43 protein-coding genes (2 of these 43 cut by a window edge) are annotated in these 57,671 nt (G+C 57.9%); 25 read left to right on the forward strand and 18 right to left on the reverse strand.

Annotated features, from left to right (window positions below):
• The 3 genes from HDF10_RS08655 to HDF10_RS08665 all read right to left on the reverse strand — a co-directional run.
• Positions 1-391 carry the 5' portion of a response regulator transcription factor gene (locus tag HDF10_RS08655; protein WP_183812451.1) on the reverse strand. 320 nt of this gene lie to the left of the window's left edge, so 391 of the gene's 711 nt are visible here — the first part of the coding sequence; the start codon lies at positions 389-391; its stop codon lies off the left edge, out of view.
• A gap of 80 nt (positions 392-471) precedes the next feature.
• Positions 472-1,722: an MFS transporter gene (locus tag HDF10_RS08660; RefSeq protein ID WP_183812453.1), complete on the reverse strand. Its 1,251-nt coding sequence runs from the start codon at positions 1,720-1,722 to the stop codon at positions 472-474.
• 151 nt (positions 1,723-1,873) lie between these two features.
• On the reverse strand, positions 1,874-5,317 hold the full coding sequence (locus HDF10_RS08665; protein ID WP_183812455.1) for a TonB-dependent receptor: 3,444 nt from the start codon (positions 5,315-5,317) through the stop codon (positions 1,874-1,876).
• Between the two features lie 282 nt (positions 5,318-5,599).
• On the opposite strand from HDF10_RS08665, the gene HDF10_RS08670 reads away from it, so the two are divergent.
• Positions 5,600-7,594: a winged helix-turn-helix domain-containing protein gene (locus HDF10_RS08670; protein WP_183812457.1), complete on the forward strand. Its 1,995-nt coding sequence runs from the start codon at positions 5,600-5,602 to the stop codon at positions 7,592-7,594.
• A gap of 53 nt (positions 7,595-7,647) precedes the next feature.
• Here HDF10_RS08670 and HDF10_RS08675 read toward each other — a convergent pair whose 3' ends face one another.
• Positions 7,648-8,958 (reverse strand): hypothetical protein, encoded by a 1,311-nt coding sequence (locus HDF10_RS08675; protein ID WP_183812459.1) that lies wholly within the window; start codon positions 8,956-8,958, stop codon positions 7,648-7,650.
• 199 nt (positions 8,959-9,157) lie between these two features.
• Between HDF10_RS08675 and HDF10_RS08680 the strand changes: the two genes are divergently transcribed.
• A complete protein-coding gene (locus tag HDF10_RS08680; protein WP_183812461.1) occupies positions 9,158-9,625 on the forward strand; it encodes a hypothetical protein in 468 nt (155 codons plus the stop codon).
• A 42-nt stretch (positions 9,626-9,667) separates the two neighbouring features.
• Here the strand turns inward: HDF10_RS08680 and HDF10_RS08685 are convergent, their stop codons facing one another.
• Positions 9,668-10,513 (reverse strand): hypothetical protein, encoded by an 846-nt coding sequence (locus tag HDF10_RS08685; protein ID WP_183812463.1) that lies wholly within the window; start codon positions 10,511-10,513, stop codon positions 9,668-9,670.
• A gap of 117 nt (positions 10,514-10,630) precedes the next feature.
• Here HDF10_RS08685 and HDF10_RS08690 point away from each other — a divergent pair, with 117 nt between their 5' ends.
• Positions 10,631-13,195 (forward strand): TonB-dependent receptor, encoded by a 2,565-nt coding sequence (locus HDF10_RS08690; protein WP_183812466.1) that lies wholly within the window; start codon positions 10,631-10,633, stop codon positions 13,193-13,195.
• A gap of 218 nt (positions 13,196-13,413) precedes the next feature.
• A complete protein-coding gene (locus HDF10_RS08695) occupies positions 13,414-13,647 on the forward strand; it encodes a hypothetical protein (protein ID WP_183812468.1) in 234 nt (77 codons plus the stop codon).
• Here the strand turns inward: HDF10_RS08695 and HDF10_RS08700 are convergent.
• Complete coding sequence (locus HDF10_RS08700; protein WP_183812470.1) at positions 13,625-14,320, reverse strand: STAS domain-containing protein; 696 nt, start codon at positions 14,318-14,320, stop codon at positions 13,625-13,627. The genes HDF10_RS08695 and HDF10_RS08700 overlap by 23 nt on opposite strands.
• On the opposite strand from HDF10_RS08700, the gene HDF10_RS08705 reads away from it, so the two are divergent.
• From HDF10_RS08705 to HDF10_RS08740, 8 genes are all read left to right on the forward strand, one after another.
• A complete protein-coding gene (locus HDF10_RS08705) occupies positions 14,319-14,615 on the forward strand; it encodes a hypothetical protein (protein ID WP_183812472.1) in 297 nt (98 codons plus the stop codon). The two genes, HDF10_RS08700 and HDF10_RS08705, sit on opposite strands and share 2 nt — an antisense overlap.
• 364 nt (positions 14,616-14,979) lie before the next feature.
• Positions 14,980-15,429, forward strand: a complete 450-nt coding sequence (locus HDF10_RS08710; protein WP_183812474.1) for a hypothetical protein — start codon at positions 14,980-14,982, stop codon at positions 15,427-15,429.
• 201 nt (positions 15,430-15,630) lie between these two features.
• Entirely contained in the window at positions 15,631-17,109 is a 1,479-nt protein-coding gene (gene pdxR / locus HDF10_RS08715; protein WP_183812476.1) for a MocR-like pyridoxine biosynthesis transcription factor PdxR, read from the forward strand.
• A gap of 140 nt (positions 17,110-17,249) precedes the next feature.
• On the forward strand, positions 17,250-18,164 hold the full coding sequence (locus HDF10_RS08720) for a sugar phosphate isomerase/epimerase family protein (protein WP_183812478.1): 915 nt from the start codon (positions 17,250-17,252) through the stop codon (positions 18,162-18,164).
• A 292-nt stretch (positions 18,165-18,456) separates the two neighbouring features.
• Complete coding sequence (locus HDF10_RS08725; RefSeq protein WP_183812480.1) at positions 18,457-19,131, forward strand: TetR/AcrR family transcriptional regulator; 675 nt, start codon at positions 18,457-18,459, stop codon at positions 19,129-19,131.
• 136 nt (positions 19,132-19,267) lie between these two features.
• Positions 19,268-22,441, forward strand: coding sequence for an efflux RND transporter permease subunit (locus HDF10_RS08730; protein ID WP_183812482.1), 3,174 nt, complete (start codon positions 19,268-19,270; stop codon positions 22,439-22,441).
• A 61-nt stretch (positions 22,442-22,502) separates the two neighbouring features.
• The gene (locus HDF10_RS08735; protein ID WP_260177731.1) at positions 22,503-23,792 is read left to right on the forward strand and encodes an efflux RND transporter periplasmic adaptor subunit; all 1,290 of its coding nucleotides are present in this window, start codon (positions 22,503-22,505) and stop codon (positions 23,790-23,792) included.
• Positions 23,789-25,228, forward strand: coding sequence for an efflux transporter outer membrane subunit (locus tag HDF10_RS08740; protein WP_183812486.1), 1,440 nt, complete (start codon positions 23,789-23,791; stop codon positions 25,226-25,228). Before HDF10_RS08735 ends, HDF10_RS08740 begins: the two co-directional genes overlap by 4 nt.
• 102 nt (positions 25,229-25,330) lie before the next feature.
• Here HDF10_RS08740 and HDF10_RS08745 read toward each other — a convergent pair whose 3' ends face one another.
• Together HDF10_RS08745 and HDF10_RS08750 are read right to left on the reverse strand one after the other, a co-directional pair.
• A complete protein-coding gene (locus HDF10_RS08745; protein ID WP_183812488.1) occupies positions 25,331-26,365 on the reverse strand; it encodes a glycosyl hydrolase family 18 protein in 1,035 nt (344 codons plus the stop codon).
• 45 nt (positions 26,366-26,410) lie between these two features.
• Positions 26,411-28,759, reverse strand: a complete 2,349-nt coding sequence (locus HDF10_RS08750) for a GH92 family glycosyl hydrolase (protein WP_183812490.1) — start codon at positions 28,757-28,759, stop codon at positions 26,411-26,413.
• Between the two features lie 270 nt (positions 28,760-29,029).
• On the opposite strand from HDF10_RS08750, the gene HDF10_RS08755 reads away from it, so the two are divergent.
• A complete protein-coding gene (locus tag HDF10_RS08755) occupies positions 29,030-30,439 on the forward strand; it encodes a glycoside hydrolase family 125 protein (protein ID WP_260177732.1) in 1,410 nt (469 codons plus the stop codon).
• Between the two features lie 48 nt (positions 30,440-30,487).
• Here the strand turns inward: HDF10_RS08755 and argE are convergent, their stop codons facing one another.
• Genes argE through hutH form a run of 5 tightly spaced genes read right to left on the reverse strand, consistent with a single transcriptional unit; the run spans position 30,488 to position 37,425 of the window.
• Positions 30,488-31,624, reverse strand: coding sequence for an acetylornithine deacetylase (gene argE / locus HDF10_RS08760; protein ID WP_183812494.1), 1,137 nt, complete (start codon positions 31,622-31,624; stop codon positions 30,488-30,490).
• Entirely contained in the window at positions 31,621-33,009 is a 1,389-nt protein-coding gene (locus HDF10_RS08765) for a formimidoylglutamate deiminase (RefSeq protein WP_183812496.1), read from the reverse strand. Before HDF10_RS08765 ends, argE begins: the two co-directional genes overlap by 4 nt.
• Positions 33,006-34,229 carry an imidazolonepropionase gene (gene hutI / locus HDF10_RS08770; protein WP_183812498.1) on the reverse strand — a complete coding sequence of 408 codons (1,224 nt, stop codon included), beginning with the start codon at positions 34,227-34,229 and terminating at the stop codon, positions 33,006-33,008. The genes HDF10_RS08765 and hutI overlap by 4 nt, the downstream gene beginning before the upstream one ends.
• Complete coding sequence (hutU, locus tag HDF10_RS08775) at positions 34,226-35,905, reverse strand: urocanate hydratase (RefSeq protein WP_183812500.1); 1,680 nt, start codon at positions 35,903-35,905, stop codon at positions 34,226-34,228. Before hutU ends, hutI begins: the two co-directional genes overlap by 4 nt.
• Entirely contained in the window at positions 35,902-37,425 is a 1,524-nt protein-coding gene (hutH, locus tag HDF10_RS08780; RefSeq protein WP_311732705.1) for a histidine ammonia-lyase, read from the reverse strand. Before hutH ends, hutU begins: the two co-directional genes overlap by 4 nt.
• 193 nt (positions 37,426-37,618) lie before the next feature.
• Here hutH and HDF10_RS08785 point away from each other — a divergent pair, with 193 nt between their 5' ends.
• Positions 37,619-38,104 carry an Lrp/AsnC family transcriptional regulator gene (locus HDF10_RS08785; RefSeq protein ID WP_183812502.1) on the forward strand — a complete coding sequence of 162 codons (486 nt, stop codon included), beginning with the start codon at positions 37,619-37,621 and terminating at the stop codon, positions 38,102-38,104.
• Between the two features lie 39 nt (positions 38,105-38,143).
• Here the strand turns inward: HDF10_RS08785 and HDF10_RS08790 are convergent, their stop codons facing one another.
• Positions 38,144-39,505: a M20/M25/M40 family metallo-hydrolase gene (locus tag HDF10_RS08790; protein WP_260177733.1), complete on the reverse strand. Its 1,362-nt coding sequence runs from the start codon at positions 39,503-39,505 to the stop codon at positions 38,144-38,146.
• Positions 39,489-39,752, reverse strand: a complete 264-nt coding sequence (locus HDF10_RS08795) for a hypothetical protein (RefSeq protein ID WP_183812658.1) — start codon at positions 39,750-39,752, stop codon at positions 39,489-39,491. The genes HDF10_RS08790 and HDF10_RS08795 overlap by 17 nt, the downstream gene beginning before the upstream one ends.
• 81 nt (positions 39,753-39,833) lie before the next feature.
• Between HDF10_RS08795 and HDF10_RS08800 the strand changes: the two genes are divergently transcribed.
• From HDF10_RS08800 to HDF10_RS08810, 3 genes are all read left to right on the forward strand, one after another.
• Entirely contained in the window at positions 39,834-41,231 is a 1,398-nt protein-coding gene (locus tag HDF10_RS08800) for a multicopper oxidase family protein (RefSeq protein ID WP_183812506.1), read from the forward strand.
• A 2-nt stretch (positions 41,232-41,233) separates the two neighbouring features.
• On the forward strand, positions 41,234-43,711 hold the full coding sequence (locus HDF10_RS08805) for a c-type cytochrome (protein ID WP_183812508.1): 2,478 nt from the start codon (positions 41,234-41,236) through the stop codon (positions 43,709-43,711).
• 63 nt (positions 43,712-43,774) lie between these two features.
• Positions 43,775-45,022 carry a nucleoside permease gene (locus HDF10_RS08810; RefSeq protein WP_183812510.1) on the forward strand — a complete coding sequence of 416 codons (1,248 nt, stop codon included), beginning with the start codon at positions 43,775-43,777 and terminating at the stop codon, positions 45,020-45,022.
• 66 nt (positions 45,023-45,088) lie between these two features.
• Here HDF10_RS08810 and HDF10_RS08815 read toward each other — a convergent pair whose 3' ends face one another.
• Positions 45,089-46,054, reverse strand: coding sequence for a sugar phosphate isomerase/epimerase family protein (locus tag HDF10_RS08815; protein ID WP_183812512.1), 966 nt, complete (start codon positions 46,052-46,054; stop codon positions 45,089-45,091).
• Between the two features lie 183 nt (positions 46,055-46,237).
• Positions 46,238-47,605, reverse strand: coding sequence for a sugar porter family MFS transporter (locus tag HDF10_RS08820; protein WP_311732714.1), 1,368 nt, complete (start codon positions 47,603-47,605; stop codon positions 46,238-46,240).
• Positions 47,606-48,222: 617 nt separating this feature from the next.
• Between HDF10_RS08820 and HDF10_RS08825 the strand changes: the two genes are divergently transcribed.
• From HDF10_RS08825 to HDF10_RS08855, 7 genes are all read left to right on the forward strand, one after another.
• Complete coding sequence (locus HDF10_RS08825) at positions 48,223-48,426, forward strand: cold-shock protein (protein ID WP_020712649.1); 204 nt, start codon at positions 48,223-48,225, stop codon at positions 48,424-48,426.
• 214 nt (positions 48,427-48,640) lie between these two features.
• Entirely contained in the window at positions 48,641-49,309 is a 669-nt protein-coding gene (locus tag HDF10_RS08830; RefSeq protein WP_183812516.1) for a hypothetical protein, read from the forward strand.
• Positions 49,310-49,388: 79 nt separating this feature from the next.
• Positions 49,389-49,982: a KdsC family phosphatase gene (locus HDF10_RS08835; RefSeq protein ID WP_260177735.1), complete on the forward strand. Its 594-nt coding sequence runs from the start codon at positions 49,389-49,391 to the stop codon at positions 49,980-49,982.
• A 51-nt stretch (positions 49,983-50,033) separates the two neighbouring features.
• The gene (locus HDF10_RS08840; RefSeq protein WP_183812518.1) at positions 50,034-54,443 is read left to right on the forward strand and encodes a DEAD/DEAH box helicase; all 4,410 of its coding nucleotides are present in this window, start codon (positions 50,034-50,036) and stop codon (positions 54,441-54,443) included.
• Positions 54,444-54,785: 342 nt separating this feature from the next.
• Positions 54,786-55,115 carry a hypothetical protein gene (locus HDF10_RS08845; RefSeq protein ID WP_183812520.1) on the forward strand — a complete coding sequence of 110 codons (330 nt, stop codon included), beginning with the start codon at positions 54,786-54,788 and terminating at the stop codon, positions 55,113-55,115.
• A 29-nt stretch (positions 55,116-55,144) separates the two neighbouring features.
• Positions 55,145-55,561 (forward strand): nucleoside-diphosphate kinase, encoded by a 417-nt coding sequence (gene ndk, locus HDF10_RS08850; RefSeq protein ID WP_183812522.1) that lies wholly within the window; start codon positions 55,145-55,147, stop codon positions 55,559-55,561.
• 140 nt (positions 55,562-55,701) lie between these two features.
• On the forward strand, positions 55,702-56,322 hold the full coding sequence (locus HDF10_RS08855; RefSeq protein ID WP_183812524.1) for an HAD family hydrolase: 621 nt from the start codon (positions 55,702-55,704) through the stop codon (positions 56,320-56,322).
• A gap of 22 nt (positions 56,323-56,344) precedes the next feature.
• On the opposite strand, the gene HDF10_RS21385 is transcribed toward HDF10_RS08855, so the two are convergent.
• A complete protein-coding gene (locus HDF10_RS21385) occupies positions 56,345-56,599 on the reverse strand; it encodes a GNAT family N-acetyltransferase (RefSeq protein ID WP_183812648.1) in 255 nt (84 codons plus the stop codon).
• A gap of 483 nt (positions 56,600-57,082) precedes the next feature.
• Here HDF10_RS21385 and HDF10_RS08865 point away from each other — a divergent pair, with 483 nt between their 5' ends.
• Positions 57,083-57,671 carry the 5' portion of an aldose epimerase family protein gene (locus HDF10_RS08865; protein ID WP_260177736.1) on the forward strand. Its footprint extends 515 nt past the window's final position, so the window shows 589 of its 1,104 coding nt (coding positions 1-589); it begins with the start codon at positions 57,083-57,085; the stop codon falls past the right edge of the window.

Raw genomic sequence — 57,671 nt, forward strand, 5'->3', positions numbered from 1 at the left:
CCAGGCGCAGCGCCGGACTCGCCATCCCCTTGCCCCGGCGAATCAGCGCCTTCGCCCTCGCAATCACCTCTCCCAGATCGAAAGGCTTGCTCAAATAATCATCCGCGCCGCTGTTCAGGAGTTGAATAATGGAAGATCGTTCACTCCGCGCCGTCAGGATCAGTACCGCAGTGTTATCGCCTCGTTCGCGAAGCCTGCGAAGCACCGTTAGGCCATCCAGCTTCGGCAGCATCAGATCGAGAATGATCAGGTCGTAGCAAAGATTTTCAGCCAGATCCAGCCCCGTCTGCCCATCCTCGGCCTGGTCCACCGCGAAGCCCGGCCCATCGCGCAGCGCGTGCGCCACGTTTTCAGCTAGGCGAATCTCGTCTTCAACCAGTAGTACGCGCATGAATACATCTCAACATACAAAGCTTAAGTCAGCCTTAAACTGTCTGTCGGCCGAATGGTTTTTGACAGCGTAGAGGCCGATCAACCGGCCTTGGATCGAAAGCTTCTTCCACGTCTCTCCGGCCCCAGTGCAAAGATGAACAGCAGCATCACAATCACCACAACTTCAAAGATCGTAAGTGCTAAAGGATACCCCAGGTGATCGCGCAGGAGAAACTCGATCGACACCGCAGGCGACGCGATCAGCACCCCAAGCTGATACACGAAGCCCGGAAACAGGCTGCGCACCGAATCCGGTGAGAGTTCGTTCAGGTGTGCCGGGATCACCCCAAAGGCTCCCTGCACCCCGGTCTGCATCAGGTACGATCCAACCACAAGCGTCAGAATCGTTCCGCCGAAGGCCCATGCAGGAATCGCCGCAAGGCTCAACACCAGCGCCATCATAATCGCATATCGCCTTCCCACTCTTTCGGAGATGTATCCAAAGAAGACCGCCCCCGTGATGGCCCCAATGTTATAGATAATCGGAATCCCATACAGCGGCTTCATGCCCAGCACCAGAGAGCTCCCGATAGAGGGAACACTCTTCAGAAAGTCAGGGTAAAGATCCTGTGTCCCATGCGACAGACAAGACATCACCACCATCACCAGCAGCAGGTACGAGAAACTCCCCATGTGCTGAAAGAGAGTCTTGAAGATCGTCGTAACCGAGCCCATACGGTGCAGCTTCCATGCCTCAGACTCCGGCGACAGCGTGGTCAGGACGACGATCACCGCCGCCATCAAGGTCCCCACCAGGAACATAGCGTGCCAACCCAGACGCGGCATGATCGTCAACATCCCCACCGCGGCCAGAAGATATCCGAACGGATAGCCTCCCTGCATCATGCCGGAGAGAAGACCCCGCAACTTTCTTGGCGCATTCTCCATCGCGAACGAAGCCCCGATACCCCAATAACCGCCCATTCCAATCCCATACAGAGCTCGCATCACGACAAAGAATCCGTAGTTAGGAGAGAAGCCGCTCAAAACCGTGACAATCGAAAAGTAGACGACGCACAGCATCAACGGCTTCTTACGTCCAAACCGATCAGCCAGTGCTCCAAAGATCAGGGCGCCGACCGGACGCATCGCCAGGGTGATCGAGATCGTGAAGACAATGGCTCTCTTCTCCACTTGAAAGTGGCTCGCCAGAGTGTCGAAGAGAAAGACGATGACAAAAAAGTCGAAAGCGTCCAGTACCCAGCCGAGAAGACCAGAGGCCACCGCGAACTGCCAGCCGGGCGTGTTCTGCTCCTCTTGTAAACCAGTCAATTCATCTTCAATATGCATGCAAGGCCCTCGCTGGCATGGATGTTGCAGGCATCTGCAGTACCCCAGCAGACTTCTGAGCTAAAACTGCGTTTACTCTTCGCAGAAGGTGGGGAGAAAAAGCTAGACGAGCAAAGCGCGATGGCGTCTGCTGCCCGCCATCGCGCTTCGGTTAGAAGACAAACTTCGCTCCAAGTTGAATCTGCCGCGATGTCGACGAGGTCTGATTGAGAGCAGTGGGAAGAGAACTGCCGTCAAAGTCGTAGACAGAGTTGTTTTGGCCGAAGGTGTTCAGGAAGCCTGGCGAAAGATAGTTAGTGTGGTTGAGGATGTTGAAGAACTCCGCCCGGAACTGCACGTTGAAAGCGTCCGATATGCGCGGCACCTTGGTGTTCTTGAAGAGAGAAAAATCTACCGTCGTCAGGTGCGGACCATAGAAGCTGTTGCGTCCGGAGTTGCCGACAACGTTAGAGCAGAATTGACGTCCCGAAGGAGCCGCAGGTCCGGTGTAGCCGGCCGGATTTGGATTGGTCGGCGTGGGTGCGGGCGGCGGCAGGAAAGAGTTAGGCGCACATCCCAGAGGATTCGCCGCACTCGCGGTGCCAAGCGACAGCGGCGCCGTCGGTGGCGTAAAGCAATTCGTATTGATGTAGGCCAATCCCTTCCCCCCGGTGGGCTTGCAACCAGGAAGCAAGTCCGCAAAGTCCATGGAGTAGTCGCCGTTGAAGCCCGTGCCCAGCGGATCATTTCCTCCTCCCACCGTCACCGTGAAAGGTGCGCCCGTCTCCGCGGTAACGATGCTCCCAACCTCCCAACCGTGGACTGCGACGTTCGCAAACGAAGAAGAGAAGTTCGGCGCTGGAATCTCCCAGATAAAGTTGCCACTCAACACCTGTCTGATGTCGAAGTCGCAAGCCCCAACCCTCGCCTGCTTGAAGGACAGAAGAGGAACAGCGATCGAATTCAAATAAGTGTCACCCGTAACCGGAGATGAGCTAAGGTCGCGGCATTTGCTGAAGGTGTAAGACAGCTGCCCCTGAATGCCGTGATCCAGCGTTCGCTTCAGTTGAGATTGGAACGCCTCATAACTAGCCGCCCCATCGAACAGCACAGGACGAATCCCAGCGCCGCCGCCCCAGTTGGAGTCGACCCGTGTGCCCGTCTGGGTGTCCGCACAAGTGTGGGTTCCGGTAAGCGAAGATGGGTCACAGGGGAAGACGATACCGGCTCCGCTAACCACCGTCCCTGGCACAAGATTGACATCGTCCGCTGCCGCTGACAGGTGGAGCGAGCGAGAGCCCACATAGCCGAGGGTCACCATGAAACCCTCCCCCAGGTCTCGCTGAACGTTGAGGTTCCAGTTATAAACAGCTGCGCGCTTCGGGTGGATGTCGATATAACGATTTCGAATCTTCTGACGATTGAAGTTAACGTTCCCGTCGATGACTCCTGTTCCCAGCATTGCGTTCGGATCGGTGCCAATAATCTGGAAGGGAGCGGTCGCAGCCGTGTTCAACCCAAACTCATAAGGCAGAGGAAGCACGTCGAAGATCCCGAAGGCACCCCGCACAGCGGTCTTTCCATCGTGAAACGGATCCCAGGAAAATCCCACGCGCGGTTCGAAGTTTTTGGTCGTCGGGTTCGACGAGATGGGACTGTCCACGCCCACCGGTCCGCATGCCGTGCTGCTGGCCCCGCAGTTGACCAGCGTCGTAATCTCCTGGAAGCCCGCGGCTGCCACCGTGTAACCATTCACCGTATAGCCGGGGACTTTATTCGCATCGGTCGGTTTGGTCGTCGCCTCGTAACGCAGCCCCAGGTTCAGAGTGAAGTTCTTACTCACCGTCCAGTCATCCTGAACATAGCCCGCGAAGAGACTCTCACGCAGGCCCACCTCGGTCGACCCGCCCGGAGCAAGCGCATTCAACTGATCGGCTTGATTGCTCAAAAACTTCGCAAGACTGGAGTAGGTATTCATTCTTCCATTCGGACTAAGCTGCTCGAGAACGTTGTACCGCATCCGCTCAAACCCGAAGCCCAGCTTGATCGAGTGCGTGCCCTTCGTCAGGAACGCGTCGTCATAGATCTGACCCGAAGTCCACGCATGGTTGAACTTATTAAATCCATTGAGCCCATAAGCCGTCGTAAGACCGGCGACCGGCAGTTGCGGCGGAGCCTTCGACCCCGGCGCAATCGCAAGCGCAGCATCCGTCGCCACAGCGTTGCCGGAGACGGGGTCATTGATCTTGCCAATAATCCGGCTGACCCCGCCTCGCACCGTATTGGCAAACGACGGACTGAAGACGTGGGTCTCTTCCGCGGTATAGAGCTGCCTCCGGGAGAAGACACTGTGCACCGCATTATTCAGCGGATCGGCCTGAGTCTGCGGCCCCGAATCGAAGAAATAAGTCGCATCGAGATTGTCCCGGTTCGAGATCTTCTGATCGAAGCGGGTGATGACATAGTTCTCCGACGCATGCGTAGGCGTTGACACATTGATCGATTGAATCCCCTTCAGGTCGGGTGCGCCCGCAGGAGCAACCGGCCACAACGCAAGGTAAGGAACAATCGCAGGCACTGCGGCCGCTCTCGAGGCAGCGTCCGGAACATGGATCGTACCCGAGCTCGACTGGCTCTGCCGAATCCCTTCGTAGTCCACGAAGATAAAAGAATGGTCTTTGAAGATCGGCGCGCCCGCGGAGCCGCCAAACTGTATGCGGCGGAACGGCGGAATCTTAGGACCATCAAAGTAGTTGCGGGCATCGAAGATGCTATCGCGATCGAAGAAGTACGCCGTCCCATGAATCTCGTTCGTGCCCGACTTCGTAATCGCATTGATCACTGCACCAGAGGTACGCCCATACTCCGCCGTATAGTTGGCCGTCAGCACGGAGAACTCGCCGATCCCGTCAACGCCAAGGTTCACCCCTGTTGCCCCGCCCGGTGCCGCGTTCGAGTAGTCATTGGTCACCATGCCGTTCACCCGATAAGTATTTTCGTTGGCACGATGACCGCCATCGCTCAGCTGATTGCCAAACCCACGATTTCCCTTGTTGGCGCTAAATCCGGTCGTCGCCTGATTCGGAATGCTGACAACCCCCGGCTCCAGCGTCGCCAGCGAGGTCCAGTCTCGACCGTTCAGCGGCAGCTCCCGCACCGTCCTCGAATCCACGGTCGCGCTCAGCCCGGACGACGAGGATTGAATCGACGGCGGAATCGTCGTCACAATCACCGTCTGCGAGACCTTGCCGACAGACAGCTTTCCATCGTAGGTCTGTTGCGCGCCAACGGTCAGCACCAGCCCCTTTTGCAGCACTGTGCTGAACCCGTTCGCCTCGACCTTGACGTTATAGTTCCCCGGAAGAAGATTCGGGATGACATAGAACCCGGCATCGTTGGTCGTGGCGGATCGGCTCGACCCGTTCGATATATTTTGCGCAGTCACCAGTGCTCCGGCCACCACGGCGCCTGAGTTGTCAGAGATCTCCCCCGAAAGTGTCGCACCCGATACCTGTCCCGCTGCCGGCTTCGCAAAAACTGCACACGCGAGTAGCGCACTCAACGTGCCAACCAGTAAACGTGACCCAAGCTTTCTAAAGTCGATTCCAACCGTCATAGCGCCTCCAACTGCCTCAGTGAGAAAATATTTTTTCTGTGCTCGTGGCACAGTTCAGGGCTCTGCAAGTGCGTGAATATTGAACCCTGGCCATCACGCAGGCAATAGCTTGCGTATCAGTTACGAAACATTTGGAGATAACGCTACTACTCTTTTGAAATGAAGGAGTTTCGGCGACGGGTAACAGCCCGCAGTCCGCGCCTTTCCAATTGACACGACACAGAACGGGGGCTTATAGTTCGACGCTATCGTCAAGTTGTAACAAATGCGGGCTTATCTCTCATGATCTCGGAGCAAGTAGAAGCACCCTTCCGCATCGTCCGATTTGGCCTCTTCGAGGTCGATCTTGAAGCCTGCGAGCTTCGAAAGAAGGGCCTGCGCATTAAGCTTCAGGATCAACCGCTCCATATTTTAAGAGTGCTCATCGAGCGGCCCGGCGAGATCGTAAGCCGCGAAGAGCTGCGTCATCGACTCTGGCAGCCAGACACCTTCGTCGACTTCGACCACAGCCTCAACACCGCGATGATGCGGCTCAGAGAGGTTCTCGGCGACTCCTCCGAGAATCCCCGCTTCATCGAGACCGTCCCGCGGAAGGGATACCGGTTCGTCGCCCCGGTCCACCACGTCAGACCCGACACCGCAGCAGGTTCCGTCGTCACTCAGGACGTGAATCACGCTGGTCTTCCGCCGGGCAACGAATCGAAGGACCTCTATCCGATCGCCAGTGACGAGACCCCCGCTCCTGCCACCTGGGTCAGGAAAAACTTTCAGATCTCGTTGTTTCATGCGCTAGCTCTTGTCGTGGCTCTGGTTCTATTGACAGCGATCGTCTCGTCGATCTTCTTCAAACTCCGCTCCAACGGCATCTTTTCGAACGCCTCATCCAAGCCCATCACGTCTCTGGTCGTGCTACCGATGGAGAATCTCTCAGGTGATAAGAGCCAGGAGTACTTCGCCGACGGCATGACCGACGAGCTCATCGCAAGCCTGGCAAGAATCAGTTCCATCAGGGTGCTCTCTCGAACAACGGCGATGGAGTACAAAGACTCGCATGAGTCGCTGGGAAAGATCGCACGTGACCTCGGCGTCGATGCAGTCGTCGAAGGCACCGTTCTTCGCTCCGGCGATCGTGTCAGGATCACCGCAGAGCTCATTCAAGTCTCCACCGATAGGCATCTCTGGGCCGACACCTACGAGAGCCCCCTCGATGACGTGCTCACCCTGCAAAACCGCGTAGCTTCGGCAATCGTGGATCAGATCCGCATCCAACTCACCTCGCAGGATAAGACTCGCCTCGCCAGCCGGCGTCTCGTCAAGCCCGACGCGTATGAAGACTTCCTGAAAGGATTGTTCTACTGGAACAAGCGATCCAGGGAAGATCTCCTCAAAGCCATCGACTACTTTCAATCGGCCACCGTCAAAGACCCGCAGTACGCCCTGGCCTACGCTGGTCTGGCCGATTGCTATGGCATTCTCGGCGCAGCCATCGTAGGCACTGTTCCCACGATTGACGTCGCACCCAAGGCTGAAGCCGCTGCCATGAAGGCCGTCGAGCTCGACGACTCTCTCGCCGAGACCCAGACCGCCCTCGCAACCGTCCAGTTCAACTACAAGTGGGACTGGAAGGCCGCCGAAAGAGGCTTTCGCAGGGCCATCGAGTTGAACCCCAACTACGCGACCGCTCATCAGCGATACTCCCTCTACCTCACCGCAATGGGACGCCGCAGCGAAAGCCTGCAGGAGATGGAGCGCGCCCGCTCCCTTGACCCGCTCTCCGTCAGTATGAACTTCAGCCTCGGATGGCGACTCTACATGGCGCGTGAGTACGATCGAGCCCTCGTGCAGTTGAACGATGCCATCGAAATGGATCCATCCTTCGTCCTTCCCCATATCGTGCTTGGACAGACCTACGAGCAGATGGGAGACTACACGAAGGCGATCGCCGAGCTGGAGAAGACTGCAATCATGTCGCACCGGAGCACCCCGGTCATCGCAGCTCTCGGGCATGTCTACGCCGTCGCAGGCAGACCCGCTGAAGCTCATAAGATTCTCGAGGAGCTCCAGTCCGAGTCACGCACTGGCTACGTCTCTCCTTTTTACATCGCCCTCGTCTACGCAGGGTTGAAGGATGAGAGTCGCACCATGGAGTGGCTCGAGAGAGCCTACGCCGATCGCTCCAACAGCATGGTCTTCACCGACGTCGATCCCCGATTCGATAGCCTGAGAAGCAACCCGAAGTTTCAAAACCTTCTTCAGCGAATGAACTTCGTCAACTAACCATCTTCACGAACCCTAAACCTCGTCACGGACTAGCTGACTCGCTCCTGCCCCTAAAGCTTCGGAGACGGCAGTACCGTCGAGTTGCGTGGAGTCGTCTGCAATACCAGGCGAGTATCGCGAGCGAAAGTTACGTCCCGTCCGCGCTTGATCCACCGCTCATAGATCGAAATCGCCGCTCCATAGTAGCCGATCCCTGCAGCGACATTTCGCTGCTGCAAAGCCGTTCCGATGATAAAGCCGATAACGCCAAGGCTGTTGGAGGCAACTGCGTCTTTGCCAAATCCGCCGCCCGCTCCCTGGCCTTTGTCTACATCGAGTGGCCGCGCAGCCAGCACCAGCAGCGTGAAGGGAACCAGAAGTTTATCCTGCGGCTTTGGCTTCACCTGTCCCTCTGAATCGAGCGCAAGCTTGTCCGGTGCGGCCGAATCGGCTCCGGTAAGCGACGCCTGAACATTTTGCGTCACGCCGGTCGGAAGAATCAGCTTCTTAAAGTCGAAGTGTAGCGTTCCGCTGCGACCGAAGCTGCGGGCAGGCTTCGCCTCGGTCACCGCTCCGACGATGGTGGCGCCTTCGGGCACGGCGATCGTGTGGTCCGGGTTGTAGATAGGTTCCGCCACCGTAGCCTTGATCGCCTCACCGGACTTCGAGGTAGCAGAGCTCAGCGGGTCCCTGAGATAAGCCTGGATGATCCACGTCTTGCTGTCCGTCTCTGGCGGCGCAGGGGGCACCGCGACGGGCTGCGCCTTTGCCACCACGTCCACAACCGTCTGCGAAAGAGACAGTGGCTCGGAGCTTTCAACCGTCCAGGCCGTCTTCTTTTCAATCCGCTGAGGGTGATACGGAAGCTGCGTATAAAGAAACTGCTTTAGGCGGTCGCCCTTCTCCGGCCCCGTCACAATCGCAAGCTTGTCCTTCAGAATCTGGACACCATTGTCCCACTGCTGATGGACGAAGCCCCCTTTACGTGGCGGCGGCGCAACCAGACGATAGATCGGCGCACCATCGGTGGCGACACCGGTCACAAGAGGGACCGTCGTCCCATCCGCCAGCGTGACGCTCGTAAAGCGAACCACAGGAGTTCGAAACGGAGTAAAGTCTCCACGAAGCCGAGCGCTAACCCGGCGCGAGTGGTTCGCGTGCAGACTTACGACAGTACCGGAGACAACGGTCTTTGCTGGAAGTACCTCGGTGTTGTCAACATAAATCGGGTAGATTAGCTCTGCGCTTATCGCCTGGCCGACCCGCATGGGAAGATGATCTTCAATCTGGACCGGGAAGGGTGTACCTGCGGGAACGGTAAAGCTTTGAGCTGTGCAGATACTGGCGAAAAACGCCATGGAACACAAGGGGAGTCTTCGCAAATCCATACTCCATGATGAACTTCGAAACTTAACTGAACATTAAGACGTACGGATCGCAAAGACGTTGGGGTCAAAGAGACGTGGGATCAAAGGCGCAGCCAGGGCTCCTCAAATTGTCCGCAGTGATTCCAACCTTCATGCCCATTTAAGAATTGGGTGGCATCCTGTCTGTGGTCTTCGAAGACCGCAGGAGCAAGCCATGAAAAAAGATCTGTCACTCTTGACCACCGCGCTTCTGATAAGCAGCTCCTCCTTGGTCGGGTTTGGACAGGAGAAAACGTTGAGCCGCTCGCAGCTTCCACCCGCCGTCGAGAAGACCGTTCAGATCCACTCCCAGGGAGCCACCATCAAAAGATTCGTGACGGAACGGGAAAACGGAAAGACAGTCTACGAAGCCGAGATGATGGTGGACGGCCACACAAAAGACATCCAGATCGCAAAGGATGGAACTCTCAACGAGATCGAAGAAGAAGTCGCCATAGACTCTCTTCCTCCCGAAGTTCAAGCAGCATTGCGAAAAAAAGCAGCAGGTGCAGACATCACCAAGGTGGAATCCTTAACCAAACAAGGCACACTCGTCGCCTACGAAGCAGCAACCCTGAAGAGACATCAAAAAAGCGAAGTTCAAGTCGGCCCGACAGGAAAGCGACTCGTCCATCCTGAATAACCCACTCAAGTGAGTGTCCCTGGGAGTGACAACAAACACGCTCTACTTTAGAAGAAGAGCCACCGCTTGCGAGAGGGAGATGTCCAAAGGTAGCGGCTGAAAGTCACGATGGATTGAATGCTGACGTCGGCCTATCGTTTTAAAAAAGGCGATGCGTCCGTCGATCTTAACGTCGAGCAGCGTAGTCTTCCAGACACCGGGCCCGACGAGATCGCGTGTAGTCGCGAAGTTCGTCCCCCGATGAATGGTGCCCAGCAAACCGTATCCAAACGAAACGTCGTCGTCGAGGGCGCCGCTGAGTTGATGCAGTCTCCGGGATCGGCTGTCAGCGATCAGCGTTCCACTCATGCCATGGAGCGCCCGCTCCTCGAAGGTCTGCGGAACGTAGTTCGGGTTGGGCTTGTAGTTGATGCGAAGCCAGGTCCCCTCGCGACCGCCATCCTCGAACACGAAAGCCCGAGGCAGCAGATCGATCATCTGCCGTGCGCGGTTCTCGTCGCTCTGCTGCTCCTGCCTGCTGTTGCGAAGAGAAGTCGGATCGGCCGCAATCGACCTGATCCGTGCGATCTCCTCCGCGCGCCGGCTGGCAGAGAGCGGATGACCATCCTCCGCAATCAGGTATCGCAGCCTCCCCTCCCAGATATCCGCGACACGTTCTGTCCACACATGGCCCTTCGTCCGGTCCGAGGTCTCGATCGAAGTGTAGAGAAACGGCGGCCGCTGCGAGGAAGCCTCTCGCTCTGCGCTGACAACCGACCTCACCACATTCGAAAGACTTTCGTTGCTCTGCGCCCGCAAGCTCGTGCCATAGAATCCCAGCCCAACACTCAGTACCGAGAAGAGAAAAGCCCGGTTGAGTCGATAAAGGGAGCCGCGGGCATCTGCCATGAAGAAGAGCTTACAAATCGGGGATTAAGTGGACCTTAAGAAAAGCTCTGACGTCCTCGAACTCACCTCAAGAAACCCGTTCAGCAATCCTTAAGGTCCACTCACTAACATAGAGAGATGTCGCCGCGTCATCTGCTCGTTTTTCTGCTGCTCACGCTCTCCTGCTCTTCCTTTGCGCAGACTCTGCTCTCTGTCCGCGGTTCTATCCTCGATCCCACAGGCGCAGCCATCCCCGGCGCCGCCGTGCAACTCGAAACCACCTCTGGCACTCTCGCCGCCCAATCCACATCCGACGACCGAGGAAACTTCACCCTCAGCAACCTCTCCCCCGGCACCTACTCCCTCAGCGTCCCCGCCTACTCCGGCTTCGCCCCACACGCCGCCCCGCTCCACATCACCACCAGCATCTCCAACGTAAAGATCACCCTCTTTACCCAGTCCGTCAATCAGGAGGTCAACGTTGGCGACACCGACCAGTCCCTCTCCACCGACCCCTCCGCCAACAAAGACACCGTCGCAGTCTCGGGCGACGACCTCCGCAAACTCCCCGTCTTCGATCAGGACATCGTCGCCACCCTCACTCCCTTCCTCGACTCCTCCGCAGGCTCCTCCGGCGGCACCACCATCATCGTCGACGGCGTCGAGATGAAGTCCGTCGGCGTCTCTGCCTCCGCCATCCAGGAGGTCCGCATCAACAACGACCCCTACTCCGCCGAGTTCACCCGCCCCGGTCGCGGCCGCATCGAGATCACCACCAAGCCCGGCTCCCCCACCTTTCACGGGGAGGCCAACTTCATCTTTCGCGACGCCGTCTTCAACGCAAAAAATTACTTCTCTCCCGTCCGCCCGCCCGAGGCACGCCGCATCTACGAAGGCCACCTCGGCGGCCCCATCGGACGCGGAGGACACACCAGCTTCATCGCCTCCGCTTCCTACCGCCAGCAGAACACCGCCTCCGTCGTCAACGCCATCGGCCCCAGTGGCCCCATCAGCGAGAACGTCCTCACCCCCAACCGCAACTCGCAGTACTCCATGCGCCTCACCCACGACTTCTCCCCCGCCCATCGCCTCTCCATCGGCTACAACTTCGAGAGCTCCTCCAGCACCAACGCCGGCGTCGGCGGCATCACCCTCCCCGAGGCCGGCTACAACCTCAACTCCCGCGAAGACGACGCCATCTTCAACGATCGCCTTATCCTCACTCCCAATCTCATCAACCAGCTCCTCGTCACCTTCGAAAAGGATGAGGACGTCACCAAATCCGTCACCGACGCCCCATCCCTCCAGGTCAGCGGCTCCTTCATCGGCGGCGGCGCGCAGGCCGACATCGCCCGCACCGAAAACACCATCCACGTCAACGAAATCCTCACCTGGAGCCACGGCAGGCACTACGTCCGCGTTGGCGTGCAACTTCCGCAGTTCAGCCGCCGCGCCGTCGACGACCACACCAACCGCCTCGGCACCGCAAAATTCGCCTCCCTCGACAACTACGCCGCCAACACGCCCTACGTCTTCACCGCGCAGCAGGGCATCGGCCGCGGCCTCTACTGGATCAACGAGCTCGGCTCCTTCATTCAGGATCAGGTCAAACTCACGCCCCATCTCCAGGCCTCACTCGGCCTCCGCTACGACTGGCAGACCTTCCTCCACGACAACAACAACCTTTCCCCGCGCCTCTCCCTCGCCTACGCCCCCGGCAAAGGCAAGACCATCTTCCGCACCGGCACAGGCATCTTCTACGACCGCACCGGCGGCGACTTTCCCTCCACCGTCGTCCTCCACAACGGCGTCGTCCTCCACTCCATCCAGATCCAGAATCCCACCTACCCCATCCCGCCCGGCTTCGACTACAGCACCATCCCCACCAACCTCGTCCGCTTCGCCCCCCACGGCCGCACGCCCTACGCCATCCAGTACAGCTTCGGCGTCGAACGCCAGATCCACAAGTCCGTCACCCTCACCGCAGCCTATCGTGGCCAGGTCGGAGTAAAGTCCTTCCGCTCCCGCGACGCCAACGCGCCAATCCTCCCGCCCGACCCCAACCTCTCCGCCAACTACCCGCGCCCCAATCTCAACTACGGCCAGATTCAGCAAGTCGAATCCGGCGGCCGCAATCTCCTCAACGCCCTTGACCTCTCCTTCCGCGGACAGGCCGGACGCTGGTTCTCCGGTCAGGCCCAGTACACCCTCTCCCGCTTCGACAACAACACGGGAGGCATCAACGCCTTCCCGCAAAATCAGTACAACCCCAACGACGAGTGGGGTCGCGCCGATCTCGATCGTCGTCAGCGCTTCAACCTCGTAGGCAACATCAATCCCGACCACTGGCTCTCGCTCGGCGTCATCGCCACCCTCTACACCGGCACGCCCTACACCGAGACCACCGGCAACGACAACTTCCACACCGGCCTCGGCAACGCCCGTCCCGCAGGCGTCGGACGCAACACCCTTCAGGCCGGCGGCGTCGCCTCGCTCGACCTCCTCTACGACCACGACTTCCGTCTCACCAAAGAAAAGGGAGACAAGGCCAAGTTTCTCTCTGCCGGCATCTCCGCCTTCAACGTCCTCAACCGCACCAACTACACCAGCTACATCGGCTCTCTCAGCTCCTCACTCTTCGAGCACCCCACCGCCGCCCTCGCAGGCCGCCAGCTACAGTTCTCCCTCGGCTACCGTTTCTAACCCAAAGCCCGCCGTTGCTGTTTCCGCTGCCGTTGCCACTGCCGCTGCCGTTGTCTGCCCTTTTGGTTGTCATCCCGTAGAGATCTGCTGTTGTCGTTGCCGTTGCCGTTGCTCGTTTTTTCCCGACCCAACCCCAACCCGCAACCACCAAATCACGTCATCCTGAGTGAAGTTACTCACGGCATTTTGTGAGTAACGCAGTCGAAGGATCCCCGTATTTGCAGTTGCAGTTGCAGTTGCAGTTGCAGTTGCAGTTGCAGTTGCAGTTGCAGTTGCAGTTGCAGTTGCAGTTGCAGTTGCCGTTGCCGTTGTTGTTGCCGCTGCCGCTGCGTATCCTCTTTCCATCCACCCAAAAAACACGTCATCTCGACCGGAGCAACGGACGGCCTCATCGTCTGTTGCGCAGTGGAGAGACCCCCGTATTTGCCTTTACCCACCCACCCCGTCACTAGCAAACAACTGCAACAAAGCATCACTAGCCTCCTGCACATCCCGAATCTTGAACTCAGGATCAAGCTGCAGCGCCTTCGCCCGCGGCGCAAGCGCAGTCAGCGACTGCATCACCGTCTCCGCAGACAGACGCGGAGTACTCGGCCCCACCACCAGATACTCCATCCCTTCCACCTGCAGCAGCGTCTTCGCATCGCGGAACGAGCAGGTCGATCTCACGTCATATCCATGCTGCGTCAGCACCGTCCTCACAAACACGCAAAGGTCCGCCGACTCATCCACCACCAGCACCCGCGGGCCGTGCTGCTTCTGCGCCGCCCCCGTCGGCCGCTCCTTCAAATACGACTGAATCGCCTCCTCCTCAGTCGCATAGCTCTCCAGCAAAGCGGAGACCTTCGTCAACTTCAGCAGGTCCGTAAGAAACTGCGGCGACCCAGCCAGCCGAAGATCGCCCCCGCGTCGGCGCATCCGTTCAGCCAATCGCACCAGCAGCCCCAGCCCAATGCTGTCCAGCCGGCTCACCTCGCTCAACTCCACCACCAGCCGCGAGAACTCACGCGCCCCCTCGTCGAGCGCAGCCTCCAGCGCCTTCACCTCGGCGCCCAGAATAATACGGCCCTTACACTGAATCAGGTAGACGTTTCCAACAAACCGCGAACTCAGACTAAGCAGCATGGACTACCTCGTCAGCCAGGCTCTAAGCGAGATCGCTCTCGCCTACAGAGAAAAAAAAGATGACCTGAAGCTGTGGTCCCCAATCATCGCACCCGAAACCGTTCCAAAGCCATTCTTCTTTCACCGCGGAGGGGCCTCCCGCTGGTCGGAAAGAAAGATGGCTCGCGACCAACGGGAGCGCCAACCGAAGGGGTATACCCACCACGAAGTGGTCGCTCCACGCGCAGTGGGCCCGTCCGGCAGGACAGAGCGGGAAAAAATAATTCAAAAAATCTTCGCCAAATTTGGCGTATGAGTTATATCCAATTCGCTACAATTAAATTAAATAAGAGATCAAAACCAAGGGCTGCCTGCGGCGAAAGCTGCGGCAGCCCTTCACCTTTAACCCGTACCCAAATAACCATCAACGCACCACGAAGGACCACCGAAACACCATGAAATGCAGTCACCAATCACGAGAGCCCAAAGAGCGCAGGAGGGGGAACCCGCCCTAAAAGTCCGCTAACTAAAACAAAATAAGTATTTTAGCCACAACCCACATGGATGCAATGGTTTAGCGACACCCCCTGCCGCTAAACCATTGCATCCATTTAACTTACCCCTAAAATACCCCCAGAGGGGAGGGGGGTACTAACCACACCATCAAGGAGCAAAAAAAAATGGAAACCGCCATCTGCCGCCACATCAAGACCAATGGACGCCGCTGCAAATCACCCTCACTCAGCATCTCTGCCTACTGCTACTTCCACTCCCGTCTCCTCCGCCGCCACAGAACTCTCCTCGCAACCGCACCCGCCCTGCCCGCAGCCCAGCCGGACACCCCGCCCACGGCGACCGGAGCGCCCGAGTATCTGCCCGAAGCCCTCCCGCTCGAGCTCGACCTCCCGCCGCTCGAAGATGTCGAGTCCATCCAGGTCTCCATCTCCCTGCTCGTCGCCGCCCTCGCCCGCAATCGCATTGATTCCAAACGGGCAGCGGTCCTCCTCTACGGCCTCCAGCTCGCCTCCACCAACGCCCGCTCGGTTACCATCGAACCCGCCGCCGCCTCCATCGTCCGCACCCTCGCCCGAACCAAATCGGGCCGGGACCTCGCGGTCGATAATCAGTAGCCCAATAACCAGTAGTAGCCCTCTAGCCCAGTAGCCTGCCGAAAAAAGTCGAAGAGCCTTGCCAATCGGGGCAAGGCTCCGCACCATGGAACCAGACCACCGGGCTCGGCCAACGTCTAACGGAACAAGCAGAGAAGAGTAGGGAACAAGAGTAAGGGAACAAGGGCCCGGTCCGGAACGTAAGTCCTCTCATCCGATGCCATGGAAGTAGCCTTAAATCTCGATCCCGTCTCCCCGATAGCTCTCTATCGCCAGATCTACGACGGCCTGCGCGGCGGAATCGTCGGAGGAAGGTTCGAGGCTGGTGCTAAGCTGCCTGCCTCACGAGCTCTCGCAACCTCGCTCGGCGTCTCGCGAATTACAGTCACCGAGTGTTACGACCGCTTGATCTCGGAGGGATATCTCGAAACCCGTCGCGGTTCGGGAACCTTCGTCTGTTCCTTGCTGCCCGAGACGGGTATGTACGCCTCCAGTGTCACCATGGAGATCGATCCAGAGAACCAGAGTCCTGCGCCCATCCGGCTCTCCGCCTATGGCGAGCTCATCAACGCGCCGATCCGATCGCCCATACCCCCGGGGATCATTCGCCTCGACTCGCACGGACCAGATGTAGCCTCTTTTCCGCGAAAGCTTTGGACCCGGATCCTGGTTCGACGCATGCAGGAGGACGCCCCAGGCCTCCTGCAATATACCCAGGAGTTCAGCGGCAGCGCCGACCTGCGCGTAGCCGTGGCCCACTATCTGCGCATGTCCCGCGCTGTCGTCTGCGACCCGAGTCAGATCATCATCACCAGCGGATCGCAACAGGCCATCTACTTGGCCGCGAGAATCTTTCTCGATCCCTCCGACTTCGCCGCGATCGAAGCGCCCGGATACCGCTTCGCCGGACGGATCTTCTCCTCCCAGGGAGCCACCCTCCTGCCGATTCCAGTCGACCGGAACGGTATGCAGGTCTCGCAGCTCAAAAAGCACGCCGACAAGACGGTGAAGCTCGTCTATGTCACCCCTTCGCATCAGTACCCCCGAGGAGTTTCGCTCTCGATCCCACGCCGTATGGACCTGCTCGCATGGGCAAAACAAGCAGGCGCCTTGATCCTCGAGGACGACTACGACAGCGAGTATCGATACAACGAGAGGCCGCTCCCCTCCATCCAGGGGATGGTGTCCGATGCTCCGGTACTCTACATCGGAACTTTTTCGAAACTGCTGTTCCCCACCTTGAGACTGGGCTATCTCGTTGTGCCCCGTGCTTTTCAGGACGTTTTTACAGGGGCCAAACTGCTCTGCGATCTTCAAAGCTCTTCGATCGACCAGCGCATCCTCACTGACTTTCTCACTGAGGGACATCTCGAACCCTATGTCAGAAAGATGCGCATCATCTACGGCAACCGCCGTGCCCTGCTGGTCGAATCTTTGCAGAAACACTTCGGCCGCAGAGTCACAATCTACGGAGATCATGCAGGAATGCACTTCCTGGCTGACTTCCAGATCGACCTCTCAGAGTCGGAGGCCTTCGAGCGCGCCCTCGCCGCCGGGGTGCGGTTAGAGCGCGTCTATTGGCCGGGATCTTCCGAGGTAGAGTGCCCCGGCCACGTCCAATTCGTTTTTACCTTCGCGGCTCGCAGCGAAGAGGAGCTTGTTCTCGCAGCGGAAAAACTGGCTCGCGCCTTTCTCTCCTGACGGAATCTGATCGAATCGATTCGCCCGTCGCGTCACTCCGGCAAGTATTATCAGGGAGTCGCATAGCGATGTACTGCGGTCGAAGAACCCTAGACGCGATTTGCCCTAACGATTAGCCCATTGAGGAGAAGAGGATCCGGATGACCCGTCACACACGTAGAAACTTCCTCCAGTCTGCCACCGCCGCGATCGTCTGTAGCTCCACTCTTCTCAAGACTGATCGATTATTGGCTTCCCCCTTTGGTCTGCCGATCGGCCTCCAGCTCTATTCCGTCCGCGAGATGCTCGCAAAAGACTACGAGGGAACGCTCAAACAGATCGCCGCTCTTGGCTATCAGGAGGTTGAGGCAGCAGGCTACTTCGACCACTCGCCCGAGCAAGTCAAGAGCGCGATGTCGGCAGCTGGTCTCAAGTGCGTCAGCGCTCACTACTCCTACTCGAATCTCAGCAAAGACTTCGATAAGATCGTCGCCTTCAACAAAGAGCTTGGCGTGCAGTACATTATCTGTGCCTTTCCCGGGATCAAGGATCCGTCGCGATTGAAGGACACATCTTACCCTTCACTGATTCGCTCTTTCACCCTGGAGGACTATCGATGGAACGCCGATCAGTTCAACAAGTTCGGCGAAAAGGTGAAGGATGCCGGCATGAAGTTCGGTTATCACAACCACACAATGGAGTTTGGCAAACAGGATGGTGTCGTCCCACTCGACGAGATGATCCGCCTGACCGATCCTGAGTTCGTGACCTTCGAACTGGACTGCGGGTGGGTCATCGTCGGCGGCGCCAATCCGGTCGACTATCTTCAGCGTTATCCCTCTCGAATCTCCATGCTTCACGTCAAAGACTTCAAGCACACCGATAAGCCCGCGTCTGTCATGGAACCGCCTCCCGCGGCTGAATTGGGGAAGGGAACCCTGGACTATCGTCCGGTCTTTGAGGCGGCGAAGAAAGCAAGCCTCAGGCATTACTTTGTCGAGCAGGAAGCATATGACATCCCGCCGCTGGAGGCGCTTAAGATCGACGCCGACTATATGAAAAAACTTACAGTTTAGGTAGGGTCGTTACTCCGGATAAGAGCCCTTTTGTAGGGCCGAAAGCTCTAATTCTCGAACGTTGCGGCGGGGTCGTCGCTGAAATTGGTTCGTAAAATAATGCAAGTCAGCAGTGATCTAAAGATTAGAGGACCAGTCTTGGTGGCAAGATTTGTCAGTCGATGAATCGGCCACTTAATATCTATACTGAACGCCTAGTTTACAATGAGTACAGCCTGTATCTTACGCTGTAATGATGAAGTGTAGATTTACCGAGTTTGCACGACCTGCTTGTTTTGTTGAGAACAGACGTATGAGAAAACAGCAAACCCTGGAACACGCCGAGAAGCCGAAGAAACGCGGGAGACACCGCAGCCTCGAGGCAAAGTCAGCCATTCTCAAAGCGACACTTCAGTTATTGGAGCGCGAATCGCTGCGCAAAGTGACTGCCGACGCGATCGCAAGGCGGGCTGGTGTCAGCAAGGCCACTATCTACAAGTGGTGGCCTAACAAGAGCATGGTGGCCCTGGACGCTTATCTGGCCGGAATGACGGACAGGGTTGCAACGCCCGATACGGGGTCGGCCGAAGAAGATTTTACCGAGCAGTTGAAGTCATTGACCGCTTTCTATACCTCAACACTCGGACGGCTCTTCTGCCAGTTTATTGCAGAAGGGCAGAGTGATCCGGGATTTCTGGCGTCGTTTCGAGAACGTTTTCTCTACGCCCGCAGAGATGCTGCGCGCGTCATGTGGCGGCGTGGCGTGGACCGTGGAGAGATTCGCAGCGCTGTCGACGGAGAGATCGTTCTCGACCTGATCTATGGGCCCACCATCTTTCGATTGCTCGCCGGCCACGGCTCACTCAACGACTCAGAGTCCGAGGCAATGGTGGAAGCCGTCTTCGGAGGTTTGAGACGACTTGATTATCAGCGCCGCCCTCAGAAGAAGGCCGGCTCTCTTGTAAAACGCCGAAATGGGCAACGATGAGTCTTGTTCCACAGTCACCGCATCTGATTTCTAAACGCTTGGTTTTACTAAGATTCAAAAGAAGCTGTTTTTACACTGGCATCTCATAGACTCTGCGGTAGGCAAAATTTAGAAAGTATCGTCCCAAGGAGCTTTGATGTGGATCGTTCGTCTCGCGCTTAGGAGACCCTATACCTTTGTCGTCTTGTCGCTGCTCTTGTTCATTATCGGGCCCGTAGTCATGCTGCGGACGCCGGTTGATATCTTTCCGAACATTGATATCCCGGTCGTATCGGTCGTATGGAACTACGCGGGACTGTCGCCCGAGCAACTGAGCGATCGAATTGTGCTGCCCTTCGAGCGAAACCTGACGACAGTGGTCAACGACATCGAGCACACGGAGTCCCAGACACTGAACGGCGTCTCGGTAGTCAAAATCTTCTTCCGCCCGTCGGTCAATATCTCCCAGGCGGTAGCACAGGTTACAGCTGTCTCGCAGACAGCGCTTCGCCAGTATCCTCAAGGTACGCAGCCGCCGCTGGTCATCCAGTACAGCGCATCGAGTGTCCCCATCTTGCAGCTTGGCTTGTCCGGAAACGGTCTGAGTGAACAGCAGCTCTACGACTTTGGAACCAACTTCATCCGCACCCAACTGGCGACTGTTCAGGGCGCCTCCATGCCCTTCCCCTATGGAGGAAAGCAGCGCCAGATACAGGTGGATGTCGATACGCAGAAGCTGCAGGCCTATGGGCTCTCTGCCTCGGACATCGTAAACACCATATCGACTCAAAACATCATCCTGCCGGCTGGCGATATGAAGATGGGACACGTCGATTACCAGGTAGAGACGAACAGCGCATCAAGCTCAATTGCTGAGTTGAATAATCTGCCGATCAAGACCGTAAACGGCTCAACCACCTACCTCCGCGACATAGGCAATGTCCGCGATGGCTTTCCTCCTCAAACAAACATCGTCCGCGTGGATGGACAACGTGCCTCGTTGATGACCATTCAGAAGACTGGGAACGCTTCGACGCTCAACATCATCTCCGACGTGCGTGCTCAACTTCCGCTCATCGCCGCGCAGCTACCACCCGCGTTGAAGATGCAACCCATCGCCGACCAGTCCGTCTTTGTCCGTGGAGCAATCAGCGGTGTCGTTCGCGAAGCCCTGATCGCCGCCTGTCTCACTGCGGCGATGATCCTGATATTCCTTGGAAGCTGGCGTTCCACCATCATTATCGCCGTCTCCATTCCGTTGTCCGTAATCTGTTCCTTGCTGATGCTGGCCGCTCTGGGTGAAACGATCAACATCATGACGCTTGGCGGATTAGCGTTGGCAGTCGGCATCCTTGTCGATGACGCCACCGTCGAGATCGAGAACATCAATCGAAATCTGGAAGAGGGCAAGGAGGTCGAACAGGCGATTCTCGACGGTGCTGCTCAGATCGCAGTTCCGGCTTTTGTCTCAACGATCTCGATATGCATCGTCTTCGTCCCCATGTTTTTTCTGGGGGGCGTGGCGAGATATCTGTTCGTTCCGCTGGCCGAGGCGGTGGTCTTTGCAATGCTCGCGTCATACTTTCTGTCGCGAACCATCGTTCCAACCATGGCGAAGTATCTGCTGAAGCCGCATCAGCAGGAGCAGGCGACGCATGTCAGCCGCAATCCGCTGGTTCGTTTTCAACTTACCTTTGAACGCAGCTTCGAAAAACTTCGCAACTGGTACCACGGTCTGTTGAGCTTCTGCCTGGAGTATCGGGTTACGTTTCTTCTTTCGATTGGTGCCTTCTGGATCGCGTCCATAGTTCTTCTCTATCCATGGCTGGGACAGGACTTTTTCCCCTCGGTGGATGGAGGGCAGTTCAAGCTGCATGTTCGCGCACACACTGGAACCCGCATCGAAGATACAGCGAGACTATGCGACCAGATCGATGATGTAATCCGTCGCGAGATCCCCGCCGCAGAGTTGGTCTCGGTCATCGACAACATCGGCATCCCATACTCCGGTCTGAATCTCTCTTACTCGAACTCTGCTCCGGTCGGCACCGCGGACGCAGACATTCTGGTTTCGCTCGACGAGAAGCATCGCCCAACGGCCGAGTACACCCACCGGCTGCGCGACAAGCTCACCCAGCAGTTTCCGGGCACAGAGTTCTACTACCTGCCGACCGACATGGTCAGCCAGATCCTGAACTTCGGTCTGCCGGCCCAGATTGACATCCAGGTTGTAGGGCAGCAGATTGCACAGAATCGCGTCGTTGCCGAACAGCTGATGCAGCAGATCAGTCACATCTCCGGGACGACCGACCTGCGAATTCAACAGCCGTTCAATCTTCCGACGTGGACCATCGACGTCGACCGCACGCGCGCACAGCAGGTGGGTTACAGCCAGCGAGATGTAGCAAATAGCGTGCTCACCAGCCTCAGCGGCAGCTTCCAGACCAACCCCACGTTCTATCTCAATCCTCAGAATCACGTCAGCTATAACATCGCCGTGCAGACGCCGCAGTACAACGTGCAGAGCCTGCAGCAGCTCGAAAACTTCCCGATCGCGACGAATGGCTCGACACAGCAGCCTCAAATTCTTGGGAATCTGGCGTCGATTCGAAGAGGAGCCGAACAGGGCACAGTAAGCCACTACAATGCACGACCCGTAATCGATATCTATGGTGCGGTTGAAGGGACAGACCTCGCAAGTGTTTCGACCAGAATTGAGCAGATGGTCAAAGACAGCAAGGGCGAGTTGCCTCGTGGAACCGAGATCTACGTCCGCGGCCAGATCCAGACGATGCACACCTCCTTCACGGGGCTCGTCTATGGACTCCTGTTTTCGATCGTGCTCGTTTACGCGCTCATCGTAGTGAACTTCCAGAGTTGGCTTGACCCATTCATCATCATCGCCGCATTACCCGGGGCCTTGGCTGGAATTGTATGGCTGCTGTTTCTAACCGGTACTCACATCAGCGTCCCTGCATTGACAGGCGCAATCATGTGCGTGGGTGTAGCGACGGCGAACTCGATTCTAGTAGTCAGCTTCGCGAAAGAGCAGATGGACCTGGGATTGAGCGCTCTTGATGCAGCCCTCTCATCCGGTTTCACACGCTTTCGTCCAGTCATCATGACTGCACTCGCAATGATCATCGGCATGGTTCCGATGGCCCTCGGACTCGGCGACGGAGGCGAGCAAAACGCGCCACTCGGCCGTGCCGTCATTGGAGGACTTCTACTGGCTACCTTTGGAACGCTAACCTTCGTTCCAGTCTTCTTTTCATTTATGCATCGAAACGATCCTCCTCCCGTCGCACAAGATGCGGAAGAATCACTATGAGTCATTCAGGATCGTTCAACCTATGGAACGCCGCGCCCACAGCGCATTTGGAGAGATGTCAATGAACCCCGAGAACCCCGACGAGCAGAAGACATCAGCAGTAAACCGACGTCGAGACGTAGCTGAAGAGCAGCCAGCCAAGCACACTGCTCAGCAGGCAAGGCATGAGCCGCCGAAGGTTTCGCGTCGATCCTTGCTGTCTGTTGTCATGATCGCGCTGGTAGTGGCTGTGATTGTTGCGGTCGTTGGCATCGTCTCGCGCAAACATGCAAGCGCTGAACTGACGAAGTACACCGAGAATACCTCTGCTCCTCCCGTGACGCTGGAGAAACCTGTCATGCAGCAGAGTGCCCGGGAGATCGTGCTTCCAGGCAACATTCAGGCCTTCACTCTGGCGCCGATTTACGCACGAACAACTGGCTACGTTAAGGCCTGGTATCACGACATCGGAACACCTGTACGCAAGGGCGAGCTGCTTGCCGTGATTGAAACGCCTGAGCTCGACCAACAACTCGCCTCCGCGAAGGCGGACCTCGCAACAGCAAAGAGCAACGCCAGTATCGCGAAGATAACGGCGGATCGTTACAACGATCTGATAGGCCGCAATGCCGTCTCGCAACAGGACACCGACAACGCCGTACAGGCATTGGAGGCGAGGAATACAGAGATTGCTTCGGCTCAAGCGAATGTACAGCGGTTGGAGGAGCTGGTCTCCTTCGAACGCATCGTAGCGCCCTTTGATGGTATTGTTACCGCGCGCAACCTCGACATCGGACAACTCATCACGGCTACTGGAAGCACCTCGACCTCCGGCGGAGCAATATCGGGAAACAAGGAGATCTTCGATATCTCTGCCATCCGCACTCTCCGCGTCTTTATTAACGTGCCGCAGATCTATTCGCCGGATGCCAAAAATGGAATGATTGCGAAGCTGGTCTTGCCGCAGTACCCTGGCCGCACCTTTCAAGGCAAGCTTGTTCGTTCGTCGGACTCCGTCGATCCTGCAACGCGAACCCTGCTCGCAGAGGTGGATGTGGACAACCGCTCCGGCGAGTTACTTCCGGGAAGCTACACCGAAGTTCACCTTAATGTGTCGAGCGCCGTACCTGTTCTGATCGTGCCGGTGAGCGCCCTGATCCTGGAGCCGGACGGCTTGCGGGTAGCGACGGTGGATGCCAATCATCACGTTCACATGGCGCGTGTAGCGCCAGGGCGCGACTACGGTACGACTGTCGAAATCTTAGCCGGCCTCAAGCCAGGAGAAGCCATCATCGGCAACCCTCCCGATTCACTCACCGACGGAGAGGAAGTTCGCGTCATCAATAACGGCAACAGCCAGGGGAAGCGATGAAGGCCCGCGTCTTATCGCGTACAGGAGCGCTGCTCGGCGCCTCGTTGCTGAGCGGATGCAAAGTTGGACCGAACTATAAAGCTCCGGCCATGCCGGCTCCGCCCGCTTACACAGACGACGGCCACAACGGCGACTGGTCCTCGGCCAAGCCAGCCGATGGAGTCGACCGCGGGCAATGGTGGTCGATCTATCAGGACGACGAGCTAAACAATCTGGAGCAGCGATGTGCGGCTGCAAATCAGAACATAGCCGCCGCTCTTCACGCTTATGAGCAGGCCCACGATCTAGTTCGAGAGAATAAATCGTCTCTCTATCCAACCGTCTCGCTCGGCGGGTCGGCATCGCGCAACCGTGCTTCAAACAATACACCCTTGCGACCCTCAAACGTAGCCTCATCCTACTGGGACTTCCTCATTCCACTAAACATCTCCTGGGAGCCGGACCTGTGGGGTGGCATTCGCAGACAGATTGAATCGAGCGCAGCCAACGCACAGGCCTCCTCTGCGGATCTGGCCAATACGCGACTAAGCTTGCAAGGCCTGCTCGCGGTTACGTTCTTTCAACTTCGAGGACTTGACCTCCAGGCGCAGCTTCTTCGATCGACACTCGACGCATATACCCAGACACTGCAACTTACAGAGGACCGGCTGACAGGTGGCCTGAGTTCTGACAGCGATGTTCAGCAGGCGAAGGCGCAGTTGGAAGAGACCCGGGCCCAGCTCATCGATCTCGGGGTGCAACGCGCGCAGTTCGAACATGCGATTGCCGTGCTCGTCGGAGAATCCGCAACCGGCTTTCACATCGCCGAGCGTCCCATCGAAGGCGATCCGCCCAGCATCCCCACAGGCGTTCCGTCGGAGTTGCTCGAGCGGCGCCCGGATATCGCGGCCGCAGAACGTCGCGTCGCATCTGCGAATGCCTTGATTGGGGTCGCTAAGTCAGCCTACTATCCCACGATCCTTCTGGGCGCAGGTGCTGGCGTGCAAAGCTCCTCCATCAGCAATATCTTCAACTCGTCCAGCACGCAATGGAGCGCGGGACCCTCTGCCAATGAGGTTCTCTTCGATGCCGGCCGCAGAAGGGCACAGCTGGATTTTGCTGTAGCGCAGCGAGAACAAGCCACCGCGCTTTATCGCGAGCAGGTGCTCTCCGCATTTCGCGATGTAGAGGATCAACTCTCCGCCCTGAGAGTGTTGGAGCAAGAGGCTTCCGTACAGGACAAGGCAGTGAAGGCGGCGCAGAAGAGTACCGAACTCTCAACGCTTCGCTACAAGCGTGGTCTCGCGCAATATCTCGAAGTGCTCACCAATCAGACAATAGAGCTGACCGTCGAAAGAGCTGCTGCATCCTTGGTTGCTCGGCGAATTGTAGCAAGCACCCAGCTGCAGATGGCACTTGGAGGAGGCTGGAACTCCGTTCAACTTCCCCCCAACTAGGGCGGATCAATTAGCCCGCTCGCTCAACGGCTCCAACCATATCGGGAGTTCTACCAGAGAGGCGTCAGTTCACATTTGTAGAACAGACGCCTCTGTTCACCACTATCGCCGCTCTGGCAAAACGCTCCAGATGGCATCATCTTCCTGACCGAGAACCCAGGCGCAAATCCCCTGCAGGTGTTGTTCCTTGGCCAGATTGTAGCGATCAGCAAATCCCCGCTTCTCGGTATAAAAGATCCACTCGCGCATCTGATCCCGATAGAAGAAAAAATACGCGCTATGGTCCTGTGGGTCCCACTGCTCATGGCCGTCGTAGGTGTCACGCAGAGTATGTGCGTCAGCAGCGCTGATGTAATCTGCCGTAATGTTCGGCTTCTGTTCCTTGTCGTTCACGCCCGGGTCGCCGGCATACCAGTGGTATCCATAGAGTGCGATACCGAGCGATAGCTTCTCCCTGGGCACGACCTTCAGCGCATAATCCAGATTCTCATTCATCCACACCCATCCCCCGACCGGCCCAGGCGTCGTCCATCGCGTGTGTTGGTCGTACGTCATCAGGCAGATCAGATCGACCGACTCACTAAGCGCCTTCAGATCGAAGACGCCACGCCAATCCGCGAAGATCCACTTGCTAAATGCGCTGTGGCCCGGATGTCCCGGCGCATTAGGAACCACCGCGATCTGCAGTTGCAGGCGCTCTCGGTGCATGCCATCGGCGATGCGCTTCACCGTAGCCGAGAGAGCATCTCGATCGGTCCACGAGATATTCTCGAAGTCGAGTTGAAAGCCGTCATAACCATTCTGTTTGCACTCAGAGATCAGCGAACCAACCAACGCCGTCTGCGCCTGATCGCTGGTAAGCAAAGAATGCACACCGGTCTTGTCGAAGATTGCGATGATGGGGAACAGAGAGATGTGTCGCTGCTTCACCACTCGCATCACGCTCGGATCCGGCTCACCGTACACTAGTCCGTTCGAATCCACGCCATACCAGGTCGGAACGATGATATCGATCTTGGTCTGATGCTCCATGAAGTCGCGCACCGAATCCGGGTGATCGGTCATGTAGAACAGTGTCTTCGTCTGCGCGAAGGCCGTTGGCACAACAAAGAGAAGGCATAGCAGAAGCTTCGTCATCAAGACCTCTCACATGGCTGAAAGCAAGATCGATAAGTCCAGCGTTTAGGCGCTCTCAAGCGTCAAAGAAGGCGGCACATCCGCGGGTTTAGATCCAAACTCAAGATTCGGTTTGTCTCCCATCTCGAAGACGATGCGTGCACCATTCACAATATCCCGATGATTGAACCAGGACTTCGTGTACGGCTTTCCATTGAAGCTGATCGACTGAATATATTGATCGCTCGCCAAGTGACGATGTGCAATAATCTCAAGCCGTTTGCCGTTGCCTAGTTGCACATTAACCTCATCGAACAAGGGCGTGCCAAAGATGTAGTTGCCGCTCACAGGGTCAACCGAATAAAAACCCAGCGAACTCAGGATGTACCACGACGACATCTGGCCCACGTCTTCGTTGCCCTGCAATCCATCCGGAAGCGCAGCGTACATCTTCTCCATCAGCATGCGCACGCGCGCCTGTGTCTTGTGCGGCTGGCCCGCATAGGAGTAAAGATAGGCGATGTGATGCGACGGCTCGTTGCCATGCGCATACTGACCCACCAGCCCGGCGATATCGGGCGGTGCGTCGGCAGGCAGCGTCGATGGCTGATCGAATAACTCATCGAGCTTCTCGAGAAACTGCTTCTGTCCGCCAAGAATCTCAATCAACCCCGCTGCATCGTGCTGAATCCCAAATGTAGTCTGCCACGAGTTCGACTCGGTAAAATCGCGCCACTTCTTGGAGGTGCCCATCTCGATCGGATCAAACGGCGCAGCCCAGTCGCCGTTCGCCAGCTTGGGCCGCGCGAAGTTCATCGAGCGATCGTAGTAATTGCGATAGTTGCGCGAACGCGCCACCAGCATCGTTGCATCGTCCGAGTGGCCCAGCTTCTTCGCCACGTGTGCGATCGACCAGTCGTCATAGCAATATTCAAACGTCTTGCTGACCGACTCCTCTTCAAGATCGCAGGGGATGTACCCCTTCGAGCGGTAATAACCGAGGCCGCGATAGTCATCCACCATCGCACGCTTCATCATCACCTTGTAAGCGCGTTCGTAGTCCACCCCTGCAACGCCTTTGTTGCACGCCTCTGCAATCACAGCAGCAGAGTGATAGCCGGTCATCGTCCCGGTCTCGCAGCCCTGCAGCGGCCACACCGGCATTCCCGCAGGGCTCTCCTCCGCCATGCGAATCAGCGCGTTCGCAAAGTCCGGCACACGATCAGCCGACATCAGCGTGTACAGAGGATGAGCGGCGCGATAGGTATCCCACAATGAAAATGCAGTGTAGTTTCGCTGCCCATTACGAAGCTGATGAATCTGCTTATCCATCCCTCGATAGCGGCCATCGACATCATCAAACAGCGAAGGTCCAACACAAGCGTGGTACAGCGCAGCATAAAAGATTCGCTGGTGTGTCTCATTCTCAGTCTTGATCTTGATGCGTGAGAGCTGCTGATTCCACCTCTCCCGTGCGCTGCGGCGAACTTTTTCAAAGTCCCATCCCGGCAGCTCAACCTTCAAGTTATTCGCAGCAGACTCCGCGCTGACGCCCGAGATCCCGGTCTTCACCAGAATCACCGGATCCTTCGCCGTATCAAAGAACAAAACGCACTTCAAAGACTTGCCAGTCAACGGCTGCGCCCCCGCAGGAACCTCCGCCCCCTCCTGATAGAAGACAATCCGAGTCGGCTGCTGCGAGAACTTCATCGTGAAGTAGATCTGCCGCCCATCACCCCACGCTTTGGTGGTGCGTCCTCCCGCGAGTGTGTCCGGTGCGGTACGTTCGAGCGAAGCGGTGACCACGGCCGACTGCCCGTTGTAGGCGTAGCTATGCTCAAGGTCGACGATGATATGACCAGACAACGGAGCATCCTTGCCCGTAGGAAAGCTGTATCGGTGCAGCCCGGTACGCTCCGTCGCGGACAACTCCGCGCGAACGCCATAGTCCTTCAGAAGAACGGAATAATAGCCAGGTTCGACATGTTCGTCTGCATGGTCGAAGCGCGAGCGATAGCCCACATCCGGATTACTGCGCGGACCAGGAACAATCTTCGACTCGCCGGTGCCGGGCATCACCAGAAAATCCAGCAGGTCGCCGCAGCCCGTACCGCTCAGGTGTGTATGGCTGAAGCCCATGATCGACGTGTCGGAGATGTGATAGCCCGAACACCAATCCCACTGATCGTTGTAGGTGTCAGGACTGAGCTGGACCGCACCAAAAGGTACCGTAGCCCCAGGAAACGTATGCCCATGTCCGCCAGTGCCAATCCTTATATCAACCAGCGATGCGGCGTCGAAGCTCGCATCCGTCTTTGTGGACTCGTGGATCACTTTGCCGAATGCGCTGCTCTCAGACGCACCCACCGCACAGACAGCCGAGACGCCGCCAAGGAATCTTCTTCTGGAAATCACTGATGCTCCGTAGATACTAAAGATCACTAAGTCTGAATGTTGAATCTCAAGGACGAGTGTCGCGCAGACACTTACTCTATTGACGTAGACTAAACTGAACAGAGAGATAATTCGATCAAAATATTGACTGATCCTCGCTCAAAAAGTCACTACTCTGAAAATCTTGGGCAAAATTAAGTTTTTGCATCCATTAAGCCGTCAAAAACTCACATCCGGAACTCCAGACCAAAGATGACAAACGGGAAAACCAGCCGCCGACTGATGCTGCGCATGACAGCAAGAGCCGCAGTAGCCGTCACTCTTCGCCCCTCCACCGTCTTCGCAGTCGCAACGCCTTTTTCATCTCCCTCCAAACGCCCAGCCATCCAGGACAGAAGATTTCACAGTGCTGCCGTTGAGGAGTACCTCAAGAGCGTGAGCAGCAAGATCGGCGATCCCGAACTGGCATGGCTCTTTGAAAACTGCTATCCCAACACACTCGACACGACCGTTGAGTTCGGCACCTTCGAAGGCAAGCCGGACACAGCAGTCATCACGGGGGATATCCCCGCGATGTGGCTGCGCGACTCCTCCGCCCAGGTGTGGCCCTATCTCCCGCCGGCTGCGAAGGACGCCCAACTCCGCCAGATGCTCGAGGGCATCATCCGTCGACAGGCCAGATGCATCCTCATCGACCCCTACGCAAATGCTTTCATGGCGAACCTCGACGCGCCGCCGCTCGAGTGGAGCAGAACGGATGCAACCGAGATGAAGCGCGGCGTTGGCGAGCGAAAATGGGAGCTCGACTCGCTCTGTTATCCGATCCGTCTCTCCTACGGATACTGGCGCGCAACCGGCGACACCTCTCCCTTCGACAAAACATGGCACGCCGCGATGAAGCTGGTCGTCGAGACCATGCGCGTTCAGCAGCGCAGGCAAGGCCCCGGCCCCTATCACTTTCAACGCACCTCCAAGACGCCGACCGAAACCCTGCCTGGCGACGGATACGGCGCGCCCGTACTTCCCGTTGGCCTCGTCGCGTCCGGCTTTCGGCCGTCGGACGACGCCTGCACCTTCCCATTTCTCGTCCCGTCGAACCTCTTCGCCGTCACAACCCTCGGCTATCTCGCGCAGATGGCCAACGAGATCCTGCATGACTCAGCTCTCGCTAACCAAGCCGATGCATTATCGGGCGAGGTGAAGAAGGCGCTCCAACAACACGCCGTGGCGCAGACCGCCGAGGGAACTATCTGGGCGTACGAGGTGGACGGCTATGGCAGCCAACTGCTCATGGACGACGCCAACGTCCCGAGCCTGCTCGCGCTTCCGTACATCAACAGCTCCCCCGACGCCGCCCTCTACGCCCGCACCCGCAGCTTTGCCTGGAGCGATCGCAACCCATGGTTCTTTCAGGGAAGTGCAGGCGAGGGAATCGGCGGACCCCACGAGGGCAAAGACATGATCTGGCCCATGGCCATCACCACCTACGCCCTCACCAGTCAATCGGACAACGAGATCGCCCACGCCCTCGCCATGCTGAAACACGCTAGCGCTGGATCAGGCTTCATGCACGAGAGCTTCAATCGCAACGACGCCACCAAGTTCACACGAAGCTGGTTCGCCTGGGCCAACTCACTCTTTGGCGAACTCGTCGCCAACGTAGCCACGAGCCGCCCTGCGTTAGTCCAGACAGCCCGCTAACCCACCGTATACAGAACACTCGACGAAGCGATCAAACAAACAAAGCCCCTAGCCGCAAAGCTCCTTGATCGCCCGACCCAAGATCGTCACGCACTCCTCGAGTTCCGCAATCGGCACGCACTCGCGTGGACTATGCGCCGTCAGCATAGATCCCGGCCCGATCACCACCGCTTCAGCGCCCATTCGAGCCATCCACGGAGCCTCCGTGCCAAAGGCGATAGTCTGGACCCTCGAGTCAGTCTTTTTCATCACAGCCTGAATCACGGCACTATCGATGCGAGTCTCAAACCCGCCTTCCATCCTCAGAACCTCAACCTGTATCTCAAACCCGTCCCTACTCTCCTCCTCGAAACGACGAATAATCTCACTCAGCCGCTCAAGAACAACCTCCGGCCGTTGCGTCGGAACAGGTCTCCACTCCAACAAAAAAGAGCACTCAGCCGGAACAACATTCTTGGCCGTCCCCCCGCAAATCTCACCAACGTTCAACGTCGTCCACGGAGGAGAAAAAGCATTATTGCGGTCTACCATCAACTCCAGCGCCAGAGCCTCGATCTCTCGCAGCAACCGCGCCGCAGCAAAGATGGCCGACCGCCCAGCCTCCGGAAAAGCACTATGTGCAGCTCGCCCCGTCACCTTGATCGAAGCAAGACAATAGCCCTTCCCGGCACGCTCAGGAGTAAGCGAGGTGGGCTCTCCAACAATGGCGTACCGAGCACGAATCGCGTCGGACTCAAGAAGGAAGCGAGCCCCCCGGCAGCCAACCTCTTCGTCCGCCGTAAAGACCAGGCACAGCCGCTTGCTCATCTCACCAACATTCACCGACGAAGCTGCGGCGAGCACACACGCAAGAAAGCCCTTCACATCACAAGCGCCGCAGCCATGCAGCATCCCATCCCGCTCATGTAGCGCCGTTGCGTCCGCCCACTCAGCACCGAACGGAACCGTATCCGTATGGCAGACAATGGCAAGCTCCGTCTCGATCCGCCCCTCTTCCATCGGCTGAGGCGAGACAACAAGATTCACCTTCTCCACGCCCGCCGCATCGTCATAGCAAAACTGCCGAGAATGCCACCCCAGCGGTTCAAGAAATCTCTGAATCCACCCCATCACCGGGCGGTTGCTCATGCTGGACACACTCGGAATCGCCACCAACTCTCGTAGCAGTGTCTGCGGACGAATCATAGTTCTGTCCCGAGCCGCGTCTGCACGCCACGAAAGGCATCGATGATCTCATCCTGCATCGCATGACGCCCGTCGTCGATGACGACCCTCCCAGCGACAACAACGTCCCGAATCGCCCTCGGAGACATGCTGAACACAATATTCGTCAGCAACTCATCGGGCAGACTTCCCGCAATCGAAGCCTCGGAGAGATCGACGGTAAAGAAGTCAGCAGCCTTACCGGCCTCCAGAGAACCCGCCTCGACATGCAGCGACCGTGCACCAGCGCGCGTCGCGAAGTCGAAGAGCAGAACCGGCAAAGCCTCACCCTGTCGACCATCGAGGACCGCACGCTGCAGGTGTCGCAGACGCAGATTCGATTCCAGCTCGCGAGCATTCTCCAGCGCATCCGTCTGCGTATGGCTGTCCGTCCCCAGCGCAATCGAAACCCCTGCATCGATCAAAGCATCAGCATCAAGAATTCCATCCCCGAGGTTTCGCTCCGTCGTAGGACAAGCCCCCACCGTAATCTTTCCACGCCCCATCCGCTCAATCTCGCCAGTCTGCAGATGAATCGCATGGATCGCGGTAAAGTCCGGCGTCATCAGCCCCATCTCATCGAGAAACTCAAAGGGAGTCGCTCCATACTCAGCAATGCAGGCCTCAATCTCCGCAGGCTGTTCCGCAACGTGCATATGCAGCGGAAGACCATGCGTCTGCGCCCAGCCCGAAATAGCCTTGAGGTAATCACGCGGAACAGCCCGAACACTATGTGGAGCTAGTCCAAAGCTAACCGTCGAAGCCATCGCGGCAATCTCATTCCGCAGCATCTCCGAATCACGCAAGAATCTCTCCACATCCGGCTCGATAAAACGAATCTGGCCAGAGTCCGGCGGAAGCTTGAAGCCCGCGCGAACATAGGCGCACCGAAGTAGAACGATTCGGATCCCCACGCTCTCCGCAGCGCGAATCACCTGCTTCGCCAGCAGGTTCGGATCAGCATAGGCTTCACCCGCCGCCGTGCGGTGGAGATAGTGAAACTCCCCAACCGTAGTGATCCCCGCAAGCGTCATCTCAAGAGATGCCATACGGGCAACGTCGTAGATCTCCTCCGGCGTCAGTGCAAGCGCGCAACGATACATGATGTTCCGCCACGACCAGAAGTCAGGCCCACTTCTGCGCCTCGACTCCGCCTTGCCGCGCAACGCACGCTGAAACGAGTGCGAATGAATATCGATCATGCCCGGCAACAGCGCGCGTCCCGGCAAGCGGCGAACATCCGCGTCGCCCTCCGTCTTCACCGGTCCAACCGAGAAGATCGTTCCGTCATCCGCAACAACAACCTCGTAACCACTCTGAAATCGCCCATCAACATAAACAAGATCCGGCTGATAAGACACGCTCATGCAGCCTGCTTTCGTCCGGCAACCCAGACCTCACACACCATATTTTGTCCGAGCGTATAAGACAGGTCCCGCCAGTCAGCGCTCTCGAGCACCAGCAGATCTGCCTGCATCCCGACCTCCAGCCTCCCGACACTAGCAAGCCCAAGCGCCGCCGCCGCATTCACCGTGCACGCGGTCAGAGCCTCCGGCGCCGTCAGTCCATTCAACCGCACCGCCAGGCCCATCGCCGCCGCCGTAGAGAACAGCGGACTAGACCCCGGATTCAGGTCAGTGCCAATAGCCACCGCAGCACCAGCGTCGATCAACTTCCGTCCCGGCGCAGCAGCAAGGCCGAGGTGAAGACTCACACCAGGCAGAATCGTTGCAATCGTCTTCGACCTGGCGACCAACTCACACTGTTCGAGCGAACACACTTCAAGATGATCTACGCTCAGAGCTCCCATCTCAACTCCCAACTCCAGCCCACCGACCTGCTGAAACTGTTCCGTATGCAGCTTGATCCTCAACCCTGCGGCCTGCGCACAAGCGAGCACAATCCTCGCATCTTCCGAGCTCCACGCATGATGCTCAACAAAGATGTCCACCGCAGAAGCAAGACGCCGCCTCGCAACCTCCGGTATCAACTCGTTGCAAACCATCTCGCGATAAGCCTGTCGTTCAGTAGGCCGTTCGGGACAAATGTGGATCAGCAAAGTAGGTACCAAGCGACTCTGAGTCCGCCCCTGCAGCAAGCGAATAGCCTCAAGCATACGCATCTCCGCTTCGAGCGTGTACCCATAACCAGACTTCACCTCGATCGTTGTAGCTCCCGAACGCTGTAGCGCCTCAATGCGAGGCAATGCAAGCGTAGCCATCTCCTCGCTGCTCTTCTCCGTGGTCTCACGAATCGTATGCCATATCCCGCCGCCCGCCGCCAGAATCTCTTCGTAGGTTGCCCCGGTACTGCGCGCTTCAAAGTCCGCAAGACGATCGCCCGCCCACACTGCATGGGTGTGTGGATCTACGAGTCCAGGAACAACCGCGCGCCTGCCAAGATCAATCACCGACTCAGCAGAGCCGCTCCATTCGCGCTCCGGTCCAATCCACGAGATCACGCCAGCATCGACAGCAACTGCCGCCTCTGGAACGATCCGTAGTTGTCTCATCGCCGCTCCACGCTTCGGTCCGACTCCAAACGGAGTAACCACCTGCGAGATCCCAGCCAAAAGCAACTCGTTCATTTTGCCTCGACGCCATCTGCACTTTGAACGCCCGGCCTATCGAGGCCACGCTCAGCCGCGATCCTGTGAGCCTTCTCATATCCCGCATCGGCGTGGCGAATCACACCCATCGCCGGATCGTTGGTGAGGCAGAGCCGCAACCGCTGATCCGCCTCATCGCTCCCATCAGCAACAGCAACTAACCCGGCGTGCTGACTATACCCCATGCCCACACCGCCCCCATGATGAAAGCTCATCCACCCGGCCCCGCTGGCGATTCCTGTCGCAAAGTTCAGCAACGCCCAATCGGAGACAGCGTCCGAACCATCCAGCATAGCCTCGGTCTCGCGGTACGGACTTGCAACCGACCCGGCATCCAGATGATCGCGACCGATGACAATCGGAGCCTTCAGTCGGCCATCCCGCACCATCTGGTTGAACAGCAGGCCGGCCTTATCCCGCTCCCGATATCCCAACCAGCATATGCGCGCAGGCAGACCCTGATAAGCGACGTGCTCGCCCGCCCAGGGAAGCCACTGATTCAACCGCGCATCCTCAGGAAAAAGTTTGAGCAGCGCCGCGTCAGTAGCCGCAATATCAGCCGGATCACCCGACAAGGCAACCCACCGAAACGGTCCTCGCCCCTCGCAGAAAGAATCACGAATAAAAGCAGGTACGAATCCCGGATAGTCGAACGCATCATTCACGCCGGCGATCTTCGCCTGCGCCCGCAGATTGTTGCCGTAGTCAAAACAGATCGCGCCCCGGCGCTGCAGCTCCAGAATCGCCTGAACATGCTGAGCAATATCGCCACGCACCCGCTCGAGATAACGCTCCGGCTCCCGACTGCGCTCTGCCGACAAATCTTCATCTTCCTTAGCAATCGGCCAGTAGCCATAGAGCGGATCATGTGCGCTCGTCTGATCTGTAACAATATCAGGCACAAAACCGGACCGCACGATCTGCGGCAAAATGGCAGCGGCATTTCCGAGCAGTCCGATCGAAACCGCACGGCCCTCCTTGCGCGCCACTGTTGCCCGCGTAATCGCATCTTCGAGCGACGTAGCCACCTCATCCAGATACCGCGTCGCAATGCGGCGCTGAATACGGCTCTCGTCCACCTCAATACAGATACTCACTCCGCCGGCCAGCTTCACCGCCAGTGGCTGCGCGCCTCCCATGCCGCCCAGGCCTGCAGTGACAGTAATCGTTCCCTTCAGTGAGCCGTTAAAGTACTTCTGCGCCGCCCCAAGAAAAGTCTCGTAGGTCCCCTGAAGAATCCCCTGCGTCCCGATATAGATCCAAGAGCCCGCAGTCATCTGCCCGTACATCATCAAGCCCGCACGATCCAGCTTGTCAAACTCGTCCCAGTTAGCCCAATGCGGCACCAGGTTTGAATTGGCAATCAACACCCGCGGAGCCAGCGGATGTGTCTCCAGTACCGCCACTGCCTTCCCCGACTGCACCAGCATCGTCTCGTGGTTCTTCAGGCGATCGAGCGTCTGAACCAGCGTATGGTAGGCCTCCCAGTTGCGCGCCGCCTTCCCGCGCCCTCCATAGACGATCAACTCCTCCGGCTTCTCAGCCACCTCCGGATCGAGGTTGTTCATCAGCATGCGCTTGGCCGCTTCCTGAATCCAGCCCGGCGCTGTTCGTACATTCCCGCGCGGTGCGCGAATAGGGGTGTAAGCGCTCATGCGTGAGCGACCTCCTGCGTGTTCAACGTCGACGCCCAATGGATCTTCGCAAGAAACGCATCCGCCGCTGCCATCATCCCGGACAAGACCCGATCTCCCTCCCACGCCGGGCAATCGGTTCGAAACGCATCGCGAGCCGCATCCAGCAACGGCGAGACAGAACGATCGTCGCGAAGGTCAAGCGCCCGCGTAGCCGTCAGCCACTCGATCGCCAAGACCATCCTGCAGTGCGTCACCGACTGCATCAGCTTCAGCGCAGCTGTCATTCCCATACTCACAAAGTCTTCCTGATTCCCACTCGTCGGGATCGAGCACGCAGAGGCTGGCGTAGCCAGAACCCGCATCTCCGCGACCAGAGCAGCAGATGTCACCTGGGCCATCATCAATCCCGACTCGATCCCCGGCCGCGTAGCCAGAAACGCAGGAAGCCCCTCGTTCAAACTAGGATTCATCAGCCTCTCCGTCCTTCGCTCAGAGATACCCGCCAACTGGCAGAGGGCAATCGCAAGCTGATCCAGCACCAGCGCCAGCGGAGCTCCATGAAAGTTTCCACCAGAGATAAAGTCATCCTCAAATAGCAGAGGATTGTCCGTCGCGCTGTTCAACTCAATCGCGAACACCCGCTCCGCCTGACGCAGCGAGTCCCACATCGCCCCATGGACCTGCGGAACGCAGCGCAGGCAATAAGCATCCTGAACGCTCGTACTCGAACGATGCCGCGTCGATCCCTCAAGCAAATCTCGAAGCGAAGCCGCGCTATGAACCTGTCCCGGATGAGGACGCGCCGCATGAAGCCGCTCATCATAGGCTGCCGCCGTGCCTCGCAGCGCCTGCAAGGTCAGCGCCGCAGCAATCTGTGCCGACTGAAACAACTCGTCAAGGTCACGCAGCTGCAGACATCCGATAGCCAGCATCGCCTGTGTCCCATTCAGCAGCGAGATTCCCTCCTTTGCCTGAAGCTTCAACGGCTGCAGCCCGGCTCGCTGGAAACACTCCGCAGCCGGGCGCCGCTCGCCAGCAAAAAAGGCCTCGCCCTCCCCAATCAACACCAGAGCCATATGTGCAAGCGGCGCCAGATCCCCGCTCGCGCCAACGCTTCCACGCATCGGCACAACCGGAGTAATGCCAGAGTTCAGCAGGTCACACAGCCGCTCCGCAACCACCGGCCGAATCCCCGACAAGCCCATCGCAAGAATATTTGCCCTGATCAACATCATCGCCCGAACCACGTCCTCGGCTAGCGGCTCTCCCACCCCGCAGCAGTGCGAGCGCACTAGGTTTAACTGCATCTGCTCAATTCCATCGGCTTCAAGCCGAACATTCGCCAGCAGCCCTACCCCAGTGTTCAGCGCATACACCGCAGTCTCACCCTGAAGCGCCTCGTCCACCTTGCCGCGCGAGATCTTCATGCGGCCCAGCGCCGCTCCCGCAATCGAAGCGGACTCGCCACTTCGCGCGACACGAACAACTTCGTCAATCGTCAACGATCTTCCATCAAGTTCAACCATAACGAGCAGCATAGAGGAGCGGGGTCCAGTAAGCCATGCAAACCATTCGGAAATCCGCTCATAAATCAGAATAAACACCAAAAAAGCAAACCAGAATCCAACGAATCAATCATTCTCAACGCGTATCACACCGGATACCGCCGTGACATAAAACAATTAAGTTGCCCCTTCTAATGTCTAATTGCTAGGAACATAGGAGTAACCCATGGCACAAGACCTCGACCCCATCGACTACAACATCGTCCGCATGCTCGCCGAAGACGCCAGAGCTTCCTACGCCGAGCTAGGCCGCAAGGTAGGCCTCTCCCCCTCCGCCGTCGCCGAGCGAATCCATCAGCTCGAGAGCGCCAAAGTTATTCTCGGGTACCGCGCCCTGCTCGACGAAAAGGCCTTCGGCTACTCCGTCATGGCCTTCATCCGGCTCACCTGCGACAACACCCACTACCGCCCCTTCCTCAAGTTTCTCCCCACCATCGACGCCGTACAGGAGTGCCATCACATCACCGGCGGAGAAGCTTTCCTCATCAAAGTCCGCCTCGCCTCCATCGATCAACTCGAGCCCCTCATCGAACGCCTGCTCCCCTACGGAATGCCTACCACCAGCATGGTTCTCTCCACGCCCGTCTACCGGCAGCAAGAGGCATGGCTGCTCAGGCACGCCGGCTTCCCCGCACGTCCCAGAAAAAAATAAAGAAGTTTCGCAACGAAAAACCTCATCCCCACAACAACCCTAGTGCGAGGTCAGCGCCTTCAGATACAGATACTCAAACTCAACTCCGTTATAGAAATCGACAACGCGAATCCGTTCATCGCGTCCATGAGCACGAACATCATCGCGGTCCACGCCCATGCCCGAGAAACCATAACTCGGGATACCCGCGTTCATCGTGTACACGCTGTCAGAAGCACCAGTCTCCATCTCAGGAATCACCGGTATCCCGGGCCACATAGACTTCACAACAGTGTCAAGCGGACGAAATACCACCGGATCCAGCGGTGGCGGCGCCATCGACTTACGGTCGGAGCCCTTTTCGAACACCTCCCCGGCGTCAGTCACATACTGAACCGTCAGCGTCGGATCAGCAAAGATACGAATCAGCTCCTGGCGAATCTCTTCCTGCGAATGTCCTGGAAAGATGCGGCAGTTCACATTCGCAACCGCGCTTCCGGGCAGTGCATTTGGAGCATGTCCCGCCGACATCATCGTCGCAACGCATGTCGTATGCAGCAGTGAGTTGTAGATCGGGTCCTTCGACAATCGCTGCGCAGCCTCCGCATTCGGCACAGCCCCAGACACAGCCTTCAGATCCTCTGCCAGCTGCCCGTCTTTCGTCTTCGCGCTACTCGCAAAATAAACTCGCGTTACCTCATTCGTCTCTAAAGGAAAAGTTGTTTTCTCCAGCCGCCCAAGCGCATCCGCAACGTGGTAGATCGCATTATCAGGCCGGGGCAGGGAACTGTGCCCGCCAGGGTTCGTCGCCGTCACTCGATAGTCCGCATAAAGCTTCTCCGTCGCTTCAACGTCCATGCTGACAGCTCGACCCTTCTCCAACTCAGGTCCGCCGGCATCTGGATTCAGTGCAAACGCACCATCAATAAGATCGCGATGATTCTTCAGCAGCCAATCCACGCCGTTCGACTTCCCACCCTCTTCGTCAGCGGTCAAAGCAAGAATGATGTCGCGATCAGGAACAAAGCCTTCACGCCGCATCCGTATAAAGCTCTCGACCACCGCAGCATCGCTGTCCTTCATATCCTGTGTTCCGCGGCCGTAAAAATACCCGTCTTTCTCAACAAGCTGAAACGGGTCCGTCGTCCAGTCTGATCGCTTCGCCTCCACCACATCAATATGCCCGATGATCAGAACCGGCTTCAGGGTAGAGCCAGCGCGTCCTCGATACCGCGCCACCATATTGCCCTTCCTGTCATTCGGCCCCATCACCACCACGTCCGACTCCGCAAACCCCGCATCGAGCAGCCGCTTCTTCATTGCATCGGCAGCCACCGTCGTGCTGCCAACCGAGTCCGTCGTATTCGTCTCGATCAACTGCTGAAATATCTCACGCGCGAGAGCCTTATCGGCAACCGGCAATTGGTTCGGCTGCGCAAAAAGGGCGGACGTTAACGCAACAGAAATCAGACAAGCGGTAATCGATCTCAAGGAAGCGATCCTCATACGTCAAATTGAAAAGATGGTCTATATTCGCACGAACATTACATGCGACCCCAAACATTCCATCTTTTACAACAAGGTCCGGCTTACCTGCACCGCAAAAAAAGTCGAAAAAATCCGCATCGGGAAACTCCACCGTCAGGTACTCCCAAGGCTCGGCAAACATCAACCTTCTGGACACGCCGCCACCAAACGCTTATTACTCTAAGACACCACAAGAATCATTCCGACCGCGAAGTGAGTTCTGATGAACCGCAGAAAGTTCCTGGCCGCAACAGGTGCAGCACTAGCAAACGCAGCCATTCCGCAGCGCAGTTGGACAGCGGCAGCGGTCGGACCCGAATCTCGTGCAGCCGATCTTCGCCTGCGCATCGAGCCCTGCACTCTGGACATCGGTCGCGGCGTCCAGATCAACACCGTCGCCTACAACGGCCAGGTCCCCGGCCCTCTGCTCCGTTTCAAAAAAGGCAAGCCGGTTACGATCGACGTCATCAACGCCTCGAAAAACCCTGATCTCGTCCACTGGCACGGCCTCACCACCGATCCCCTGAATGACGGCGCTGTTGAAGAAGGCTCTCCGTTGATCGCACCCGGAGCGACCCTGCGCTATCACCTCACGCCAAACCCCTCAGGCACTCGTTGGTATCACACCCATGCCATGGCCATGGGCGACCTCTCCCTCGCCGCCTACACGGGCCAGTTCGGTTTTATTCTCATCGACGGCGAACCCGACCCAGGGCGTCACGACAAAGAAGTAAATCTCGCCATCCATCACTGGGGACCTCACTTCGTCCCCATGGTCGAAACCATGCGAGCCGAATCGCAGAACATGCCGCAGACCGCAGGCTCCGATGTCGGATACGATCACGCCACCATCAACGCGCACATGCTGGGCACAGGCGAGCCCATCCGCGTCAAACACGGTGAGCGAGTTCTCTTCCGCCTCCTCAACGCAAGCGCGACCGAAAACGCAGTGCTCGCTCTCCCGGGCCATACGTTCAAGGTCGTCGCCATGGACGGCAATCCGGTCCCCACTCCATACTCCGTCGAAGTGCTCTCCCTCGCTGTCGCAGAACGTGTCGATGCCATCGTGGAGATGAACTCCCCAGGCGTCTGGATCCTCGGTTCGACTCTCAAGCAGAGCCGCGACATCGGACTCGGAGTTGTCGTCGAGTACGCCGGCAGATCCGGAGAACCCGTCTGGCGCGACCCACAACCTGCTGAATGGGACTACACCCGATTCGCCGCCAAAGACCCAGTCGCAGATCCGGACGAAACCTTCACCCTCACCTTCCGCGACGCCGGCGCGCTCAACGGTTCGAAGTTCGACACCTGGACCATCAACGGTGACGCATGGCCCAACGTCAAACCGTTGATGGTCAAGCACGGCAAACGCTACCGCATGCTCTTCCGCAACGCCAGCGGCGACCAGCATCCCATCCACCTCCATCGGCACAGCTTTGAAGTCACCAGGATCGACGACCAACACCTCAGCGGACTCATCAAGGACACTGTCAACGTCATGCCGCTCCAAACCGTAGCCGTGGACTTCCTCGCAGACAACCCAGGCGACTCGCTCCTGCACTGCCATCAGCAGCTCCACATGGACTACGGCTTCATGCAGATCATCAAATACACGGACTAGCCATGGGCCAAGTGAAAAGATTAAGTTCAGTCACAGGCAAACTCGCCCCCGTTCTACTCCCTGCCTTCCTCGCAGGCGTCCTCACGTCGACCCTCGCCAGCCGCGAATACACCCTCGCCGCTGCCAGCCCACAGGCGAAGCATGCAGCATCACGCACCGACTGGCCAGTCTACGGCGGTCAAAGCGCAGACGATCACTACTCCGCCCTCCACCAGATCGACCGCACCAACGTCCACAAGCTCAAAGTCGCATGGACCTTCGACACCAAAGAGGCCGGCGGCCTACAGACCAATCCGCTCATCGTCGGCCGCGTTCTCTTCGGCTTCACGCCCACGCAAAAAGTCATAGCGCTCGACGCCGCCACCGGAAAAAATCTCTGGACCTTCAGCACCGGAACCCCCGGCCTCCAACCCACACGCGGCCTCAGCTACTGGACCGACGGAACTCAGAGCATCCTCTTCGCCGGTCTTCTGACCAACCTCTACGCCATCGATCCCGCAACCGGCAAACTCCTTTCCACCTTCGGCGACGGCGGAAAGATCGACCTCCGCAAAGATCTCAACGAAAAAGACGTCACTCAATCCTTCGCCGCCCTCACCACCCCCGGCCTCGTCTACAAAGACATGATCATCGTCGGCTTCCGCGCGCCCGAGACCGAGCCTGCACTGCACGGCGACATCCGCGCCTACGACGTCCACACCGGCAAGCTCCGCTGGATCTTCCACACCATCCCCCTTCCCGGCGAGCCCGGCTACGAGACCTGGCCCAAAGACGCCTGGAAGGTCACCGGTTCCGCCAACAACTGGACCGGCATGGCCCTCGACGAAAAGCGCGGCATCGTCTACGTTCCCACCGGCTCCGCAGTCAACGACTTCTACGGCTTCGACCGCATCGGCGACGACCTCTACGCCAACACCCTCCTCGCCCTCGATGCCAACACCGGCCAACGCCTCTGGCACTTTCAGGGTGTCCACCACGACATATGGGACCGCGACTTCCCCTCACCCCCGTCGCTCGTCACCGTCCGCTCCCACGGCAAACAAATCGACGCCGTAGCCCAAACCACCAAACAGGGTTATCTCTTCCTCTTCGACCGCACCACCGGCAAGCCACTCTTCCCCATCGAAGAGCATGCCTTCCCCGCCACCACTACCCCTGGCGAAAAAGCCTCTCCCACTCAGCCAATCCCGTCTATCCCCGCACCCTACGCCCGCCAGCTCCTCACCGCCGACATGCTCACCACCCGCACCCCCGAAGCCCACGCCTGGGCAGCCGAGCAGTTCAAATCCTTCATCAGCAACGGCCTCTTCGTCCCCTTCGCCGTCGACAAGCAAACCGTAGTCTTCCCCGGCTTCGACGGCGGCGCCGAGTGGGGCGGCTCAGCCGTCGACATCAAGACCGGCGTCATCTACATCAACGCCAACGACATCGTCTGGACCGGCGGCCTCACCGAAAACAAACCAGGCGGCAGCCTCGGCGCCAACGTCTACCAGAGCCAATGCTCCATATGCCACGGCGGCGATCGCAAAGGCAGTCCCCCCGCCTTCCCCTCACTCATCGACGAGCAAAAGCGTCTCTCCGACGCCCAGGTCACCGAGATCATCCACAACGGCAAGGGCCGCATGCCCTCCTTTCCCAACGTCGAAGCCGCTCGCCTCACCGCCGTCCTCGAGTACCTCAAAACCGGGGACACCGGCGGCAGCGCCACAACCCCCGCTCCAAAATCCGCCAACCGCTCGGAGATCGCCGGCGCCAAAATCTACGACAAAAACTGCGCCATCTGCCACGGCGACGACCTCCTCGGCGCACCCTCCAACTACCCCGGCATCCTCGGCGTCCGTCTCCGCCTCACCGACCAGCAGATCCTCGCCAACATCCACAACGGCAAAGGCCGCATGCCGTCCTTCCACAAACTCACCGACGCCGACACCGCCTCCCTCCTTCGCTTCCTCGGCGACAGCGCCTCCCCCATGGTCGAATCCGCCGTCACCGCCAACAACTCCTCCAAAAAAGAAGTAGAGTCCGCCCTCGCCCCACCCGGCGGCCTCGCCAAATACCGCTTCACCGGCTACCGCAAGTTCCTTGACCCCGACGGCTACCCCGCCGTCCAACCCCCCTGGGGCACCCTCAACGCCATCGACCTCAACACCGGCAAATATCTCTGGAAGATCCCCCTCGGCAACTATCCCGAACTCGCCGCGAAGGGCCTCGCAGACACCGGCACCGAAAACTACGGCGGCCCCACCGTCACCGCCAGCGGCATCGTCTTCATCGCCGCCACCAACTTCGACCACACCCTCCGCGCCTTCGACAGCCGCACCGGCACCCTCCTCTGGCAAGGCGACCTCCCCTACGCCGGCAACGCCACCCCCGCCACCTACATGGTCGACGGCCGCCAGTACGTCGTCATCGCCACCAGCAACGCCCGCAACCCCAAGGGCCCCCAGGGAGCAGCCTACGTAGCCTTCGCGTTACCCTAATCCAAGCAGCGCAACAAGCAGCGCAACAAGCAGCAAACAAGAAGGGAACTCAACCACGTGAACATGCAGATCCGTGTACGACTCGGCGCCATGATGTTCCTCGAGTACTTCATCTGGGGAGCCTGGTACGTCACCGTCGGCACTTGGCTCGCCTCCTCCCTCCACTTCACCGGCCAGCAGATCGGCCTCGCCGCCGGCACTACCGCCGTCGGAGCCATGATCGCCCCCTTCTTCGTCGGCCTCATCGCCGACAAGCTCTTCGCCACCCAGCGCGTCCTCGCCGCACTCCATCTCCTCGGCGGCATCCTCCTCTTCCTCGCCTCGCAACAAATTGTCTTCAGCGCCATCTACCCGCTGCTCCTCCTCTACTGCCTCTGCTTCATGCCCACCCTGGCACTGACCAACTCCCTCGCCTTCCGCCAAATGTCCGACCCCAAGCTCGAGTTCGGCCCCATCCGCGTCCTCGGCACCGCCGGTTGGATCACCGCCGGCCTCCTCGTCGGAACCCTCCGTCTCGAAACCACATCACGCCCCTTACAGCTAGCCGCCGCACTCTCAGTCCTGATGGCACTCTACTGCCTCACGCTCCCCGACACCCCGCCTCTCGCCCGCGAAGGCCGCTTCTCTCTCTCCAGCATCTTCCCCCGCGAAGCCATCGCTCTTCTCCGCGAACGCTCCATGGCCGTCTTCGCCATCGCCTCCTTCCTTATCTGCATTCCGCTGCAGTTCTACTACGCCTTCACCAACCTCTTCCTCAACGAATCAGGCGTCCACAACGCCGCAGGCAAGATGACCGGCGGCCAGATGTCCGAGCTCTTCTGCATGCTTCTCATCCCTTGGTTCTTCCGCCGCCTCGGCGTCAAATACATGCTCGTCGCGGGCATGTCCGCATGGGTTCTCCGCTATCTCCTCTTCGCCTTCGGCAACGCCGACAGCAAAGTCTGGATGTTCTGGCTCGGCATCCTTCTCCACGGCATCTGCTACGACTTCTTCTTCGTCACCGGCCAGATCTACATCGACCGCAAAGCCTCTCACGCTTTACGAGCCGCAGCGCAGGGACTCATCACCTTCATCACCTATGGCGCGGGAATGTTCGTAGGTTCGTGGCTCTCAGGAGCAGTCGTAGAGCGATACTCAACAACATCAGCAACCGGAGCGACGGTTCATTCGTGGCCTTCCATCTGGATCGTAGCCGCCTCTGCCTCCGCCGCCGTGCTCATACTCTTCCTCGTCACCTTCAGCGACAAAGAAAAATCACCAGTCACCGCAGTCGAGAGCGCCGGAGCAATCCCACTCGAGGCACCCCTCTAAAAAGGTATACAAGTCACGAAGTGACCGCCCCACGCGCAGTGGGCCCGTCCGGCAGGACACAATCTCTTAAGCCCACCAGGCCTCAACCGGAGCCTCCTTCAACAACACACGCGAAAGCATCGAGATCGCCGAAGACAGTCCTTCATGTGTAGAAGCCAGAGCATCCTCATGTTCAATGCTCATCACGTAGTCATACCCAATCAGCCGCAACGCGGAAGCAATCCTCTTCCACTCCAACTCGCTATGCCCCCACCCAACCGACCGAAACAGCCAAGACCGCTTCGCCATCTCACGATAGCTCTTCGTATCCAGCACGCCATTGACATCCCGCATCGCTCCATGGATCGCCACATCCTTCGCATGAAAATGAAAGATGGCCTCACCCAGCGCAGCAATCGCCGAAGGAATATCGATCCCCTGCCACCACAGATGACTAGGGTCTAAATTAATTCCCACCGAATCACCCACAGCCGCACGCAGACGCAGCACGGTCTCCGGGTTATACACGCAGAATCCAGGATGAGCCTCAAGCGCGATCTTCACTCCGGCATCCTTGGCAACTTGAGCCGCACCCTTCCAATAAGGAATCAGCCGCTCCTCCCACTGCCACGCCAGTGCCTCCGAAAACTCAGGAGGCCAAGCCGCTGTAATCCAGTTCGGCGTTACATCCTGCGCCGATCCACCCGGGCATCCAGAGAATGTAACCACCACAGGAACATGAATCTGCTCAGCCAGCCTCACCGTCTTTCGCAGCAGCTCATCATCGTGCCCTGCAATCTCTTTCTTCGGATGAACCGGGTTCCCATGGCACGACAGCGCACTGATCGTCAGCCCCGCATCCCCCACCTTCGAGCGATACGCGTGCGCCGCCTCTTTACTCGCAAGCAGCGAATCGAGATCAAGATGGCTACTCCCCGGCCACCCGCCCGTCCCAATCTCCAGCGCCTCAATCTGCGGATACTTCTTCAACTCCACCACCAGAGCATCCAGTGACAACCCATTGAATATCGGCGTAAACAACCCTAACCGCATCGATCATCCCCTTCCAAATATGCCCTAGCCCTAACCGTTGCCTTAGCCGTCGTCGTCGTTGCCCTTGTTGTTGCCTGTTCTTTTGTTGTCATCCCGTAGGGATCTGCGGTTGTCCTCGCCTTTGTTCTTGCCGTTGCCTGTCCTTCGTTGTCATCCCAGCAGAAGACCCCACGCACAAAAAAATCAAGCCGCAGGCTTCACCTTCTCATGCAAATGCTTCTGCATCGACTCCAGCGTAAACCCCTTCGTCTCCGGATACACAAACAGCACCACCAGAAACTGCACCACCATCATCGCCGCAAAGAAGAAGAAGGGAATCGACCGGGAATATCGAGCCAGCACCGGAAAGATACTCGCAATCAGCGCATTCGTAATCCAATGCGCCGACGAGCCCAGACTCTGCCCCTTCGACCGAACGCTCGTCGGAAACACCTCGCTGATATAAACCCAGATCACCGCCCCCTGCGAGAACGCGAAGCTGACAATATAAGCAATCAATACCACCAGCAGAAACTGCTGATGCGACTGCGTCTGGAAGATCATCGCAGCAGCCAGAAGGCAAATCCCACAACCCACCGCTCCCACCAGCAGCAGCTTCTTGCGTCCCACCTTATCGATCAGCGAAACCCCCGCCAGCGTCGCCACCAGGTTCATCGCCCCAATCGCCACCGCCTGCAGGTCGCTCGATACCCGGCTGAACCCCGCACTGGCAAAGATATCGTTCAAGTAGTAAAGAATCGCATTGATCCCCGTCAGCTGATTGAACATCCCAATCGAGATCGCAAGAAAGATAGGCAGCCTGTTCTGCGCAGAGAATAACTTCGTGGCCGACTCCAGCCGCTCCTGCCGAATCGACTCGATGATCTCCTGCACCTCCGCCTCAGAGTCAGGCGACCCCATCCGCTGCAGCGTCAGCGTAGCCTCCGCAATCCGGTTCTGTGTAATCAGCCATCGCGAACTCTGCGGAACACTCAGCAGCATGATCAGAAACAGAGCCGCCGGAACAAACGCCACTCCGATCTGCACCCGCCACTCAATGGCTCCCAATCCAAAGTGCGCCACAATCGCATTCGAGAGATACGCCAGCAGAATCCCAACCACCACATTGATCTGAAACAGCCCCACCATCCGCCCGCGCCACTTCGCCGGAGAAAGCTCCGCAATATAAACCGGCCCCAGCACCGACGAGCCGCCAATCCCCAGCCCGCCAAGAAACCGGAAGAACAAAAACATGGTCCAACTACCAGCCAGCGCACACCCAAGAGCCGAGATCACGTACAGCACCGCCATCCATCGCAGAGCCTTCCGGCTGCCCAGCTTCTGGCCCAGCGCACCACTGCCCATCGCCCCAATCACCGTCCCCCACAGCGCAATCGAGACCGTAAAGCCAAGATTCGCCGGCGATAGCTGATACTTGTCCGTCAGCGCATGGGTAATTCCGGCGATCACAGCCGTGTCGAAGCCAAACAGCAGGCCGCCAAGCGCACCAGTGATCGCACTCCTGGCCAGAAGAAATACAGAACTAGATTTTGTGGTCGTCATAAGGACAATGCCTATCCTAGCCTCTGAAACCCGAAAAAGACCAAATCTCGACCGGCCAAATTTCACCCCCAAAGAAAAATCAAAAAATCTTCGCCAAAGTTGGCGTATGAGTTATCTTCACTTCGCTACAATTAAAAGAGGAGATCAGGTAAAAGAGGTCAAAGAGAGATCAGGTCCCAGGGGTTGCCGGCGGCGTGAGCTGCGGCGGCCCCTGGCCTTTAAATGTCCACAACGCACCACGAACTCACCACGAAAGGCCACCAAAACACCACGATGAAGCAGCCCCAACAAGCTCCTCGAAGCCCGAAGACGTATAAATCAAGAGAAATCCACCGCTAACTCAAACAAAGCAAGTATTTTGCACGCAACCCACCTGAATGCAATAGTTTAGCGAAACCAACTGCCGCTAAACCCATGCATCCATTTCACTTATCCCCAAAATACCCGGGGGTGGGAGGGGTACCTCGCACAGCAACGCAAATCCAAAAATCGCAGTCTTGCCCACTTGCAGACCGGTTTCGGCCTCTTTCTGAAGAAACCTGTAACCTTATTGATTGAAATTGGCTCACATCCTGCTACGCTTATAAGTAACGGCGAAATATCGCCTTATGAAAGTAGGACGCATCATGGCAAACGGAACAGTGAAATGGTTTAACGACGCAAAAGGTTTTGGCTTCATCACCCCGGAAGACGGTGGAGAGGATCTCTTCGCGCACTACTCTGCAATTAACTCCAGCGGCTTCAAGTCCCTCCAGGAAGGCCAGCGCGTAACGTTTGACATCACCACTGGCCCCAAGGGCAAGCAGGCTGCAAACATCCAGCCCGCCTAATCCACCCCCTCTCCGCGGAAAAGCTGCAGAACCAGGCAGCCACCTCTGCGTCCAACAAAGTTACAAAAGGGTTGCAATGGCCGCCAGGCGTCCATCGCAACCCTTCGCAACTTGCCCTCCATTCCCCCCGCGCAGCCTGCAACTATCGAGTCATTCTGTACCTCATTGGTAACTGCTAAGTTACCTGCACTGCGACCCAGCAGGAGGTCTCCCCATGACTCGAATGCAGCAAATCTCCCTCCTCGTAGCCCTCACCCCCCCAACAGTCCTCTTCGCCTCCAGCGTCCCTCAGACCATCCTTCCGGATAACGTAATCACCTGCCAGCCCAACGCAAACTGCTTCAGCAAGAAGCTCTACGGTCGCAACTATAAGGTGATAAACTCCCCGCGCTTCACCGTCATGATCTCCGTCTCGCAAGAGGGTCCCTACACCCGCGCTGATGTCAGTATCGCCAACAACACCGTCCTGCCCCAGAATGTGACCCCGGAGGACTTCCGCGTCGAGGTCATCACTCCCAAGCCCAAAGTACTGCTGTATGTTCCACCCAGCGACCTGAAGGACCTTCCTTCCTCAGCCCCGGCCCCGCCGCCGCCCACATCCCCCACCCCCCAGCTTGGCTCCTCCCTGCTCCCCCACCAAACCGCCCCCTTAATCGGGGCGGGCGCCTTACAAGCCCCCGACGTCGACCAATCCGACCCGGAGGCAAAAACTAAAGCGGCCGAGCAGGTCGCAAGCGACCATCCTCTCGAGGCAACGTCTCTTTCTCCTAACGAAGTTGCTCGTGGACGGGTCTACTTCGAGCGTGTAAAACATGAGCAACTCGTCAATGTCGTCCTGCCTATAGCTGGTCTCGTATTCGAATTTCCTTACAACATGAGATAAACGGAGGCCGATCTCTCCCGAAGCGTCTCAGGATAATTGCTGGAAACCTGCGGTCCTCTCTTACGGGGGCCGTCAGACTATGATCAAAGCCATGACCGCCGACGCCCGAGCCAAAAAGATCAAAGTCCTTATCTTCGATGTGGATGGAGTCTTAACCGATGGACAGATCTTCGTCATTCCAAATTCAGAAGGCCACGGTATCGAAGCAAAAGGTTTCTCTGCACACGATGGGCTAGGAATGTCTCTCGGACGTCTCGGCGGCCTCCGCATCGGAATCATCACCAAACGTCAGTCACAGACCGTAGCCATCCGCGCTAAGGACTTGAAGTTAGAGTTCATCTACCAGGGCCAATCTCACAAGATGAACGCGATCAATGAAATCCTTGAGAAGACCGGCTACACGCTCGACCAGCTTGCCTATGTTGGGGACGACATTATCGATCTTCCAGTCATGCGCTGCTGCGGTCTCGCGATTGCCACCGCCAATGCTCGCCAGCAGGTAAAATCAGCGGCTCACTACGTTACCGCGAATACCGGCGGCTTTGGAGCCGGCCGCGATGCCATTGACTTCATCCTCTCGGCCCAGGGCACTCTTGAAAAAGTGATCGAGCAGTATCTTGACGAATCGAGCACTGCTGCTGCCTCTTCCGACGTTGGCACCGGCAATATGTAGATAACAAAGCGGCGAAGAAAGAACGAATAAAAACCGCGCTACAATCAGCGAATGACACCGGAAGTTCCGCCACCACTCGCTTGGGCTCACCCAGTCACGGCCGAGTGGTTTCTATCCAAGTTCGGCAGCCCTACCGAGCCGCAGACATACGGTTGGCCTGGCATTCTCGACGGCAACGCCACCCTAATCTCAGCTCCAACCGGCTCAGGCAAGACTCTAGCAGCGTTCTTAGTCTGTATCGACCAGCTCCTCCGGCAATCGATCTCAGGCCGACTGGCGCCCTGCACACAGGTTCTCTACGTTAGCCCCCTCAAGGCCCTCTCCAACGACATCCAGAAGAATCTCGATGCGCCCCTAGCCGAGATCCAGCAACTGGCAATGCAGCGCGGGTATCTTTGTCCTGAAATCCGCATCGGCGTCCGCACAGGCGACACGCTTCCAAAAGAACGTGTTGCCATGCTGCGCAACCCGCCTCACATTCTCGTCACTACTCCCGAATCCCTCTATATCCTTCTTACCGCCGGCAAGAGCAGGGAACACCTCCGCCGTGTTCAGACCGTCATCGTCGACGAAATCCACGCGGTAGCCGACGACAAACGCGGTGCCCATCTGGCTCTATCGCTTGAACGTCTGGACGCTCTTGTCACAGGCGAAAATCGTCTCAGCCCCGGTCAGTTCCTCACTGGCCTCGCTATGGCACCCCAAAGGATCGGCCTCTCCGCCACGCAGAATCCGATTGAACTTGTGGCCAGTTTTCTTACCGGCAGCCACGAAGACCGCAAACCCGCTACCATCGTGCAGGTAGGTCACCGTCGCGAACTCGACATCGCTATTGAAGTCCCAAGTGACGAGCTTAGTTCCGTGACCAACAGCCGCATGTGGGAAGAGATCTTCGACAAGCTCGCCAGCCATGCTCAGAATCACCGCTCTACCCTAGTCTTCGTCAATACTCGCCGCCTTGTCGAGAAGATTGCCTTTGAACTCGCCACCCGTCTCGGTCCCGAGCACGTCGCGGCACATCACGGTTCGCTCTCCCGCACCCTCCGGCTCGACGCCGAGCAGCGCCTCAAGAATGGGGAGATCAAAATCCTGATAGCCACCGCGTCCCTGGAGCTCGGTATCGATATTGGTGACATCGACCTCGTCTGTCAGATCAGTACGACCCGGTCGGTAGCGGTTGCCATGCAGCGTGTGGGACGTGCAGGCCACTGGCGTGGTGCAACTCCGAAAGGGAGATTCTTCGCGACCACACGCGATGATCTCGTCGAACAAGCTGCCCTCATCAGGAAGATGCGTGCTGGAGAACTGGATCAGTTACAAATTCCACCACAGCCCGCCGACGTTCTCATGCAGCAGATCGTCGCTGCCTGCGGGGCTGAGCCATGGGAAGAAGACGCCCTCTATAACGTTCTTCGTCGTGCCTATCCGTATCGCAACCTCACCCGCGAAGCCTTCAACGATCTCCTCACCCTTCTCACCGAGGGCATCGAATCTACCCGCGGCCGCTATGGTGCCTATCTCCTTCGCGACGGAGTCCAACACCACCTCCATCCCCGCCGTGGCGCCCGCATGATCGCCATCTCAAACGGCGGTGCCATCCCCGACACAGCGCTCTACAGCGTCATCCTGCAGCCGGAGGGCGTTCAGATTGCAACTCTGGATGAGCATTTCGCTGTCGACTCCAGCCCCGGCGATGTCGTTCTGCTGGGTACCTCAAGCTGGCGTATCCAGCGCGTCGAAGCCTCTGGTCGCGTCCTCGTCGAAGATGCCCACGGAGCACCTCCCAGCTTGCCCTTCTGGGAGGGTGAGGCCCCACAACGAACCGCTGTCCTCTCGGATGGAGTAGGCGAGCTCCGCGAACAAATCTCCGCTCTCACTCCTGATGTAGATCCCGGCTACCTGTCTCCCGCACAGCCAAAGGTCGCCGCAGCCACCGCATGGCTCATGCAGGAGTGTGGCGTCTGCGCCAGCGGAGCCCAGCAACTTATCGCCTACGTCGTCGCCGGTCGCGGCGCACTTGGTGCCGTTCCGTCCAAAACCACCATCATCGCGGAACGCTTCTTCGACGACGGTGGCGGCATGCAACTCATCCTTCATGCTCCCTTCGGTGGCCGCATCAACAAAGCCTGGGGACTGGCCCTGCGCAAACGCTTCTGCCGTGGCTTTAACTTCGAGCTTCAAGCTGCAGCCACCGACAATGGCATTAACATCTCCCTCGCCGAGCAACACAGCTTTCCCCTCGCCGATGTCTTCCAGTTTCTCACCGAACACACAGCTAAGGAGCTTCTTGAGCAAGCCTCTATCGCGTCCCCCATCTTCAAAAACCGCTGGCGATGGGCCGCCGGCCGCAGCCTGCAACTTCTCCGTTTCTCAAAGGGCAAACGCATAGCCCCTCAGATCCAGCGCACTCGTTCCGAAGATCTCATGGCCTCGGTCTTCCCACAGGCCGCGGCCTGCTTCGAGACCATTGTCGGAGATATTCAGATCCCCAACCATCCACTGGTCAACGAGGTGATGCAGGACGTCCTCCAGGAGGCGATGGACCTTGAAGGACTCATCGAAGTTCTTCGCGGGATAAAGGAAGGCGCCATCCGTTGTGTGGCGGTTGATACTGCAACTCCCTCCCAGTTCGCGCATGAACTCCTCAATGCCAATCCCTACGCTTATCTCGACGAAGCCGGTCTCGAAGCGCGTCGCGCCCGCGCTACCTCACTCGGCCGCAACCTTCCGGACCAACCCGGCAAGCTGGACCCAGCTGCCATTACAGCCATTCGCAAAGAGATCTGGCCGGATCTCCGCAACGAACACGAACTCCATGATCTTTTACATTCGCTCATCGTCTTACCGGTGCACGTGATCGGTACAGCTGAATCCAACGACTGGCGGATCTTTTACGACCGGCTTGCACGTTCAGGCCGCGTCCACACGATCGACTGTGGAGGAAGCCTGCGCTGGGTTGCTACCGAACGGCTGTCTTATGTCGACGCGCTGTGGCAAACTGCGTCGAATCGAACCAGTTCAGTCACAAAAGAAGAAGCCCTGCAGAAATTAGTTCAGGGATGGTTACAAATATTGGGACCCATCACCGCCACCGCACTCGCCAGCATCGTGAACCTTGAGCCCGCGGTGATCTTTCCAGCCTTCCTCGCGATGGAGATGCAAGGTCTCCTCATGCGCGGAGCATTCGAGTATCCCGCACCTTCTGCAGCGTCATCAACGGGAGCAGATTCAAACCATGATATCGAATGGTGCGAACGCCGCATTCTCCAACGTATCCACCGCCGCACGGTAACCACTCTTCGCAAGCAGGTCGAGCCTGTCACGCCGGCGGTCTATATGCGCTGGCTTCTCAACTGGCAACATCTGGCCCCGCAAGCTCAGCTCTCCGGCGAAGAGGGAGTCTTTGAAGCTCTTCGTCAACTTGAGGGCTTTGAAGCTCCTGCTGTCGAGTGGGAGCGTACCCTCCTCCCCTCCCGCGTCGCCAACTACGACCCCCGTTGGCTCGACGCCCTCTGCCTCTCTGGAGCCGTAGGTTGGGGGCGCATCTCACCTCATCCGGCGTGGTCTGCAGGAGATGGAGCCTCCCCGCGCCGGGTCATCCCCACCAACGCCGCACCAGTCACCTTCTACATACGCGAGACTGCAGACTGGCTTCCTTACGCGCTGGCTCAACAGTGCGTTGAAGAGGACAAGCTGGCTGCGGCCCTCAGCCCCGCAGCTCTGCAACTTCGAAAGCTGCTTCAGCAACGCGGCGCCTGTTTCGCCAACGATATTCAGCGCATCGCAAATCTCACACGGCAGCAAACCCAGCAGGCTCTGTGGGAGCTCGCCACCGCAGGCCTCGCAGCCGCAGACGGCTTCGACCAGCTTCGTGCCTGCATGGATCCCCGTCGTAAATCCATCACCAACGAGACCTCTGGCAGGCGCACGGCACGCAGTTCGGCGGGCAGGTGGTCGCTGCTCAACGCGGAGCTTCACGCCGCACCGACGGCGATCGAGCAGGCTCACCACACTGAGGCCGCTCTGGAATCCTTTGCCCGCCAACTTCTCAATCGTTACGGCGTTCTATTTCGCGACCTGCTCGTCTACGAATCTAACGCCCCCAGATGGCGAGATCTTCTGCCTATGCTTCGGCGACTTGAAGCTCGCGGTGAGATCCGCGGCGGCCGGTTCCTGTCCGGCTTTGGTGGCGAGCAATACGCAATCCCCGAGGCCGTCGAGTCCCTCCGCAACTCCCGGAACCGCGAGTGCAGCGCGATCATCGCCCTAGCCGCTGCGGACCCGTTGAACCTCGCAGGCGTCGTCATCCCAGGGGATCGTGTTCCCGCTGTTCCCGGCAGACAGGTCCTTTATTCCAACGGCAGGCTGCACTCAGAGGCTTCCGATGGCAGGGCTGTCGACCTCGTCCTGGGCGTTCCACCCTATGCGCCGGCTGGCCTTCCAATCTCCTCCTTGTTCTAAGGGAATTTTTTCCTGCCTGGGAGGGTCCCCCCCCATTACCGGCGCGTAAGTCGTTATTTATCAATTGCTTACGCGAAGCATATGCTCGCAAAAATGTCATTCTAAAGGGGTTACTTCTAAATTCGGCCAAGCAAAGGGGTTACGCTCTTTTCGACGCTTTCCAAAGCTGAATACCCCCTGAAGACTGCTGGCTGCTTTTCCCTATTTATCAAGTATATCGGATGGGAGCTAACTGATACGCCAAGCGGATGTACATGATTACACGGACTTTACCGTGTTCGAGGTGTTGACAGTCGAAAATGGGGCGCCAAGAGACGGCCTCAAGGAGTGGCAAGGCGAAAGATGAACGGGGCTGTTGCTCCTGAGAACGAGGCTTTGGCTGCTGGTCCTGAGAACGAAAAGGACCTCCTCCTTCCTCAAGCGCCTGCTTTCTCAGGTCTGACGGCGGTAAAAAAGTCCGGCGGTGAAGAACACGATAGCGACCATAATGGCGAGCCGGGCATGAAGGATGTTATGCAGACGCAGGCTGAGCAGCGCGTCCGCGAGCCACGCGGCAAAGCCCAGAAACCATATCCAAGCTGTCTTTTGGAAGATCCGCATGCAGCCATGCTCCCAGGAGAAGTTGCGGCCAGGGTCGAACGGGCGAGGTTCGCTGGCCTTGTTCTACACTAAGCAGTAGAGACGCACCTAGGAGAAATACGTTGTCACAACGCACATTCAGCATCATCAAGCCGGACGCCGTTCGTAAGGGCTACTCCGCAGCTATCCTCGCCGAGATTGAAAAGGCAGGATTTAAGATCGTTTCGATCAAACGGCTTTCGATCTCGAAGGCACAGGCCGAAGGCTTCTACCATGTCCACGCGGCGCGTCCATTCTTCGGCGAACTGACGGAGTTCATGTCGAGCGGACCCATCTTCCCGATGGTGCTCGAGAAGGATAACGCGATTGCCGATCTGCGCACGTTGATGGGCGCGACCAACCCGGCCCAGGCTGAGGAAGGAACCATCCGCAAGAAGTTTGCCGCCTCGATTGGAGAAAATGCCATTCATGGTTCGGATGCCGAAGATACCGCGGCGTTTGAGATTGAATATTTTTTCGCCGGTTACGAGCTGAAATAGTTTGGTTGATTTGGGACAGGCCGGCGGCGGGCGCAATCAGAGTGTTCTGGTCGCGCCCGCCGTCTCTGACTTTACGGGCAGTCGTCAAGAGCAGCCATTCCGTTGCTGCCACGGAAGCATAGACGGAGAAGGATAGATTGATGGGTGTTGCAGAGCCGCAGTTGAAGTTGCCGAAGAGGCCCTTCAAAGCTTATTTGTTCGATTGTGATGGGACGATTGTTGACTCGATGCCGCTGCACTACGTTGCCTGGAAGAGAGTCCTAGCGGAGTGGAGCTGCGAGTTTGGAGAGCAGACGTTCTATGCGTGGGGTGGGATGCCGGTCGCTGAGATTATCTCTACCTTGAATGTGCGAGACGGTCTTACGATGCCAGTGGAAGAGATAGCAAAGCGCAAGGAAGCGCTATATTTCGAGATTCTCCCAGAACTAGGGGCTGTTCCGGAGGTGCTGGAGCATATTGAGTTCAGCTACGGAGATCTCCCGTTTGCAGTGGTGTCGGGGAGTACCCGGGACTCTGTGACGGCTTCGCTGGATGTGCTGGGACTGCTGGATAAATTTGAGACGCTGGTCTGCGCGGGGGACTATGAGCGAAGCAAACCTGACCCGGAGCCGTTTCTGATTGCGGCGAAGCGGTTGGGAGTAAAGCCGGAAGACTGCCTCGTCTTTGAAGACACGGAGATGGGGATTCAGGCGGCTACTGCGGCGGGAATGGCATCGGTGAAGATCCTGCAGCCGTGGGAGCGAGAGGGCTTTTGTGGCTGACCATGGCGCGGTCTAGGTTTACTTAAAGTGCTTTGCGGAAGTGAATGCATTGATCGACTATCTCGAAGCCGAGTGCTTCATGAGCTTTCTGTGAGCTTACGTGGTCGATCCAAGTATCCGAGGCGACCTCCTTGCACCCATGATGACGTGCCCAATCTTCAGTAGCGCGCATCAGAGCTTTGCCGATGCCGTGACCTCGGAAGCCCTCATGAACAAACCAGCCCTCGACAAATCCAACGGGTTGTGAGGTGTCGCAGCCGTCGGCGTGGGAGCGCAGACCTGCGCCTGAAGAAAGCCGGTGAGCGCTCCTTCCTCATCGAGCGAAACAAAAAATGTCGAGGGGAGCGCTCCGCAAAGACCAGAGCACAGAAGGACGTCGACTTCCTTGCGATGTTCTTCTATCGATGTCTCTGGCCACAATTGCGAACACATCTTTGCTATCGCGTCTTGATCTGAAAGCTGAGCTCGCCGAATGCTGAAACCGGACATATTGACCCTTTAGAGAGAGGTTGAGATTGCGGCGTCTCTACTCGCGGACTAATGCTGTCCAGGTAAGCGAGCGGAAGGACGAAGAGATTTCTATTTTGCCCGGTCGCGACCGCGCTCCTGCGATTGACTTCGAAGCTCCATCTTACCGCTGTTTCGCGCGTGAGCAGGGCTTCACGTATAGTGGCGAGGGCAGTTGAAGCGAAGAATATTCTGCGGCAAACCGGCCAATATTTTGGATGCCAGGCAGGAAAAGTGATGAGGGAGAATGACGATGAGATGGCTAAAGATTATGCTGCTTAGCATGACAACTGCGATGGCGGCACACGGCTCGGTAACGAAGACTCCATTTGGGACAACCCCGGATGGTACGGCAGTGGATCTTTACACGCTGAAGAGCGAAGGCATCGAGGCCAGCGTAATGACCTTCGGGGCTCGCGTGGTTTCGATCAAGACGCCGGATCGCGACGGGAAGATGGCCGATGTGGTGCTTGGCTACAGCGCGCTGGATAGTTACGTTGCGGATAAGTCGACCTACTTTGGAGCGATCGTTGGGCGCTATGGGAATCGCATTGCGTTCGGAAAGTTTTCGCTCGATGGCCATCAGTATCAGATTCCAACGAACAATGGCGCCAACTCGCTGCATGGCGGCACCGTCGGTTTCGATCGCCTGGTGTGGAAGGGGCGAGCCATCGCGGATGGAGTGGAGATGACGCTGGTGAGCAAGGATGGCGATCAGGGATATCCAGGAACGTTGACGGTGCACGTGCGCTACACGGTTCATCATGGTGCATTGCGCATCGACTATAGCTCCTCGACCGATAAAGACACGGTCCTTAATCTCACCAATCACTCGTACTTCA

It is taken from the genome of Tunturiibacter empetritectus, assembly GCF_014201375.1.
GTDB classification, from domain to species: Bacteria; Acidobacteriota; Terriglobia; order Terriglobales; family Acidobacteriaceae; genus Edaphobacter; species Edaphobacter lichenicola_D.

What these genes read in the sequence shown, in the direction of transcription:
- HDF10_RS08690 (WP_183812466.1), top strand. Translation starts at nt 10,631, where the DNA reads ATGTCGCCGCGTCATCTGCTCGTTTTTCTGCTGCTCACGCTCTCCTGC.
- HDF10_RS08835 (WP_260177735.1), top strand. Translation starts at nt 49,389, where the DNA reads ATGATCAAAGCCATGACCGCCGACGCCCGAGCCAAAAAGATCAAAGTC.
- HDF10_RS08800 (WP_183812506.1), top strand. Translation starts at nt 39,834, where the DNA reads ATGAACCGCAGAAAGTTCCTGGCCGCAACAGGTGCAGCACTAGCAAAC.
- HDF10_RS08720 (WP_183812478.1), top strand. Translation starts at nt 17,250, where the DNA reads ATGACCCGTCACACACGTAGAAACTTCCTCCAGTCTGCCACCGCCGCG.
- HDF10_RS08840 (WP_183812518.1), top strand. Translation starts at nt 50,034, where the DNA reads ATGACACCGGAAGTTCCGCCACCACTCGCTTGGGCTCACCCAGTCACG.
- HDF10_RS08805 (WP_183812508.1), top strand. Translation starts at nt 41,234, where the DNA reads ATGGGCCAAGTGAAAAGATTAAGTTCAGTCACAGGCAAACTCGCCCCC.
- HDF10_RS08670 (WP_183812457.1), top strand. Translation starts at nt 5,600, where the DNA reads ATGATCTCGGAGCAAGTAGAAGCACCCTTCCGCATCGTCCGATTTGGC.
- HDF10_RS08765 (WP_183812496.1), bottom strand. Translation starts at nt 33,009, where the DNA reads ATGAGCGTGTCTTATCAGCCGGATCTTGTTTATGTTGATGGGCGATTT.
- hutI (WP_183812498.1), bottom strand. Translation starts at nt 34,229, where the DNA reads ATGAACGAGTTGCTTTTGGCTGGGATCTCGCAGGTGGTTACTCCGTTT.
- HDF10_RS08825 (WP_020712649.1), top strand. Translation starts at nt 48,223, where the DNA reads ATGGCAAACGGAACAGTGAAATGGTTTAACGACGCAAAAGGTTTTGGC.
- hutU (WP_183812500.1), bottom strand. Translation starts at nt 35,905, where the DNA reads ATGAGCGCTTACACCCCTATTCGCGCACCGCGCGGGAATGTACGAACA.
- HDF10_RS08785 (WP_183812502.1), top strand. Translation starts at nt 37,619, where the DNA reads ATGGCACAAGACCTCGACCCCATCGACTACAACATCGTCCGCATGCTC.
- HDF10_RS08680 (WP_183812461.1), top strand. Translation starts at nt 9,158, where the DNA reads ATGAAAAAAGATCTGTCACTCTTGACCACCGCGCTTCTGATAAGCAGC.
- HDF10_RS08710 (WP_183812474.1), top strand. Translation starts at nt 14,980, where the DNA reads ATGGAAACCGCCATCTGCCGCCACATCAAGACCAATGGACGCCGCTGC.
- HDF10_RS08685 (WP_183812463.1), bottom strand. Translation starts at nt 10,513, where the DNA reads ATGGCAGATGCCCGCGGCTCCCTTTATCGACTCAACCGGGCTTTTCTC.
- HDF10_RS08665 (WP_183812455.1), bottom strand. Translation starts at nt 5,317, where the DNA reads ATGACGGTTGGAATCGACTTTAGAAAGCTTGGGTCACGTTTACTGGTT.
- HDF10_RS08660 (WP_183812453.1), bottom strand. Translation starts at nt 1,722, where the DNA reads ATGCATATTGAAGATGAATTGACTGGTTTACAAGAGGAGCAGAACACG.
- HDF10_RS08735 (WP_260177731.1), top strand. Translation starts at nt 22,503, where the DNA reads ATGAACCCCGAGAACCCCGACGAGCAGAAGACATCAGCAGTAAACCGA.
- HDF10_RS08755 (WP_260177732.1), top strand. Translation starts at nt 29,030, where the DNA reads ATGACAGCAAGAGCCGCAGTAGCCGTCACTCTTCGCCCCTCCACCGTC.
- HDF10_RS08795 (WP_183812658.1), bottom strand. Translation starts at nt 39,752, where the DNA reads ATGTTTGCCGAGCCTTGGGAGTACCTGACGGTGGAGTTTCCCGATGCG.
- HDF10_RS08725 (WP_183812480.1), top strand. Translation starts at nt 18,457, where the DNA reads ATGAGAAAACAGCAAACCCTGGAACACGCCGAGAAGCCGAAGAAACGC.
- HDF10_RS08700 (WP_183812470.1), bottom strand. Translation starts at nt 14,320, where the DNA reads ATGCTGCTTAGTCTGAGTTCGCGGTTTGTTGGAAACGTCTACCTGATT.
- HDF10_RS08740 (WP_183812486.1), top strand. Translation starts at nt 23,789, where the DNA reads ATGAAGGCCCGCGTCTTATCGCGTACAGGAGCGCTGCTCGGCGCCTCG.
- hutH (WP_311732705.1), bottom strand. Translation starts at nt 37,425, where the DNA reads ATGCTGCTCGTTATGGTTGAACTTGATGGAAGATCGTTGACGATTGAC.
- HDF10_RS08855 (WP_183812524.1), top strand. Translation starts at nt 55,702, where the DNA reads ATGGGTGTTGCAGAGCCGCAGTTGAAGTTGCCGAAGAGGCCCTTCAAA.
- HDF10_RS08815 (WP_183812512.1), bottom strand. Translation starts at nt 46,054, where the DNA reads ATGCGGTTAGGGTTGTTTACGCCGATATTCAATGGGTTGTCACTGGAT.
- argE (WP_183812494.1), bottom strand. Translation starts at nt 31,624, where the DNA reads ATGATTCGTCCGCAGACACTGCTACGAGAGTTGGTGGCGATTCCGAGT.
- HDF10_RS08810 (WP_183812510.1), top strand. Translation starts at nt 43,775, where the DNA reads ATGCAGATCCGTGTACGACTCGGCGCCATGATGTTCCTCGAGTACTTC.
- HDF10_RS08845 (WP_183812520.1), top strand. Translation starts at nt 54,786, where the DNA reads ATGAACGGGGCTGTTGCTCCTGAGAACGAGGCTTTGGCTGCTGGTCCT.
- HDF10_RS08830 (WP_183812516.1), top strand. Translation starts at nt 48,641, where the DNA reads ATGACTCGAATGCAGCAAATCTCCCTCCTCGTAGCCCTCACCCCCCCA.
- HDF10_RS08730 (WP_183812482.1), top strand. Translation starts at nt 19,268, where the DNA reads ATGTGGATCGTTCGTCTCGCGCTTAGGAGACCCTATACCTTTGTCGTC.
- HDF10_RS08705 (WP_183812472.1), top strand. Translation starts at nt 14,319, where the DNA reads ATGGACTACCTCGTCAGCCAGGCTCTAAGCGAGATCGCTCTCGCCTAC.
- pdxR (WP_183812476.1), top strand. Translation starts at nt 15,631, where the DNA reads ATGGAAGTAGCCTTAAATCTCGATCCCGTCTCCCCGATAGCTCTCTAT.
- HDF10_RS08745 (WP_183812488.1), bottom strand. Translation starts at nt 26,365, where the DNA reads ATGACGAAGCTTCTGCTATGCCTTCTCTTTGTTGTGCCAACGGCCTTC.